Genomic DNA, 57,671 nt, shown 5'->3' with positions numbered 1-57,671 from the left:
AAATTGTATACCGATCACAAGATTGGCAACCCCTTCGACAGCTACGAACAAACCTGTACCAACTGTCACACGCAAGATAAAGCGTCCATGCAGGGTATCGTGGCGGAGCGCAAAGCCGCTATCCAGTCGCTGAAACTTAAAGCGGAAGAGCAGTTGGTTCACGCGCATTTCGAAGCCAAAGCCGCCTGGGATGCCGGTGCGACCGAAGCGGAAATGCAACCGATTCTGACCGACATTCGCCATGCGCAGTGGCGTTGGGATCTGGCGATTGCCTCCCACGGCATTCATATGCATGCGCCGGACGAAGGATTGAGAATGCTTGGTACCTATCTGGATAAAACGGCGGATGCACGAACCAAACTGGTGCGTCTGCTGGCGACCAAAGAGATCACGCAAGAGGTCAAACTGCCAGATATCTCCACCAAAGAAAAAGCGCAGCAGGCGATAGGGCTCAATATGCAGCAAATCAGCGCGGAGAAACAGGATTTCCTCAACATGGTAGTGCCGCAGTGGGATGAGCAGGCGCGCAAAGCCGGGCGACTGAGCCAATAACCCCTTACCGCCCGAGCGCGGGCGGTCATTACGTGGAGTGGATATGAGCGTATTACGTTCGTTATTAACTGCCGGGGTGTTGGTGCTGGGCATGTTTTGGACAGTGCCGGGGTAGACGGAACCCCCATCTCAGACTGCGGCAGGAAAGCGGTGGACGGTGATGCCGCAGCGCAACCCCGATGGGGCGTGTTTGCAGTGCCATAAGCCGGAAGAAGAGGGCATGAAGGGGAAACACGCCAAGGCGATGAACCCGCAGAACCGGCAACCGATAACCTGCACCAGTTGTCACGGCAAGCCGTTGTTGCATCACCGTGAGGGGGTGAAAGACGTGATGCGTTTTAACGACCCGATGTATACGGTAGAGCAGCAAAACGGCGTCTGTATGTCATGCCATACCCCAAAACAGTTGCAGAAGGCATTCTGACCGCACGATGTTCACATGACAAAAGTGGCCTGTGCCAGCTGCAATCAGTTGCACCCGACACAGGATAAAATGCAGGCGCTGGATGACAAAGGCCGCATCAAGCTGTGCGTCGATTGCCATAGTGATCAGCGCAATAACCCGGATTTCAATCCTTCCTCAGTGCATCTGGGTCAGAGGCAGCCATGAGTTGTTCTCGTCGCCAATTTATCGCTCGCATGGGCGGGCTGATCGCCATCACCAGCACCACCGGGCAGGTGGTGGCGCAGACGCTGAACATCAACGGCATGCGTTACGGCATGGTCCATGACGAATCACTGTGCATTGGCTGCAATGCCTGCATGTAAGCCTGCCGGGACGTCAATCAGGTGCCGGCGGGGGTATCACGTCTGACGATTAGGCGCAGCGAGCCGATCGGTGTATTTCCTGATGTGAAGTACCGGTTTTTCCGTCACTCCTGCCAGCATTGCGATAATCCACCGTGTGTGGATGTCTGCCCAACGGGGGCATCATACCGCGATGCGGCAAGCGGCATCGTCGATGTCGATCCCTCATTGTGCGTCGGTTGCCAGTACTGTATTGCCGATTGCCCCTATCAGGTGCGCTTTATTCATCCTGAGAACAAGACTGCGGACAAGTGCGATTTCTGCCGCAAGACCAATCTGAAGCAGGGAAAACCGCCGGCCTGCGTGGCGGTGTGCCCGACGAAGGCATTGACGTTTGGCAACCTGGACGATCCGGACAGTGACATCTCCCGACTGCTGAATCAAAGGGCGACCTATCGCTACAAAATCGCGCTGGGCACGCGGCCCAAGATGTATCGCGTACCGTTTAAATTTGGGGAGGTTCATCAATGACGCCCGTCTCTTCAAGCCCGTTCCACTTTGATTCCTTAGTGTGGGACTGGCCGATCGCGATTTATCTGTTTCTGATCGGCATCTCTGCGGGATTGGTCACGCTGTCGGTGCTGTTACGTTGTTATCGCCCGGCATTGGCAACCTCGGACAGCACTCTGATGCGCACCACGCTGCTGCTAGCCCCCGGCGTGATTATAGTTGGATTACTGATTTTGGTGTTCCACCTGACGCGCCTCTGGACGTTTTGGAAACTAATGTTCCATTACAGCTTTACCTCCGTGATGTCGGTGGGGGTGATGCTGTTCCAGGTCTACATGGTGGTGCTGATAGTCTGGTTAGCGAAGATTTTTGATCAACAACTGATTGGTCTGCAACAGCGCTGGTTGCCGACACTCCGCGTTCTTCCCTCGGCACTGGCACGGCTGACGTCGCTGATGAAAACGTTGGATATCGTGATGCTGGTGCTGGCAGTGATGCTTGGGGCCTACACCGGTTTTCTGCTTTCGGCGCTGAAGACCTATCCGCTGCTCAATAACCCCATTCTGTCGATCCTGTTTTTGTTTTCGGGTATCTCCTCTGGCGCTGCGGTGGCGTTGATCGCCATGACGCTGCGTGCGCGTCGCAATCCGCACAGTGAGGAGACGCACTTTATTCATCGGCTGGAAACGTCCATCGTTTGGCTGGAAATCTTTGTGCTGTTTGCCTTCTTTATCGGTCTAGCATTAGGCGATTAGGGGAAACACCGTGCGCTGGTCAACGCGCTGACGGGAGGATTTTGGGCCACATGGTTCTGGTGTGGCGTGGTGGGGATTTGGCTAGTCGCCCCGTTGCTGCTCAAGCTTTGGGCCAATCGGTGGCGCTCACCTTATGGCGTGTTGGCCGTCAGCGGCATGAGCCTGACCGGCGTGTTGTTGCTGAGTTTCTTTATTCTGTATGCGGGACAGTTGACCGTTGTGTAGCCCCCGACAAGAGGCATGTTGATGTTGCTATTGCCAGAGTTTGGCTATGTTGCGTTGTTGCTTGCAAGCGCCGTTGGCGTGGCGACGACGCTGCTTACCGCAGCCGGTTGCTATCGTCATTGGTACCCTGTGTATCGACTGGCGCGCGTATGGACGTGGGTGCTGTTCGGTCTGGTGCTGTTGGCGTTTGCCGTACTGACGCTGAGCTTCATGCTGAATGATTTCTCGGTCAATTATGTTGCGCAGCACGGGCACCGCGATTTACCTTTCGGGTTAAAAATAGCCGCCGTGTGGGGCGGTCATGAGGGTTCACTGCTGCTGTGGCTGCTCTGTTTATAGGGATGGAGCGCTTTGTTTGCCTTTCGCTATCGCCACGCGCAGAGCTACCTGTTTCCGCTTACCTTAGCGGTGATGGCCGCTATCTCCAGCGCACTGCTGATTTTCATCGTGATTTTTTCCAATCCCTTTACGCGTCTGCTGCCGCCTGCGGTAACCGGGCGCGATCTTAATCCGATGCTGCAACATATCGGCCTGATTCTGCATCCACCGCTGCTCTATCTTGGTTACGGCGGGTTAACGGTAAGCGCTGCGCTGGCGCTGGGCGCTGCCGGCTTGGTGCGCCTTAACCCTTGGCATCATGCTGGGGTTGTGGTGGGCCAATAACGAGTTGGGGTGGGGAGGCTGGTGGTTTTGGGACCCGGTAGAAAACGCTTCTTTACTTCCGTGGATCACCGCCAGCGCGCTGTTGCACAGTTTATACGTGACGCGAATGCGTGGGATCTACCGTCATTGGTCGATGATGCTGGCGATATTGACGTTGGTCCTCAGCCTGCTCGGCACCTTGATCGTGCGTTCTGGCATTCTGGTGTCTGTCCACGCCTTTGCGCTTGAACATGACAGAGCCGTGCCGCTGTTTATCCTGTTTGCTGCGCTCAGCATGGCCGCCTTGTTGATTTATGGCTGGTGCGCAACAACGCACCGTCCAGCGGCGCGCTTTTCCGGCTGGTCGCGGGAAATCGCCATTTTACTGGCGCTGTTGTTATTCGCCGCTGTCGCGCTGGTGGTTCTGCTGGGCACTCTCTATACGATGGTCTACGGACTGGCAGGGTGGGGCACCAGCCGGGCATCAAGGGCATGTTGACCGGAGAAGAAAACTTGCGTTTTTTTTATCCGCAGCACAGCCAGCCGTCACTGTGGCAGGCGTTGGCCGCTGTTGGATTAGCAGGCTATGAGGATGTCCCTGTCGCGCGCTTGTCGGCAGGACAACAGCGCCGTGTGGCGCTGGCGCGTTTGTGGTTGACGGATGTCCCACTGTGGATTTTGGATGAGCCTTTGACCGCACTCGATGTTGCCGGTGTCGATATGTTGACGCAACGCATGGAACACCATGTCACACAGGGCGGCATCATTATTCTTACCACGCATCAGCCGCTGCGTCCGCGCACTCAGAAAATTCGCTGTATCCAATTAGTGCCGGAAGAGTGAGACCGATAATGCGGCGGCTTATGGTGCGTGAACTGCGCGTCGCATTACACAACAACGCCGAAATCCTCAACCCGATGTGGTTTTTTCTGATTGTGATCATTCTGTTCCCACTGGCGATTGGGCCTGAACCGCAGTTGTTATTGCGTATCGCTTCAGGCGTGGTGTGGGTCGCCGCCTTGCTGGCATCACTGCTGGCGATGGATCGCCTGTTTCACGACGACTATCAGGATGGTTCATTGGAACAGTTAACGCTGCTGCCTCTGCCCTTGCCGTTAGTGGTCCTGGCGAAAGTAGCGGTGCATTGGATGGTCAGTGGGTTGCCGCTGTTACTGCTTTCTCCTCTGGCGGCTCTGCTGTTTGGTCTGAGCTTTCGTGAGTGGTCAGTGATGGCGCTGACGCTGTTATTGAGCACGCCAACGCTCAGCTTTTTGGGCGCTATCGGGGCTGGGTTAACGGTGGGGTTACGGCGCAGCGGTGTGCTGCTCAGTCTGCTGGTGCTGCCGCTCACCATCCCGTTATTGATTTTTGCCACCGCAGCCATTGAGGCCTCCATGATGCAACTGCCCGTCGGTGGCTATCTGGCGATCCTCGGTGCCTTTCTGGCGGGTAGTGCAACGCTGTGTCCGTTCGCTACAGCCGCGGCGTTACGGGTGGGCCTGAATTGATTATCGATTTTCGGATTTCATCGTCCCGCATGGATGCGTTTTACGCAAAGTGAGCACACGATTATGTTGAAAAAAAACCATCAGCATACCCCGCCGCAGCGGCTTTATCACCGCTGTGGCAAGCTTGTTCCCCTCTTTGCGCTGATCAGCGCAGTGATACTGATCGGCGGTTTGGTGTGGGGATTTGGATTTGCACCCGCAGACTATCAGCAGGGGCAGGGCTACCGCATCATGTATCTGCATGTGCCTGCCGCCGTCTGGTCGATGGGCGTCTATGCCACCATGGCTATTTTGCCGTGTGGGCATTGAGTAAACGCTCGCAAACGGCGGAGTTGGCGATCGCGGCAATGGCACCCGTCGGCGAGGTATTCACCTTTATTGCGCTGACCACCAGCTCCACTTGGGGAAAACCGATGTGGGGCACCTGGTGGGTCTGGGATGCTCGCCTGACGTCTGAGCTGGTGCTGCTGTTTATCTATATTGGCGTGATTGCGCTCTACAACGCGTTTGACGATCGCCGGTTGGCTGGGCGCGCCATGGCCATTATGGTACTGGTTGGCGTGGTGAACCTGCCAATCATCCATTTTTCCGTGGAGTGGTGGAACACCCTGAATCAGGGGTCGACGAAAATGCAAAAAACTATCGATCCGGCAATGCGTCTTCCACTGCGACTGATGAGTTAGGGTTTATTAGCCTGTTTGTGACTGTGTCACTGATGCGTTTGCGTAACCTGATCCTGATGCAACAGCGCCGTTCTTCCTGGGTAGCTGCGCTGGTTAACCAAGAAGGAGGCACACGATGAATATCGCCTTTACCAGTTGGCAAGCGTTCTTTGCGATGGGCGGCTATGCCTTTTATGTCTGGTTGGCGGCGGCGTTGACGCTGTTGCCGATCTGCGCGCTGCTGGGGCACACCCTGTGGTGTCGTCGCGTATTGCTGCGGGATATAGGGCGTCAGCAAGCGCGTGAACAGCGTAAGCTCAAGGCGTGCCATAATCCTGGGGAGGTGATGCCGTGAGTGTAGCGCGCAAAACCCGACTTTATGCTATGGTGGCCGTTGTTTGCGGGCTGGCGCTGAAGATGGGTCTGACGCTCTATGCGTTACGCTCGAATATAGATCTCTTCTATACGCCCAGCGAAATTTTGTACGGAAAAAATGAGACGCAGGAAATTCCGGTTATCGGGCAACGTTTACGCGTTGGCGGTATGGTGATGCCTGGCAGCGTAAGGCGTGATAGCCAAAGTCTGCACGTGCACTTCACCGTGTATGACGCCCAGGGATCGGTGGAAGTGACCTATCAGGGCATCCTGCTGGATCTGTTCCGCGAAGGGCAAGGGGTGGTGGCGCAGGGCGTGTTGGAGTCTGAAAATCGCATTGCGGCAAAAGAAGTGCTGGCGCGCCATGATGAGAAATATACGCCGCCGGAAGTGAAAGCCGCCATGGATGGGCAACATCAACACCTGCCATCGCCCACGGTCAAAGAGAGTGCCCGCATATGATGCCGGAAGTCGGAAATTATCTGCTGTGTCTGGCGCTGGGCGTGGCGTTATTGCTCGGTATTTATTCGCTGTGGGGAGCGGCGCGTCAGGATGTACGTTTGATAGCGTTGGCTCGCCCGCTTGCCTGTGCGTTATTTGCCTTGGTTTTTGCGTCGTTCCTGCTGCTGGTCTACGCGCTGGTCATTAATGATTTCACCGTGCTGTACGTAGTGAACAACTCGAACCGCGCTTTGCCAGTGTGGTATCGGGTCGCCGCTGCCTGGGGGGCGTATGAAGGCTCGCTCCTGCTTTGGGTGCTCCTGATGAGCAGCTGGACCTTCGCGGTTGCCATGCTCAGTCGCGGCATGTCGAGCGATGCCGTGGCGCGCGTGCTGGCGGTGATGGGGATGATCAACGTCGGTTTTTTACTGTTTATTGTGCTGACCTCAAACCCGTTTACCCGTACGCTGCCGGATTACCCGATTGAGGGGCGCGATTTAAACCCGTTGCTACAGGACATTGGTTTAATTTTCCATCCGCCGCTGCTTTATATGGGCTATGTCGGGTTTTCGGTGGCGTTTGCCTTTGCGGTGGCGTCGCTGCTGGCAGGACGTTTGGACAACGCCTGGGCGCGCTGGTCGCGCCCGTGGACACAAGCAGCATGGTCATGGCGGAAGCAGCAATTGATGCGGGCATCACCCGCGATCTCTACGCCGCACTGGGGGAAGAGTTGGATGACGGCAGTTGGGCGGTACGGCTCTATTACAAACCTTTTATGCTCTGGATCTGGTACGGCGGTGGATTGATGGCATTGGGCGGTATCTTGTGCATGTTCGATCCGTGTTATCGCTTGCGCCGCGCCGTTCGGGAGAGTCAACCATGAGCCGTAGAGTGTTATTTATTCCTCTGGCATTGTTTTTACTGTTGGCCGTGGCACTGCTGTGGCAACTGGTACGCAACAGCGACGGTGATGATCCTATGCGACTTGAATCCGCGTTGATCGGCAAACCCATCCCTGCATTCCGTCTTGAATCTCTGGATGTGCCGGGAAAAACCTACCAGCAATCTGAACTGCAAGATGGCAAACCGCTACTGCTCAACGTTTGGGAGACATGGTGTCCAACCTGTCGTGCCGAGCACCGTTTCCTGAATATGCTGGCGGCGCAGGGCGTTCGTATTGTGGGGATGAATTACAAGGACGATCGTGTCAAAGCGGTTGACTGGCTCAAAGAGCTGGGCAATCCGTATGCCATGAGCCTGTTTGATGGCAACGGCATGTTAGGGCTGGATCTTGGCGTGTACGGTGCGCCGGAAACCTTTCTGATCGATGGCCATGGCATTATTCGCTACCGCCATGCCGGCGATCTGAACATGCAGGTGTGGCAGGAGACGCTGAAGCCGCTGTGGGAGCAATACAGTCGTGAGGGGGAGTATGAAACTGATGGCTTTGTTGGGGGCTTTGTTGCTGTCGTTTGGCGTACTGGCTTCCTCGACGGACGCGTGGCGTTTTGACAACGAGGCGCAAGAGCAACAGTTTCGTGAATTAACCACGCAACTGCGCTGTCCGAAATGCCAAAACAACAGCATTGCCGACTCGAATTCGATGATTGCTTCGGATATGCGGCAAAAAGTGTATGAGCTGATGCAGCAGGGGCAGAGCAAGCAGCAGGTGGTCGACTCGTTATGGCTATTTTGTGACGTACGAACCGCCGTTAACACCCTTCACGGTGTTGCTGTGGCTGTTGCCTGCGCTCTTTCTGGTCGCGGGACTCTGGATGATTGTGCGACGCGCGCATCGCATCACACGCACTGAGTCACCGATGAGCGAACAAGAGAAAAAACGGCTGCAAGCGTTGTTGGGACGCACGGAGAAACGACCATGATGTTACTGACAACCGTGATTATTGTATCGTTGGTAGGGCTGACTGCATTGCTGTTTGCGCCGTGGTCTTCGAAAATCGACTACTCGCGTGATGCGATAAATCAGGCGCTGTATCATGACCGGCTGCGTGAAATTCACGCGGATATTGCCAATGAAGGCGAGCTCACGCAGTTGCTGGAAGATTTGCAACATACGCTTTTGCAGGACATTCCCGATAGTGCGGGCGTGCCGCAGCGTCCGCTTAGCCGCTGGGTGTTATTGCCGGGCATCGTGCTGTTGGCGACAGTAAACCTGAGTGTGTTTTGGCACACCGCCTCGATCAATCGGGTGCAGGAGTGGCAGCAGGTTGTGGCATTGACGCCCGATTTGTTGAAACGTGCGCTCGACCCGCAAGCGGAGCCGCTGACTGTTGAAGAGGTCGCCCGTCTTGGTTTGAGGCTGCGTAGCCAGTTGGAAACACAGCCGGAGAATGTGCAGAACTGGTGGTTGCTGGGTCGGATTGCCAGCCTGCTCAACAACTATGATATGGCAGTGCAGGCCTATGCTAACGCCTATCGACGCGATCCGCACAATAGCGAGCTGGCGTTGGATTATGCGGATATCCTGTCGCGCTCTACCAACCCGCGCGACAGCGAGCGTGGCGGCGAAATGCTTCGTGAACTGCTGCAAGCGGGTTCCACCAATGTGAGCGCCTTTGAGCCTGTTGGCGTTCAATGCCTACGAAGGGCAACGTTATCAGGAAGCCATCGACGCCTGGAAGGGAATGTTGCGCGTCTTGCCGTAAAACGATACGCGCCGTGGGGTGATTGAGCGCAGCATTCAGCAGGCGGAAGCCGAGTTGGCGGCGACACCGCAACATCCGTGACGTTTTCAGGTTTCTTTTGTTGTTGGTGTGCGCGGTTCGGACCGGCTCTCTTTGTCATCCTCGGCGAAAGCCGGGGATCTCTCTGAGGATAAACGCGTTTTCTCTGCAAGAGATTCCCGCCTTCGCGGGAATGACGGAGGTGGGTGGTAATGACTGTTTCAGGTAGGTATGCCAGCAAATTCAAGGGGAACTGAAGCTCTCCTCATATTGCTGACAAAGTCTCTTTACCCATCGTCATCCTCGGCGAAAGCCGGGGATCTCTTCGAGGATAAACGCGTTTTCTCTGCAAGAGATTCCCGCCTTCGCGGGAATGACGGAAGTGGGTGGAAATGACTTGTCAACAACAACGGATCAGAACTCGCTTTTGACACCATGCATATCCGGCAACTGATGCGCGATGACTTTGTGGCAATCAATGCAGGTTTGGCCGGTTTTAATCGCCTCGGTGTGTTTCTCCATCGCCACCGTTTTTTGCCCTGAGTAGTCCATATAGTCAAAGTTGTGGCAGTTGCAGCACTCCTGCGAGTTGTTGTTTTTCATCCGTCGCCACTCGTTTTGCGCCATCGTCAGCCTGTGTGCTTCAAACTTTTGCGGCGTATCAATGGTGCCCATGATCTTGCCATAAAGCTCTTTGCTGGCTTGAATTTTACGCACCATCTTGGGCACAAACTCATGGGGAACGTGGCAGTCCGGGCAGGTAGCACGCACCCCGCTGCGGTTGTTGTAGTGGGCGGTAGTCATGTATTCCTGATAAACGGTATTGTTCATCTCATGGCGACTGATGCAAAACGCTTCGCTGTTGCTGTTCTCCATGGTTTTTTGAAACGTAGCCAGAAAGAAAATACCGCCAGCAAAACCGGTAATTAACAGCGTCCCTAACTCCAGACGACTTGGTCGACGCCACCACTGCCATACGCTGCGCAGCCATCCCGCTTTTTCAGGTTGTTTCATTGAAAACCTCACTGTCCAAAACCTTTAGAAGGGGTGAAGGTGTTGCCGGTAATCGGTGTGGCATCCGTCTGCGGCACGTGGCATTGCAGACAGAAGTAACGGGCAGGTGCGACATTGCCCAACGTCTTACCGTCACGATCCACAAAGTGGGTCGGGCTGACGCGCGGTGCGTTGGTAGAGCGGTAGTTTTCTACACTATGGCATTGCAGACAGCGGTTAAATGTCGGCGTCACCTGATAGCCATCCACGCTGTGCGGGATCATCGGCGTCTGGTTGACGTAGTTGAGCGCCATTTTATCTTGCTGTTTGGGCATGCGCGTATTGCCCGGTTGGGCGGTGGAGACTTCCAGTGACTGACTTAACAGATCGGCCTGCGCCGTTGCGAAGGTACTGACAATCATTGCCAGGGCGGGTATCCAACGATACCATCCCGTTCTTAAGCTTTGGCTTTTCATGATCTTGCTCCCGATTTCCATCTAAGGGTTATTTTAAAAACGTCTTCTGCGTAGGCATCAATACAGAGTCCGCAGGTTATGCAGTCACGGTCGGTGACCTGCACCGGACTGTGTTTATCGAGTAAGGGGGCGCGCAGCACCTGCGGTTCCGGACAGACATGAAAGCAGTCCATGCAGCGGGTACAGCGCGTGCGTTCGGCGGCTTCCACCACCAGTGCGCTTTTACAGCCCAGCACGCCATACAGTGCACCCGTTGGGCAGAGGTGGCCGCACCAGCCGTGCTCAACCACTAGTAAATCAAACAGGAACAACGCGGTAAGCAGCCAGACGCCCGCGCTAAAGCCAAAAATCAGCCCACGGCCGGTTAATGACACCGGATTGATCCACTCCCACAGCACGGCGCTGCCAAGCAGGATCAGTCCCAGCAGCCAATAGCGCAGGCTGCAGGATAACGTGGCAGATGCGGTAATACCGAGACACCGTCGCAGCCAGGCCGCCAGATCGGTCAGCGGATTGACCGGACACACCCAGCTACAAAACAAGCGCTTACCTGCCAACGCATAGCCGACAGCAATAATCAGCGCACCCGCCAGCGCAAGCGTGGCGGGTAAGTGACCGCTGGCGAGGCTTTGCAGCACCATCAGTGGATCGCTGAACGGCACGGTATCAAGCAACCGACTGGCGCTGTAGTTGCCGTGCAGGATCCAGACACCGAACAGCGGACCACTGAGAAACATCAGCAGTACCAGCGATTGCGTCAGCCGCCGCAGCACCAGCCAACGGTGACTGCGCCACCACCCTTTTCTGACCTGCGCCTCGCGTCCGGCGTCTTGCTTACGATTTGCCATCGCGCGCCTCCAGCCAGCTAAAGCGGTAGTGATGCCCAAGTTCCCCTTTTGCCAGCGAACGTGGCAACACCTTGATAGCCGGTTGCTCCAGTACGCAGGCTTTCTCGCATTTTCCGCAGTCGGTACAGGTATTGCTGTGTACTGTCGGCAGGAAGCGCGCATGTTTGCTGGTGCGCGGATTGCGTTCCGGTTCCAGCGTGATCGCGCTGTCAATCAAGGGACAGAGGCGATAACAGACATCGCAACGTAATCCCTGATAATTCAGGCAGTTTTCCTGATCCAAGAGCACCGCTAATTCCATGCGGGCATCATCGATGGTTTCCAGCGGTTGCATGGCATTACTGGGGCAGGCCGAGACACACGGGATGTCTTCACACATTTCGCAGGGAATATCGCGCGCGGTAAAATAGGGGGGTACCCACCGCCGGGCCGGAAATCAGGGTCGCCAGTTTTAGCGTTTGGTACGGGCATGCCTGCACGCACTGACCGCAGCGGATGCAAGCACCGGAGAATGCCGCTTCAGGCACGGCACCCGGCGGGCGTAGCCGCAGTACATCGGCCTGACTGCGTCGCTGCTGGATACCGAGCACCGCCACCGCGGCCGATAATCCGGCAACGGTACGCACCGCGTCGCGCAGAAAGCGGCGGAGGACTGGCGATGAATTTTCCGGGCGAGCCATTTGTGTTACACCTTAGCCAGTTTGACGGCGCACTTCTTGAAATCCACCTCTTTTGATAACGGGTCAGTGGCGTCCAGCGTCAGGATGTTGACTAACTGGGCAGCATCGAAGAACGGCATATACACCAGTCCGCGCGGCGGCTTGTTACGTCCTAGTGTCTCCACCACCGAGACGATTACTCCCCGGCGCGAGATAACCTTCACTTTTTCACCACGTCGCAGATTGCGTTCTTTGGCATCCAGCGGGTGGATAAACAGCACCGCCTCGGGAAACGCGCGGTGCAGCTCCGGTACACGGCGCGTCATGCTGCCGGTGTGCCAGTATTCCAGAACGCGACCGGTGGAGAGCCAGAGATCGTATTCGCTGTCAGGCGCTTCCGCTGCCGGTTCGTAGGGCAGGGTGAAGATCACCGCTTTGCCATCCGGCTTGCCGTAGAAGCGATACGCCTCGCCCGCTTTGACGTAAGGATCGTGCCCTTCGCTGTAACGCCACTGGGTTTCCTTGCCGTCAACCACTGGCCAGCGCATGCCGCGCACCTGATGATAGGTGTCAAACGGCGCTAAATCGTGGCCGTGGCCCCGGCCAAAGGCGGCTTATTCCTCAAACAAACCTTTCTGCAAATAGAAACCGAGCTCGCGGGACTCATCGTTGAGCTGGTTTTCTGCCAGTTCACTCAGTGGGAAGCGCTTAACCGCATCGTTGGCGAACAACACGTCATGGAGCGTTTTGCCACGATAGTCAGGTTTTTGCGCCAGCAGCGTTTCTGGCCACACCTCTTCTACCTTGAAACGTTTGGCAAAGCTGACGAGTTGCCACAGATCGGATTTGGCTTCTCCGGGGGCTTTAACCTGCTGACGCCAGAACTGCGTGCGGCGCTCGGCGTTGCCGTAGGCACCCTCTTTTTCTACCCACATAGCGGTGGGCAAAATCAGGTCAGCGGCCAGTGCGCTGATGGTGGGGTAGGGATCGGACACCACGATGAAGTTGCGCGGATCGCGCCAGCCGGGCATTCGTTCCTCGTTAATATTGGTGCAGCCCTGCATGTTGTTGTTGCACATCACCCAATAGGCATTGAGCGTACCGTCTTTCAGCGCGCGGTCTTGGGCAACGGCGTGCAAACCAATCTTATCAGGGATGCTACCAGCGGGCAGTTGCCACTGTTTCTCCGTGATGTCGCGGTGTTTTTCGTTGGTGACCACCATGTCTGCTGGCAGGCGATGGGCGAAGGTGCCGACTTCACGCGCGGTGCCGCAGGCGGAAGGCTGGCCGGTTAACGAGAACGGACCACAGCCCGGTTGGGAGATCTTGCCGGTCAACAGGTGAATGTTATAGACCAGATTGTTGGCCCATACGCCGCGCGTGTGCTGGTTAAAGCCCATGGTCCAATAAGAGATCACTTTCTTGTTCGGATCGGCGTAGAGTTTTGCCAACGCTTCCAACTGATCGGCGGGAACACCACTGAGCGCAGCGGTTTTTTCCAACGTGTATTCCGCGACAAAGGCTTTATAAACCTCAAACGTCATCGGCTCCGAGGCATCAGAACCGGGGTTTTTCGCCGCTTTTTCCAACGGATGGGTTGGGCGCAGGCCATAGCCGATGTCCGTCGTGCCTTTGCGAATATTCACATGCTGGGTAAGGAATTTCTCGTTAACCGCATTGTTCTGAATGATGTAATTGGCGATATAGTTGAGAATGGCGAGATCGGTTTGCGGCGTAAACACCATGCCGTTATCCGCCAGTTCGAAGCTGCGGTGTTGGTAGGTGGAGAGCACCGCCACGTTGACGTTGGGGTTAGACAGGCGGCGATCGGTGATGCGTGACCAGAGGATTGGGTACATCTCAGCCATGTTGGATCACCACAGCACGAACGCATCGGTTTGCTCGATGTCATCGTAACAGCCCATGGGTTCATCCATACCGAAGGTGCGCATGAAGCCGACGACGGCAGAAGCCATGCAGTGACGCGCATTCGGGTCGATATTGTTGGAGCGGAGCCCGGCTTTGAACAATTTGGCGGCGGCGTAACCTTCCCAGATGGTCCACTGGCCGGAGCCGAACATGCCGATACCGTTAGGACCTTTCTCTTTCAGTGCGGTTTTGAACTTCTCCGCCATGATGTCAAACGCCTTATCCCAGGAGATGGGGGTAAATTCCCCTTCTTTATCGAACGCGCCATCACGCATACGCAACAGCGGTTGAGTCACGCGGTCCTGACCGTACATGATTTTCGGCAGGAAATAGCCTTTGATGCAGTTGAGGCCGCGGTTGACCAGTACGCCGCATCCCACGCCGCAGAAGCGACAGGGCGCTTTATCCCAGTGGATGCTGTCCTGCTGCTCGGTCACGGCGCGGACAGCCGTCGGTATACTGATGCCTGCTACCGTTGCCGCCGCTGCGACAGCGTTAGCCTTCATAAAGTGTCGTCGACTGAGTTTCATGGTGTTTCCTCACCCTGAGGTTGTTCATCAAGCTGGTGATAAACCAGCGAAACCGCCAGTACGCCTGCAACTTCACGTATTGACGCTATGTGTGTTAATAGTGTGTTTTCTGAATCTGACTCTAGCACCACGGCCATTTTTCCGCTATTGCTGTCGCAGACGGCAACCTCCACGTTAGGGAGTGCGCCGACTGTCGCTGCCACGCTCGCGGTGTTTTGCGTGTGGGCGTGCACCACCAAACTGCAAACGTGCCAGACTGTGTTCATCGGTTTTCCTGTTGCGCTGTGAGACGCTCTGTGGGTGTGTGTGTAAACACCGTTTTTATTATTGATATCGCGTGGACGGGGCACCCGGCGATACAGGCACCACAGGCGGTGCAGACCGCCTCATCGAGTTGCGGTGCGGCAATGCGCCCCAGCATTGGGCGAAACAGGATGGCGCCCGCTTCGCAGCTATCCTGACAACTGCGGCATTCCACCTGCTGCTGTGTCATACAGCGCTCGCTGATAGACAAGGCGTATTCCCAGGGCGTGGTGTGACGCTCGGCAAACAGTGCTTGTGGGCAGGCGCTGGCACACGCATAGCAAAATGTGCATTCACCGCACAGGAAGTCGATCACCGGGAATCCTCCCGGCCCGCGTTGCACAATGCCGGTGTGACAGGCAGCAACGCAAGCGTTGCTGCGCGTGCAGGCATCGATAAAAACCGCTTCCCTTCCGCTCCACGGGGTGCGCAGCGTGCTATCTGCACGCTGTCGGCCACCGCTGAACAGGAAACGACGGGAGAGATCGGTCATTGCAATACGTTGCTCAGGCAGGGGAAAATGCCCCCAGAAAAAACACTGTTTTTGTAGGAGTTACACTATTCCTCTTAGCGTTTAGTGGATAATCACCCTTTAGAGGTAAATACGGATGTAGGATCAAGCTTATGCCGGATTACCACGCGGCCTGCTCGCTTGATTGATGACAGAAAGGGATAATGGCGCCAGCAGCATTTTTGATGTTTTCTGGGTGACTTATGTGATGTGAAAAGGGATTAATCGTCGTGATGGTCAAACGTCCTGTCTCTACCAGCCTTGCCCGCGCTTTCTTTTACATCGCCTTGCTGTCGTTCCTGACAACCGGTATCGCGCTGTTGACCTTGGCGAGCGGCCTGCGCGATGCCGAAGCGATCAACATCGCAGGCTCTATGCGTATGCGGAGCTATCGTATGGGCTATGGCTTGCAGGGCGATCGCGCTGAGCTAACCCAGCACCGCCAGTTTTATGCGCAAACGCTGGATTCGCTGGTGTTTCACCTGCTGGCGCGCTGGTACGTGCCGCATGAGGTGCATGAGCAATATACGGCGCTGTTGGTGAACTGGGCGATGATGGACGAGCGGCTGGGCGCGGGAGATCTCGAGTGGTATCAACAGAACATTGCCCGCTATGTCACCCAGATTGACCATTTCGTACTGGCATTACAGCACTATTCCGAGCGCAAAATGAAGATAGTGGTGGCGACATCAATGATCGGAGTTGTCACCATTTATTATATAGTGATCTTCTTCACGCTACGTCGCATTCGCCGTCAGGTGGTCGTGCCGCTCAGCAAACTGATGGCGGCCTGTGCGGCGGTAGAAAAAGGCTATTTCACCCATGCGCGCCTGGACACATCGCTGCCCAATGAATTGTGGGGCTGCTGGCGCAAACCTTTACCCGCATGACGGATGAGTTGCACAAGCTCTATCGCTCGCTTGAGGAGAAAGTTCGGCAGAAAACGCTGCGCCTGCAAGAAGCGAACCGCATGTTGAAGGTGCTGTATAACTGTTCTCAGGCGCTGGATGCTGCGCAGCAGGTGCATTTGTTGCAGATCATCCGTGAAGCGTTGTTGAATGCCATCAAGCATGCGCAGGCAACGACCATCGTGGTCAGTTGCCACACTCAGCCCGATGGCGGTCACTGTGTTGACATTCGTGATGATGGACGCGGTATCGGCAGTCACGAGGAGCCCGCGGGGCACTACGGCCTGAACATTATGCATGAACGCGCCGAGCGTTTGGGCGGTACGCTCTCTATCGGTTCCCATCCTGAAGGGGGAACGCGGGTCAGCGTGTGTTTTTCAGCGCCAGCGACCGCACACAGCAGTACCAACGATATCAATGATAAAGAAGAATAAGATCTGTCCTTTGGGAGTGAGTAATGTCAGAAACATTGAGCTACCGCGTGATGATTGTTGACGATCATCCGCTTATGCGTCGGGGCATCCGTCAGTTACTGGAAACCGATGCCATTTTTGAGGTGATTGGAGAAGCCAGCAATGGTATGGAGGCGCTCAGCCTCGCCAATCGTGATTCACCCGATATTATTTTGCTCGACCTCAATATGAAAGGGCTGAGCGGATTGGATACGCTCCACGCGCTGCGGCGTGATGGCATCTGTGCGCGCATTATCGTGCTGACCGTATCGGATTCACCCGGTGATATTTGCGCATTAGTGGATGCCGGGGCCGATGGGTATCTGCTTAAAGACAGCGCACCGGAGAGCCTGTTGGCGGCGATCCGTAACGGCGATGTCTTCAGCGAGCAGGTGAAAGCAGTTTTACAAAACCGCATGGCGGTGCAAGAGATCCCCTCGCCGTTTACCGTACTCACCGAGCGTGAACTGGATATGCTTCAGGAGGTGGCATCGGGGTTGTCCAACAAGCAGATTGCCTCTGCGCTGTTTATTTCGGAAGAGACCGTAAAGGTGCATATCCGCAATATATTGCGTAAGTTGAACGTGAGTTCGCGCGTGGCGGCTACCGTGCTGTATCTGCAAACGCGCGGTTTATGACGTCAGAGAGGGCAGATCTTTGGTTTTTTGATCAGCGCCCACTGGATCGACATACGCTCAGTATCACGATAATCAGCCCGGGCAATGCCATTCCCTGAATGCGCTGCCCGAGAAATACCCACCCCAGCACCACGGCCGTCACCGGGCTCAGCAGGCTCATTGCCGACACCGCGACCGGCGAAAGACGGCGAATGCCGCGAAACCACAGCGCATAGGCCAGCATCGCCCCAGCCACGCACAGCCACACGTAACCGGCAATCTGCGTGGCTGTCAGCACAGGTAGTGGCGGATCGACCAGCAGTGCTACCGGCAATAAAAACATCCCGCCGAGCAGTAACTGCCATCCGGTCAATGCCATCACTGGCATTGAAAGCGACCAACGCCGCGACAGTCAGGTCCCCAATGCCATGCTGACCGCCCCCAGAAACGCCGCGCCGATCCCGATGGTGTCGACGATGGTTTGCGGTGAAAGCAGCAGCATCGCCATGCCGATAATGCCGCTAAAGGCAGCCAGAACGGCGGTTAGCGGGGATCGCTGCCGATCAATTCCCCAGGCCAGCAGAATTACCAGCAGCGGTTGTATCGCACCGATAACAGCGGCCAAACCACCCGGTAAACGGTAGGCGGCGACAAACAACAGCGCCTGAAACGCACCGATATTGAGGATGCCGGTGACGATCAGCTTCCACCATTCGTTGCGCAATGGGAAATGGCGACACCAGAGCAGCAGAGCACATCCCGCAGGCAGCACACGCAGCAGCGCCGCGATAAAGGGTCTGTCAGGCGGCAGAAACTGCGTGGTAACGATATCGGTTGTGCCCCAAATCGTGGGTGCCAGCGCGGTGAGCAGCAGATCGAAAAGGGGATAACGTGACAAAAAGGCAATGATTTTATCTTTGCTTCAAGCTAAATTAGTGAGCAAAGTATGCAGTGATAATTATCTTGACATCAAGATAAATGAGTGGATGATGACAAAAAAACTCAGGCGGATGCCGTCGATCGAATTTTAGAACAGTGGAAGCGTGAACGCCCGGATCTGGATTGCAGCCCGATGGGGCCGATCGGCCGCCTGAAGCGCTGTGCGTTGCTGCTGGAGCCGCGTGTTGACGAGGCCTTCGTAGAGCACGGGCTGGTGCGCTGGGAATTTGATATGCTCGCCACGCTGCGGCGCGTTGGCGCGCCGTTTGTGCTGTCACCCACACAACTGTTTTCCACCCTGATGATCACCTCTGGTACCATCACGCACCGGCTGAAAGCGTTGGAAAAACGTGCGTTTATTTCACGCTTGCCCAATCCGGAGGATGCACGCAGCATGCTGGTGGCGCTGACGCCACAAGGCCGCGCGGTGATCGACCGCGCCGTCGAAATCCATATCGAAAACGAGCGGCAACTGCTGTCCGGACTATCTACGGCGCAGCGCCAGCAGTTGAACGAGGCGCTATCCACCCTGATGCGGCTGCTGGAGAACGAGTAACCCTGTCTGTCCTCTCAGCCGGGAAAACCTAGCTTAAGGTACTGCGCCGCACGGGAAGGGCGTTGAACACGCGTCGGGACGGTGTTCCGGTTGCGGGAGCGATCACCAGCTGGCACGCGGCTTCCGCCATCTCAGCCAAAGGCTGAGCGAAGGTGGTCAAGTCATAGCCCAGCCAACTGGCCTGTTCGATATCATCGAAGCCAATGATACTGATCTCTTCCGGAATGCGCAGGCCGAACTCGTGCCGAGCGGCGTCGATAAAACCGCAGGCAATCAGATCGGTGACGCAAAATACCCCGTCCGGACGTGTTCCTGCGCTTAACAACTCGCGTGCGGCGGTAACGCCAGTAAGGTAACTGGCGCTGCCCGGTTGGGTCAGCGTGACGTTAACCCCCCGTTCGGCCGCCGCATCGAGAAAGCGCGTTTCGCGCATCACCATGCTGGGAGAACGTGCCGATGACGATACCAACGCGATCTGCTGACAGCCTGCATCGAGCAACAAGTTTAACGCATCGGCCATCGTCGAACGGTAGTCAATCTCGATATTGTCCGCCCCCTCAAACTGTCCCATACGGTTAATCAAAATTACCTGCTGTCCGCTTTGGAGGCAGGTTTCGATCAGCGTACCCGGCGGTTTTCCTGACAACACAATCGTTGCCGTCGAACGATAATTCAGGGTTTGTTGCAGGGCCTCCCTGACAGACTCTTCACCGTCGTCGGTGTTGATCACCATCACCGCGCGTCCGGCGTGGTTCAGACGGCGGGTGAGGTGTTCCAGCAGGCTGGCCTGATAAGGCGCGGCCAGATTACCGCCAAGAATACACACCGGGCGACAGGCTGGCCGCGCGCCAGGTGATTGACGTGGTAGTTAAGCGTTTGTGCGGCGGCAAGGACCTTGCGCCGCGTTTCCGCTGAGACGCTGCTGCCCGGAGTGAAGGTGCGCGATACCGCTGAACGCGATACGCCCGCCAATCGCGTTCAGCGGCGCTGGCGAACCCGCTGTTTTTGCTGTAATTGCTCTCACTCATCGTGCCATTCCGTTGCAATCAATGCCTTTTCACGCAGGATGGCATGTTCAGCCAGACGCGTCAGCGACGGCTTAGGCGTTTCAAACCATTCATCCGGGTGTAGCTGACGTTTCTCTCTAATCAGCGCGATGGCATCGTCAAGCGTCGGATAACGTTCAGGGCATTCGAGGTGCATAAACAGGGCGACCAGCGCCACAGAGCGATTGCTCCCGCCGCGACAGTTGACCAGAATATTGCCCCGCCTGCGATTGCGATAAGACGGCTTATCGGGAATTTGCTGTAACAACGCGGAGCGCATCAAATGATAGCCTGCGTGCAGCATCGCCGGCTCATTGCCTTCGCCGTCAATCAGCCCAAGTTTGTAATAGCGAACCGGCCCGGCACCGTGGGAAAGCAGATGAGTATCCGGTGTCGCTTCCTGGATGGTCACCCAATCGATATCAAGATTCACCGCGCAATTGATCACGATGCCGATATCGTGTTCGGCCAGCAGCGCGGCGTTACAGACACCGCTGGCACCGCCGGTATAGATATCCATGCCCCAGCCGGGGAAGTTTTTGCTAATCAGGCTGATGGGGGGACGCGGGTATACCGGCGTGGATGGAGATATTGGCACGGGCGTGACCGCCTCGCTTGCCAACGGAATGCTGGAGGCGCGCGCCAACGCAGCGGCAACGCCCGGTGCTGCTGCCAGTACTGGCAAGCCGTTTACAGGCCGACGGCATCCTGAGGGATGATACCGGTTTGTCCTCACGCTTCGAGCACCAGCAGTAATCCAGCCAGACAGTCCCAGGCGTTCATATGGATTTCCACATAGCCATCAGTGCGACCTTCCGCGACCCAAGCCAGCGCCAGTGCACCCGAACCACCACGGCGGATACTGGCCCCAGATTGAGCAGAGCGGCCATCACGTCCAGATAGCGGCGCTGGCTATGACGGGCAGACCACCCCAGTTCAAAAGCGGCTAACTGGGTGTCCGCGATGGCGGTGCAGCGCAGCGGTTGGTCGTTTTTCAAGGCGTAGTGTCCACAGCGTGCCAGATAGAGTTCCTGACTGACTGGGTTATAGATGGCCCCCAGTTCTGTAATGCCACGATAAACCCAGGCGATGCACACGCAGAAATGGGCGATCCCGCGCGCAAAGTTGGCGGTGCCATCAATCGGGTCGACAACCCACAAACTCGCTGTATTGGCAGGTTGGCGAGCGGACTCTTCACCCAGAATCAGATCGCCGGGAAAGGCTGAGCCAAGCTCCCGTAAAATCAGGGCTTCTACCAGGGTGTCTGCTTCGGTCAGAATATCCTGATGGCCCTTGAGTTCATACTCCCCCGCTTTGCGCGAACGAAAATAACGTAGGGCGGTATCGCCAGCGTCCAGAATGATGCGTTTTAATGCCGCTTCGCGCTGCTCAATGTCGATGTTCGTCAACGTAATCTGCCTGTTTAAAAGTGAAAAGGGGCGATGCTACGGTCTGAGTCAAACCTTATTTCTTGTAGTTCAGGCTCCAGATATCCTGCCAGTCCTGACGGCTTTTCCAGTCCTCTTTAGCCGTGTCTGTCAGGTATTCCATCAATTCTGAGCGGTATTTTTCAATCCCGGACGCTTTGTTTGCGGGCAGTGAGACTGTCTGGTTGGTGGACATTTTGCCATCGACGCTCTGCGGCCCAATCCCTTCTGCGATCAGCAAATAGTGGATAAACAGTTTAGCGGCGTTAGGGCTGTGGCTACCGGTGGCGATCACCCCCAGACTGGGATAATTCCAGCCGATAAACGGTTTGAGTCCGGTACACAACCCCGACTTCATCCCTTGTTGGTTATCACGGAATTTCGCGGTTGAAACCAGACCGACAAAATCGGCGTTTCCATCTGGTGCGCCAATGGCTGAGGCCGCGTCATTATCGGAGTGGGTGAGCAACACACTGTTGCCTGCCAGCACTTTAACAAATGCTGCTGTGGCAGATTTCTCGCTGGTTTGCAGCGGCTTACCAAATTGCTGCTGATACGCATCGCGAATTTGCTGGTCGTAGTGGGTTTCCAACTGGCTGAACCAGTCGGTGTAGGCGGGTTTGCCAGTCGGATCCTGCATCGCTACCTTGCCACGCCATTCGGGTTGGGTGAGTTGCCAGATATTGGTGATGGGGCAGGTGGTGTGACGCGCGCTATTGTAAGCAAACACGTTGGGTGCCAGCACCACGGTTAACGGGTTTTGATAACGGGCGGCGACGTTACCTTTCAGATCATCCGGAACCCAGCTTTGCACATAGCCCTTACTGAGCAACTGTGTGATTGCTGCCGGCGTATCTTCCACGATAGCGACATCGGCCCGGACGTTTTTGGCTTGCGCTTCGCGGCTGATAATTTCGATGATCTGCGGCGCATCGGCTTTTACGCCAGTAGCCTTAAGCCCGTACTTTTCGCTAAAAGCTTTGGCCTGCTGCACTATTTTACCGGTTGGCGCATAAACGGTTAACGGGTTCTCTTGCTGTGCGGCGGCGATCAGGGCTTGCAGTTCGGCGGTTTCAGCATGGGTTAACTGGCTGCTTAGCAAGGTGCTGGTGACCAACAGTGCGGTGAATGTGCGTTTCATCGTGACTCCTGATAATAAGTAAGGGGGTTACTGGGCGGCTATCTCGTGGCGCAGCCCATGGCGATTGAAAAAGTGCAGCGAGTGGGACAGCAATTGGCAGAACACTTGCTGATGGGGCTGCCAGCGTGGCCGCAGTTGCGTCGAATGGAACAAACGATCGTTGCCGGTGACCAGTTCAATGATCCAACTGCCACCGGTAGGCATAATGTTATCGATGGTCATGGCAACGCCGTTATTGCCTGCCTCAGCGCTGAGAACAATCTCTTCGGGTCGGATACCGCACAGCTCAGTATGTTCGCTGTCGTGCAGGGAAAAACGCTGGTGCAGATGCTGCGCCAAATGGCTCAACGGCGGGTACAAGGGGATCATATTGAGCTTGTGCGTGCCAATAAACTCGGCGACAAAGCGGTTGGCGGGGGCGGCATAGATTTGATCCGGCGTGCCGACCTGCTGCATCTGCCCGGCGCTCATTACCGCGATGGTTGTCGCCAGGGTCATCGCCTCCCACTGATCGTGACTGACAAATACGATGGTGGTACCGAAGGTTTCGTGTAAACGGCGCAATTCGGCGCGCATTTCCAGACGCAACGTGGCGTCCAGATTGGAGAGTGGCTCGTCAAGCAACAGCACGCCGGGGTTAACCGCCAGCATGCGCGCCAGAGCGACGCGTTGCTGCTGTCCGCCGGAGAGTTGCGCCGGATAGCGTTTGGCATGTCCGTGATGCGCAATTTTTCCATCACGTCCTGAGTGCGAGCGATACGCGCCTGCGCTGGGACTTTTTGTAAATGCATACCAAAATCGACATTCTGTTCGACCGTCATATGGTGCCAGAGCGCGTAGCTCTGAAACACCAGACCGATACCGCGTTTCTCGGGCGGGATATAAATGCCCTGTGTGACGGAATCAACCACCTTATCGCCGATGACAATCTCCCCGCCGCTGGCGTGCTCAATTCCGGCTATCATGCGCAAAATGGTGGTTTTGCCGCAGCCTGACGGCCCGAGCAAGCACATGAATTCACCGTCGTTGACGGTTAGACTGATGTTGTTTACTGCCGGACTATCGCTGCCGGCGTAGGTTTTGGTGAGATGGGACAACTGAATGGAAGGCATGTTAGTTCTCTAATGCGTCAGCCAGGCCAGTACCGGTGATCTTCTGGATCATCACCGTGCTCGCCCATGAAATCAGCGCAATCATCAGTACCACGGCGTTGGCCGCCTGTTGGTAGTTGTAGTCAATCAAACGCAGGGAATAGGTGGTCAGCACGTCGGTTGCGGGTGTGGCGAAAATGACAAACACGCTGACGCCCTTGATGCCGGAGATAAACGGCAGCAGGATGCCGGTCGCCAGCGGGCCCGCTTGAATCGGAATCACGATGCGGCGCAGGCCGGCGCCGGCAATCTGCGCGGCTTCTTCGGCTTCTTTACCGAGTTGGGTCATGGCCGCTATGCCAGAACGGCTGGCATAAGGCATTTTTTCTGCAATCAGCGCCAGAATTAAGATCAGCGGCGTGCCATACAGCGCCGGAATGGGGCCTCTTGCTACCGCAAAGAAAGAGAGAGAGAAACGCGGTGGCAAAGGCAATGCCAGGCACCAGATAAGGCAGGAACGTTAACTGACGCAAGCAGGCGGCAATCCAGCGGAAGTGGCAGCGCATCACGGCATAGCCCACCAGCAGACCGAGTACGCCACAGGTGACAGAAGCGGAACCGACGATAAGCAAGGTATTTCCCATCGTGCGCCAAAATTAGGGCATCAGCAGGATGCCGTTATGCAGTGCTACCGTGTCGAGGTTATGACCAATCCAGTAGGCCAGCGTGAAATTATCCGCTGTGAAGCGACCGGGCAGCAGCATCACCGTAGAAAGAAACAGCGTCAGAAGAGGGATGGCGACCCCTAACAAAATAAAAGTAAGGGGCACGGCGGCGGCCAAAATACGTCCACGCCCGAGTGAGCGGCGACGCTCCATGACCCCTTTGCCGCCCACCGTGACAAAGCGTTTCGCCTCGCGCAGCATTTTCATGTCCAGCAGCAAGGTGATCATGCCCATCAGCATAATAACCGTGGCGATAACCGCTGCCACGCCGAACTGTCGGGTGCTGATGGCTCGATACAGGCTGGTCGATAACGTATCAAAATGGACTGGCAGACCGAGAATATAGGGCAGGGCAAACTCGCCGATGCAGTCGGCAAAAATCAGCAACGACGCGGATAACAGCGCAGGACGCACCAGCGGGATAATGATTTTGAACGCAATCACATTGCGTGAGGCACCCAGAACACGGGCGCACTCTTCCATCTGGTTGTCGATACGCCTCAGGGCATTCCCGAGGATCAGGATAACCAGTGGCGTGTAGTGCAAGGTCATGATGATCACAATGGGAAAATAGCCATAGGCCATCCATTTAGGCGTCTGGATTCCCATGGCTTCTAGCCAGCCGGGTTGGCCGCCAATCGCATGGTTCTTAAACAGGGTGGTCCAGGCCAGCGCGAAGGTCCAGGAAGGAAGCATAAACGGCACAATGAGCAGGGTGGCGAAACCTTTGCGCCCGGCAATATCGGTGCGATAAATAAGCCAGGCGAGCGTGATGCCCACTACCAGTGCACCTACGACGATACTCACTGCTACAGCCAATGTGTTCAGTAACGGTGTCCACAGCAGCAGATCGGACATCCTTGAGGCTACTGTGCGCAGCAGGTAGTAAGCCGTGAATGCGCCCTCGGCGGTACCGGTGCGGCCTTTATCGCCACTTTGCACCCGTGCCGCATTTAGCAAAACGGAAAGCACCGGTGCCAGAATGATCCCGCTAAACAGCATCAGCAGCAGTGCGCCAAGCCAATTGGCAGGTTCGTGGCTGGCGATAGACAGCGTGTGGCGCATCTTTGGCCACGCGGTTTTTCGGTGGCAGATTTCGGCTTGGTAAGACACGGATTTATCCCTGACTGTTGACGACAGGCAGGAATATAGCGAGGCAATGTTACAGTTTTTCGAGTTGTTTGCACCTATGTGCAAAACATATGTTGTTGCTTATTGTTGTTAAGATCTGGAGGGTAAGTGGGCCGCACCTCTGGCCTATTCTCTTTCTTCTGTCTTGGTGTTAACACTGATTAACCTGATTGGGATAGCACGATTAACGCGAAGTAAAACGTCGGATTAATGGATTAAACGGAGCGACTTTTTCCAGTTTGCTCGATAGTTAGTTATCAGAACATTCCCTTTCCTTGGAAATATTTTTTTGTACGTGGGCCCGTAGGTAGCGTATTGCGGGACTGCATCATTTTTATCTGGCAATCCCACTCAAAGGATGTGGTTTTAAGGCTTTGTTACATTGCTCTTTTTATCGTTTCCTGATTCATTGGGTTTTGCTGATTTGCCGTTGGTATAGATGCGCAGGTTTTATGGCTTATCATGTTGTTATCCTCTGCCTTAACGCAAAAAAATAGAGATAAGAATAATCTTAAATTAAACTAGGGATGTTAAGGATTTATTCTTGAATAATGGTGTTTGATTAACCGGAAGAAAATCGTAAAAATCAGAATAATATCCAAGTTAATCACTTAACACGCTAACTATTTTATTCTTATCAAAATAAAAAGCGTATAAATATACCTGTGTCTTCCTAATGAAAATCAGACGTTTTTTGTTCGATTTTTCGGTTTTCTTAAAAACATCCATCGATAAAATGAAATTATGTTATTGTTATTGTTTCAATGTGTAAAGTGTCTTATTTAAGACCCGTTAACCGTTCGTTTATGTTATGTGTATGATTGCTTAACGGATGACAACAATTGTTTTTTTATTGTTTGTGAGTAAATTTTTTTACTCCGATTTGCTGTGCGTGCGCGTTTTGAAATGTTTTTTCATTTTTTAACACGGTTTTTAAATTTTATATCGCTGGTCGAATGACAAATCTTATTTGCTCTCTGCTGGTTTGCTCTCTCATTGTCGATGACAGCATCCGGTAGGATTCGGCTTTACTTTTTTCGGGTGATGGCACCCCTATACGAGTATTGACTTATGGCAAAAGGAACTGACGGTGCATCTGTCGCACCAAAAGAGCGTATTAATATCAAATATGTCCCTGCCACCGGAGGCCAGCAGGCAGAAATAGAGTTGCCGCTGACGTTGATGGTCGTGGGAAATATGAAAGGCCGTACCGAGGATACGCCGATTGAGGAGCGTAACACGGTGTCGATCGACAAAAATAATTTCGCCTCGGTAATGAAAGAAGCAAAGTTAGAATTGAATTTCAACGTTCCGAATCGCCTGGAAGACGATGCTCAAGATGATATATCGGTGAAGTTGAATATTACTTCATTGAATGACTTTTCTCCCGACTGTATTGCTCAGCAGGTGCCTGAATTGCGCAAGCTGCTGGAACTGCGTGAAGCACTCGTTGCCCTCAAGGGGCTGCTCGGCAATATTCCCGCTTTCCGTAACCGGTTACAGAATCTGTCAGCCAGCGATGAAGCCAGAGAACAACTGCTTAAAGAACTGGATCTGGTGAAACCTGCCGAATAATCATTCCCTACTAACGAGATAGGGAAATAACGATGTCAATCATTGAAGAACAAACACAGGCCAGCGCCGTCAGTGCCTCCGGTTCGTTGCTGGATGAAATCATGGCGCAGGCACGCATTACGCCGGTCGATGAAGGCTACAACGTAGCCAAACAGGGAATTGCGGCGCTGGTGGCCAATATCCTTGACAACGGCAATACCGCAGAACCGGTAAACAAAGCGCTGGTCGATAGCATGATCGTTGAACTGGACAAAACATTAAGCAAGCAGGTCGATGTTATTCTATATGCCAAACCGTTACAGGAGCTTGAATCCTCCTGGCGCTCGCTGAAACTGCTCGTCGATCGCACTGACTTTCGTGAAAACATCAAGCTGCTGGTGCTCCATGCCACCAAAGAAGAGCTGCTGGATGATTTTGAGTTTGCTCCGGAAATTACCCAATCTGTTTTTTACAAATACGTATACTCCAGTGGTTATGGGCAATTCGGTGGGCAGCCAATCGGTGGGGTGATCGGTGACTATGCCATGACGCAAAGCGCACCCGATATCAAACTGCTGCAATATGTCAGTGCCGTGGGGGCAATGGCGCATGCGCCGTTCGTGTCTTCCGTCGCGCCGACCTTTTTCGGCGTCGACAGCTTCACCGAGCTGCCGACTATCAAGGATCTGAAATCCGTATTCGAAGGCCCAGTCTATACCAAGTGGCGTTCACTGCGTGAGTCCGAGGATGCCCGCTACCTGGGATTGACAGCGCCGCATTTTCTGGCACGCCTGCCTTACGATCCGGTAGAAAACCCCATCAAAGGCTTCAATTACAAAGAAGAGATCAGCGCCGATCACGATCACTATCTGTGGGGCAATACCGCCTATCTGATGGGGGCGCCAATTACCGACAGCTTCGCCAAATACCGTTGGTGCCCGAACATTATCGGCCCGCAAAGCGGTGGTGCCATTACTGACCTGCCAGTACACGTATATGAAGCCATGGGGCAATTGCAGGCAAAAATTCCGACGGAAGTGCTGATCACTGACCGCCGCGAATATGAGATGGCCGAAGAGGGCTTCATCACGCTGAGCATGCGCAAGGGCAGCGACAACGCCGCATTCTTCTCCGCCAACTCGGTGCAGAAACCCAAAGTATTCCCCAATACTAAAGAGGGTAAAGAAGCGGAAACCAACTACAAGTTGGGCACCCAACTGCCGTACATGTTCATCATCAACCGTCTGGCGCACTACATCAAGGTGTTGCAGCGCGAACAGATTGGCGCGTGGAAAGAACGTCAGGATCTGGAGCGTGAGCTGAATACCTGGATCAAACAGTACATCGCGGATCAGGAAAACCCGCCAGCAGACGTGCGTAGCCGTCGTCCGCTGCGTGCCGCGCAGATCAAGGTGCTGGATGTGGAAGGGGAACCGGGCTGGTATCAGGTCTCGCTGTCAGTTCGCCACCATTTCAAATACATGGGTGCTAACTTCAAACTGTCACTGCTTGGGCGTTTGGATAAGGAATAAGACTGATGCCGTCACTTTCTGCCTGGGAACGGGGAAGTACGGCAAGTCTGTTCGATCGCATTCGGGGGGAGACGCGGCGCGCGTCCCCTGAAACGAAACTTGAGACACTGATTTTGTCCATCAAACGCCAGTTGGGCAACGTGCTCAATACCCGTCCGGGCAATTGCCGCAGTGCACCTGAGTTGGGCGTGATTGATTTCAATGACGCAACGCAAGGGGGCGCTGATATTTACGGCAAAATTTGCGAAGCGATCCGGCAGTGCATTTGCCGCTTTGAGCCGCGCATTGTGCATGTGGACGTCATGGATTCGGGGTCGTTATCGAATCCCTTGGAGATGTCATTTCTGGTGACTGCTCACGTCAAGCTGGACGATCTGGAGCAGGTCACGTCGTTCAACATTCAGATTGATAACCACCGCCATTACCGAATGGTCTGACTCTGTCATTGAGGCGCTATGTCATTGGAACAGTTTTTCAGGGATGAGTTGACCTTCTTGCGCTTGCAAGGGCGTGAATTTGCCAAATCACATCCTGAGCTTACGCGCTTTTTGTCCGAGCAGACCACGGACCCGGATGTCGAGCGGTTGCTGGAAGGGTTCGCCTTTCTGACCGGAAGCCTGCGCGCCAAGCTTGAGGATGAGTTTCCTGAACTGACTCACGGTTTGCTGGGTATGTTGTGGCCGAACTATCTGCGTCCGGTGCCAAGCATGACCATCATGCAGTTTTCGGTGCTGCCAGGGGCGCTGGCGCAACCGGCTTTCGTGGCCGGAGGGTGTGAGCTGGATAGCTTAACGATGGACGACGTGGTGTGCCATTTTCGAACCTGCCACGACGCCTGGATCTACCCGGCAGACATTCGCCACATCCATGTACAAAGCGGTAACGACCTCTCCACCATCACCGTAGATATCGCGCTACACGGACCGCAATCGTTACAACAGCTGCAATTGGATAAGCTGCGCTTCTACCTTGGTGGCGATACCTATACCGCCTCTGAGCTCTATTTCTGGCTTGCCAGTAAACTGTCGCACATTGAGTTGGAGGTAGAGGGGCAGCGTTTTCGCCAGGAGGCGAGCGCGTTGAAAATGGTCGGCTTTGAACGCGAAGATGCGCTGCTGCCATACCCCGGTAATGTCTACTCCGGTTATCACATTTTGCAGGAGTATTTCTGCTTTCCAGAAAGCTTCCAGTTCTTTGAGCTGTCCGGAGCCCTTTGGCCCGATTTGCCGATGATGCTTACGTCGTTCCGGCTGCATTTCTGTTTCGATCGTCCGTTGCCCACCGAGCTGAAAATCCGGTCGGACGCTTTTCTGCTCAATTGTGTGCCCGCCATTAACCTGTTTCAGCACGACAGTGAGCCGATTAATCTCAACGGTCGTCAGACGGAGTATCCGCTCAAAGCCAGCTTCCGTCATGCTGACAGCTTTGAGATTTTCTCGGTGGACAGCGTAGAAGGGTGGGTGGAAGGTCGTGCCGGACGCTCGCGCGGTGTGCCACGACGCTATCAACCTTTTGAAAGTTTTCAGCATCAGATCGAACGTGCCAAAGGACGGCTGGCGCTTTACTACCGCATTCGGGTGAAAGAGGCAGTAGAGGGAAATGGTTTCGAACACCTGTTGTCATTTGTGCGAGGGGATGAACGCGAAGCGATCAATCTTGACGAATCGATCTCGGTGGCATTGACCTGCACCAACCGCGCTCGCGCCGCACAACTGCCTGTGGGCAGCATCTGTGTGCCAACCGGCACATCGCCAACGTTCGCCACCTTTCGCAACCTGATTCGGCCCTCCCGCCCGCTGCGTCCGGCGATGGACGGTAGCCTGCACTGGACACTGATCTCTAATCTGTCGCTCAACTATGTGTCGTTACTGCGCCGTGATGCTCTGGTACAGATTTTGCGCACCTACGATTTTCCCGCGCTGCACGATAAGCAGGCGGAACAGGCATCACGTAAGCGATTGGCGGGGATAGAAACTATTGAAACCACACCAATTGATCGGTTGGTACAGGGAATGCCGGTGCGGGGTCTGAAATCGGTGCTGTCAGTGCGGCAATCTGCATTTGGTAACGAAGGTGAGCTGTATCTGTTCAGTACCTTACTGGCGCACTTTTTCTCACTGTACGCCAGCGTCAACGCCTTCCACCTGCTGGAGGTGGTTAATCTCGATAACAAGGAGCGCTACCGATGGCCGGTGCAGATAGGTCAGCACATCGATGATGTGACGTTCTATCAGGACGCATCGCGTTTTAATTTCTACCAGTTGGTTGAACTGCTCAATCAGTTGGAAGGTGTGGATCTGGAACGGGCATTGGATTTTCGCCCGGAGCAGGAGCGGTTGCGTTTTCGCTCCACGGCATCCATCGGCTTTCACCCAGGCGATATCGTGCAGGTGGAACGCGATGAGAACGGACGTCAGACGCTCGAAGTCACGTTTTTGGGCATGCACGGCAGTCAGTCGCCAATGCCGGGCAACTACCTGGACGATCTCGCCTGGGAGTACGCGCAGGGGGAACAGAAACTGGGGCTGTTTCTCGATTTTTTCCATCATCGTTTGCTCACGTTGCTGCACCGTGCCTGGCGTAAATATCGCTACCACGTGCGTTTTCAGAACGATGGCGAGGACAGCTTTTCACGGCTGATGTTTGCGCTGGTTGGGCTGGGGAATGACGCAGTACGCGAGAGCCTGCCGGTGAACCGCGCCAAGATGCTCTCGTATGCTGGGGTGCTCGCCAGTCCCAGCCGTTCGCCGGAAGTGGTGGCGGGGTTGGTGAGCCACTGTTTTGACCTCGAGGACGTGGAGGTGCTGGCCTGGCAAAAACGTCGGGTGGCGATCCACAAAAGCCAGCAGAACCGGCTTGGCAAAGCCAACATTGCGCTGGGGGGGCGATTTTGTCATTGGCGACAACGTCAATGACTGCGCGGGTAAGTTCCTGCTGAAGATTGGCAGTCTGAGTTTTGGCCGATTCCTAAGCTTCTTGCCCAACGGCGAGCACTTTCAGCCGTTGGTGTGCTTCGTCTCTTTTATTCTGCGCGATCAGTTGGCGTGGGATTTACGCCTTGGCTTTGCCGAGGATGAAGCTCAAGGGTTGAGGTTGGGCAGTGAGCAGAGCGGCATTTTAGGCTGGAGTAGTTTCCTTGGGCAGCCTCCGGCAGAGCCTTACGTAACGATCTGCGTTCAAGAGTAAATAGTGTGTTCACGTGTACATCGCGTTCAGGAGTCAATGTGACCGTTAGTCATCCACTCACTCTGGTTGTTCTCAACAGCGAACAGTTGGATATCAATTCTCAGGTGCAGCACCAGTTTAACCACAACGGCAGCACGCTGGGGGCGTCAGAAAAGGACCATTGGCAACTGCGCGATAGGCTGGGTGCCGTGCTGCCGGAACATGCTCGAATTGAGATGCGCGATGGCCATTTAAGCCTGTGCGATCTGAGCAGGCAGTCCTTTATCAATGGCTCGCTGTCGCCGATTGGTCGTGGGTGCAACGTGCTGTTGTCACACGGCGATGAACTGGTTATTGGCCCATTTCGTCTTGGTGTGTACCTGAACGACCTGATGCAGGAAAAGAATATCGACCAACTGCTGGGGCAGGATACCGCGAGTGGGCTTGATGGCTGGCTCGGGGACGCGACCAAACGTCAGACAAAGACGGACGCGCTACGCGATGTCACTAACGATCCGCTGTGGGTATTGCAGCAAGAGCAGCATCAGAGCCTGCTGAATTCCCACGGTGACCATGCGGAGGCGGCGTTACCGACTGCGCTTACCGCTTTTTCAGCTGCTGAGGATACCATGGACCAGAAATTTGTGGAATTACCCGACATCAACAATCCCCTTGTGACGCACGATGCATCGGGTTCACTGGATAGCCACCTGTTGGCGCCGTTGATGCGTGTCAAACGTTGACGCTGGAGGATGCAAAACAACAGCGAGAGATGCTGGAAGAGATGGGAAAAAGTCTGCGAGCCATGGTGGAAAGCCTGCTGGTCTTGCAGCGTGGGCAAGGCGCATTGGCGGATACCCATCTGCGTCCGATTGAAGATAACCCGCTGCGTCTGGGTCTGGACTATGCCGGCACCTTGCCGTTGTTGTTTGCCGACGAAAAAAGCCCAGTCCACCTTTCTGCACCGGCAGCGGTGGCTTAAGTGCTGAATAACGTCCGGGTGCATCAGGCGGCAAACCAGCAGGCAATTAGCGTTGTGCTGGAAACCATCCTGCAAGCATTCTCTCCAGCCGCCTTGCTCGACCGTTTTGCCCATTATCGCCGTAGCGGCGAGCAGGATGTGGTGGATGACGGTTGGGCATGGGAAATGTACCAGCACTACTACCGTGAGCTGACTTTTGTGCGCCAGCAGGGGTTTCAGAAGCTGTTTCTGCAGGTCTGCGCCCAGGCGTATGACCGCGCGGTGCGTCAACAGCAGGCGCAGCAATGATGTGGCGAGTGCTCTGTTTTATCAGCCTGTTGGCGTTGCTGCCAAGCTACACCACCCTCGGCAAGATGGCGAAAGTTGCTGCCAATCCAGATATTCAGGTAGGCTAACGATCATCAGCCCTCCACGGTGGGGTTTAGCCTGCTGGCAGAGCCGAACGTAAACCCCAACGAGAGCGGTGATGCCGCGCCCATCGAATTCCAACTGGTGTTACTGGCTGAGGATTCTCGCTTGCTGGCCGCCGACTACGACCAGATCACGGAGGATATCGAAAAGGCGCTGACCAAAAACTATGTCAGTCATCAGGACTACACCCTGCTGCCGGGGCAGTTTAAGTACCTGCCGCCCGAAGCGTTGGATGCCAAGGTGCATTACATCGGTGTCATCGCGCGCTATGCCGCTCCGGAGAGTGCGGAGTGACGCAAGGTGATCAAACTGAAAAACACCGGCCGCAGTTATCAGGTTCTGGTGCACCTGCGCCGGGATGAAGTCGACATCAAAAAAGACCAGGAAGAAGAATAACCATGTCGAGTCGAAATCGCGTTATTTGGCGGGAAGGGCTTTTCATCAAACCGCAGCATTTTCAACAGCAGCTACGGCATAGCGACTACACCTTGCACGCGCGTCTTAGCGCGCTCAGCGACTATTTTTATGGCCTGCAAACGCTGGCGATTAATGAAGATTATCTCAACTTTGGCCGTATTGCGCTGGTTAACGCCAGCGGTGTGATGCCAGATGGCACCGTGTTCACTATTCCCAGTGACGATGTGCTGCCACCGCCGCTGGAGATGACCGACGTAGCGCTGGCCAATCATAAGGTCTATCTCGCCTTGCCGCTGGCGGTAAGCGGTGTCAGCGAAAGTCGGACAGCCGGGGCAGGGGGTTGCCAGCTGCTTGCAGGCGCATCGCCACTATTCTCGATAAACGCCCCGATGGCGGGTTGGTGCTCGATCCAAACTTTATGCCATGCAGCGTGAGCATCACGGCTATTCCTGCCCTGAAACGCTTTTGGGGGAATCCGCAGGGTTGGTCGCCGAGCGTGCGCGCGGTCTGGCACAACGCATCGACGCGCCGGGGCAACAAGGCGTCGCCGATGTGGCGGAATTCATGATGCTGTAACTGCTTAACCGCGCGCAGCCCCGTTTGTCCCATCTGGCGCGCCTCGGCACGTTGCATCCTGAACAGTACTGGTCGCGCTGTGTGGCGAACTGATGACCTTTACCGACGAGTCTCGACTGCCGCCGGAGTTTCCTGCCTATCGCCACGAACCCCCGAAGAGCAGCTTCGAACCGATAATGTTAGCGCTGCGTCAGGCGCTGAGCACTGTGTTGTCGCCGCGTGCTGTCTCTGTCCAGCTCATCAAGCAGCCCTATGGGGTCATGGTCACGGTGGTGGGCGATGCTGAGCTGTTGTCCAGCGCCGAGTTTGTGCTGGCGGTCAAGGCGCGGATGCCGCAGGAGCACCTGAGCAAGCCACTGTTGCAACAGACCAAGATTGCCTCCAGAGAGAAGATCCGTGAACTGATCAGTCTGTAATTACCGGGCATGCCGCTGCTGCCGTTACCGGTTGCACCACGCCAACTGCCGTATCACGCCGGTTACAGCTATTTCCAATTGGACAGACAAAGCCCTTCCTGGCAGGTGCTGGTGTCCGGCAACACCCTGGCGTTCCATATTGCGGGCGAATTCCCAGAGCTGGATATGCAGCTGTGGGCTATCCGTGGTCAGGGTTAACTGAGGGGAAACGATGAGCATAGACGTGATTAAAAACAATCAACTGGGCGACCTGCTGTATGACCATGCCCGGCAACTGGATAGTGACTCCGATTACTGGTTCAGTCTGCGCGGCCAGAGTGTCAACCCGATGATCGATGCGGTGACGCCGCTATTGGGGATGGTGGAGCGCGTGCGTCAACTTGTGGCTTACGACGACGTGCCAGATCTCTATCAGCGGGTGGTGTCCGAAATTCAGGCCATTGAGCAGGAGTTGCATGCCCATCGCTATGAAAATGGCGTGATCCTGTCGTTTCGCTACATTCTGTGCACTGTTATCGATGAGGCCGTGATGGCGCGGGAATGGGGGGCGCAGAGTATCTGGTCCGCCCATTCGCTACTGACTCGTTTTCACAATGAAACCTGGGGAGGCGAAAAAGTGTTCGTGCTGCTGGATCGCCTTCAGGAGGACCCGGCGCGCTATCGTGACATTCTCGAATTTATCTATCTGTGCCTGTGTCTGGGGTTTGAAGGGCGCTACCGGGTGATGGTGCAAGGACGTGAGGAACTGGATCGTGTGGTTCGAAAACTGTACGACGCGTTACATCCGGAACCTGCCGCCGTTCCTACGGTGTTTCACCAAAATCTCGGGCAGCAGGCATCGCGCTATCGCCTGCGTAAACAAGTGTCGCTCAGAGTCCTGTTTCTCGGCCTGTGTGCCGTGCTGGCGGCAGCGTTTGGGGCTTACTACTACCCGCTGATTCATCAAACCCAGGACGTGCTACGTCAACTGGGTGAATTATTACAGTAACAGGAGCTGCACTGTGATTCGAATCGAACTGACTACGCTGGTTGAACGTCTCAACCCTGTGTGTCGCCATATGCTGGAACAAGCGGCGGCGCTCTGCATACAGCATCAGGGCGCGGAAATCCGCATCGAGCACCTGTTGATGAACATGCTGGATACCCCGCTGTGCGATGTGCGACAGATTTGCAAGCGCGCGGACGTGGATGTGCAGGCCCTCAGCGCTCTGCTTCAGCCAACCGTTGCAGACAGCGATTTTGTGGCAGTGGGTTATCCCTCGTTTTCACCGCTGTTGGTGGAGTGGTTGCAAGATAGCTGGTTGCTGGCATCGGCCGAGTTCCAGCACATCCATCTGCGTAGCGGCGTGCTGCTATTGGTGCTGCTGATGATGCCAAACCGTTATCTGTCGGCAGCCGCATCGCGTCCGCTGGCACACATCAACCGTGAACTGCTGCGCCAGCAGTTTGATGAGTGGGTGAAAGCGTCATCGGAAACCCCGGTAGCGGTAAATGCGAGTGCCACGACAGAGCAAGTGGCAGCGGCGGGCACTCAGCTTGGCCGCTATACCCAGAATGTGACTGAGGCTGCGCGTCAAGGGCAGCTCGATCCGGTGTTGTGCCGCGATCGCGAAATCGATGTGATGATCGATATCCTGTCTCGCCGTCGTAAAAACAACCCGATGGTGGTTGGGGAGGCGGGGGTGGGTAAAAGTGCACTGATTGAGGGATTGGCCCTGCGCATCGTTGCCGGATTGGTGCCGGAGCGTTTGCGTGACGTGGAACTGCTGACGCTGGATTTCGGGGTGATGCAGGCCGGCGCATCGGTAAAAGGTGAATTTGAGAAGCGTTTCAAAGGGGTGATGCAGGAGGTCAAGGACTCACCTCGGCTCATCATTCTGTTCATTGATAAGGCGCATACCCTGATTGGCGCAGGCAATCAGGCTGGCGGGTTGGATGTTTCCAATCTGCTGAAACCGGCGCTGGCTCGGGGTGAGTTGCGTACCATTGCCGCGACCACCTGGAGCGAATACAAGAAATACGTTGAGAAAGATGCCGCGCTATCGCGCCGTTTCCAACAGGTCAACGTGGGGGAACCGAGCGTGGACGAAAGCGCCGTTATCCTGCGTGGGTTGCGTGCCATTTATGAAAAAGCGCATGGCGTACTGATTGATGAGGATGCGCTGCATGCGGCGGCACACCTCTCCGCGCGCTATATCTCGGGTCGTCAACTGCCGGATAAAGCGATTGATGTGCTGGACACCGCCTACGCACGGGTTGCCATCAACCTCACTACGCCCCCCCGTGCTGTCAGCCAGTTACAGACGCGCCTGCATCAGCAGGAGATGGAAATCGCACAACTGGAACGCCAGCGTCGTATTGGGCTGGGTGATACCGTTGAACGACTGGCGACATTGCGCGCCGAGTGTGAAACCTGTGTCGCTGAACTGGCACAACGGGAGGCTGACTGGCAACAGCAGAAGCATAACGTACAGCGCATTATCGCTTTGCGCGCTGCACTGCTGGCCGATGAGCTTCCCGATGTTGAGCAACCTGACGTTGAATCACCGGATGATATCGAGGCGATGGCCAATGAACTGGCGGCCTGCGAGCGTGAATTGGAAGCACTCCAGCAGGCGTCTGTATTGGTGTCACCCCACGTGGATAAAACCCAGATTGCCGCCGTGATCGCCGAGTGGAACGGGGTGCCACTCAACCGGATTTCACAAGGGGAAATTGAGGTGGTAACTCGCCTGCCTGAGTTCCTGGGCGAAACCATCAAAGGTCAGACCTTGGCCATCGCGCACATCTGCTGACGGCGCGAGCCGATCTGCGCCGTCCCGGTCGGCCGTTGGGCGCTTTCCTGCTGGTTGGGCCGAGCGGCGTCGGGAAAACGGAAACGGTGTTGCAGATTGCCGATCTGCTGTTCGGCGGACGCAATTATCTGACCACCATTAACATGTCGGAGTATCAGGAAAAACACACGGTGTCGCGTCTGATTGGTTCACCGCCTGGCTATGTGGGGTTTGGTGAAGGCTGGGGTGTTGACGGAGGCCATTCGTCAGAAACCTTACTCCGTGGTACTGCTGGACGAAGTGGAAAAGGCCCATCGGGATGTGCTTAACCTGTTCTATCAGGCTTTTGATAAGGGTGAATTGGCCGATGGTGAAGGGCGGGTTATCGACTGCCGTAACGTGGTGTTCTTCCTTACCTCTAACCTCGGTTATCAAACCATTGTTAACTATGCTGCCCATGCACCGCTGGATGTGCAGGATGATCTGCTGGATACGCTCTATCCCGAACTGGCGGCATTTTTCAAGCCAGCGCTGTTAGCGCGCATGGAGGTCATTCCCTACATGCCGTTGGATCACGCCACGATGGTCGCCATCGTTCACGGCAAGCTGGCGCGCTTGGTGTCGCTGCTGCAACAGCGTTTTGGTGCCGAAACCGTGATCGACGAGGCGGTGCCGGAAGCGATCCTGCGGCTGGCAAACCGCAGTGAAAACGGTGCGCGGATGCTGGAATCGGTGATAGATGGTGCGTTGCTGCCCCCGGTTTCATTGCAACTGCTGCAACGTCTTTCCGCGGGTGAGTCGGTTCGTCGGGTGCATTTTCACTTGAAAGATGACCAGTTCCAGTCTGAGGTGGAGGGCTGAGTATGCAGCGGACCCTCGATTTGGCGCTGGCACTCACGCAACCCCGAGACGAAGCGGCGTTGCGTGATTGGCTGCTGGAGACCATTCAGCGCGTCTGGCAACCACAGGGTGTGCTGCTGGGCATGTTGGATGTCAGCGGTCGTCAACTGACGTGCTACGGGCACGTCCTCAATGCATCTGTATCGTTGCAACTGGCGGTGGATGATTTCAGCCACCCATTAGCCTATGTATTGCACAAAAATCAGGTGCGCACCTGGGATTCACTGTACGGTGGCGCGCGCATCGAGTATCACGATATTCGTCAGATGTTGTGCTTTGTTGGTACGGCCTGCGGACTGCATGCGCTGCCGCTGTTGGCTGAAAATGGCAAGCTGCTGGCGGTGTTGGCGCTGCTGGATTCTTCCAAACGCCTGTTTGCGCTGCATCACAGTGGCGAGGGCGTGCGCCTTGGGCACGTGTTCTGCCGTCAACTGATGCTGCTACGTCAATTAGCCATTACCCAGCGTGAACAGACAGCTCTGCGCGATTCGCTTCGTCAAATCAAAGACGAAGACGTGCATCGCTGCGATCGGGAAAAACAGGTTGGAGCGACGCTGATCGGCCAGTTTATGCTGCCTGAGTCTCTCTACTAACTAACCGGGTGGGCATCCAGCGTGGTGCCTGCCTGCGAGATGACGTGATATGCAAGATGCACAACAGGCCCTGAATGTGGGCCGCGATCCACGGATGTTGCCTGAGTTTGATGCGTTGCGGGCAGAGATCAACAAGCTGAGTCACGCCTCACGCCCAGATATTGACTGGATGCGGGTGCATGATATGGCGACCACCCTCTTCGAAAAACAGGGTGTGGACCTGCAAACCGCTCTTTACTTCGCTCTGGCACGCTCACGGCTGGCTGGGCTGAGCGGTTTTACCGAAAGCTGTGAGTTTCTTGCCAACCTTATTGTCACCCAGTGGGACAACTTTTGGCCGCCGGTGCATCAGGAACGGGCGCGGGTGGAGATGCTGGATTGGTTTATTGCCCGCATCAGCGAAGTGATTCGCCAGTACGACATCAGTAACGAAGATAAACGGCTGGTGTATCGCTGTGAACGCGCGCTGCAACTGATGAGCGAGAAGCTGCATAACGTCGGGTTGAGCCGTATTCCGCGCGTGGAGAACTTGCTGCACTTTATTGAAGGTTATACCCACCTGTTTGATGAATCGAAAATTGTCCTCGTTTCTGATGATCCAACGCAGAACAAGCAGGACATGCAGATCCCGCCGATGGTGTTTTTCCACACTGACAAGACAGCCGCGACGGTGGGGGCGGGGGGGGCCGGTCGCCAGCGATGAGAAGGCCCCCGCGCCGACGGGCAGTATTCTCATCGGACGGGAGAAAGGGTCACTGAAGCCGACAGTGGTAAAAATTGAGGTGCACAAGAAACCCAAACCGGCCTGGCTGTGGTTCATGGCGGGTGTATTGAGCTGCGCGCTTCCCGTGGCGGCATTCAGCGCCTGGCAATATGCGCAGGAGCAAAAGGCGCACGCGCTGGCGTTGGTGCAGCAGCCGGCCTTTACGCTGCCGAGTGCGCCGGATTACACAGCGATCCGCAACGCGCGCATTGTGTTGGGGGAGCAAGAACTGCAAAGCATGGAGGGGGCGCTGATCGGTCATTATCAGACGCGACTGGAGCAACTGAAAAATACCTCGCCACTCTACCTCTATCAGTATGGCGATGGGTTGAAGAACGTCATGCACCAGCTTTATCCCGATTCACTGGCAGTGAAGGAGATGGAGCGCCAGTGGCAAAGCTCGCTTGACCAGCTTCAGGGAGAGCAACCGCGTATTACCGGCTACGAGCAGGCGCGAGCTAACGTTGACGATACCCTGCAACATTTGCTCTAGCTTGAACGGCAGCGGCGCACGGTGACCCTCTCGAACCTCAAAACCAAACTGTACGATCTGCAAAAGGATTTGGCTGCGGATGTGCCTTTCACTCTGCGCTTGCGTGAGCTTGAAGCGCGTAATACCAAACATCAACCACTCTCTGCGGCCGAACTGCGTGGGATTGAGGATGAGTTGCGGGCTTTCTCCATCAGGCTGTATCGCCTGCAACAAGGCGATGGGGTGCGTTAACCATGAAATCAAACGGTCTGGATAGCATGTTCAAAGATAAACGACTCGTACTGACGTTTGCGGTCTGGTGGCGTGCCAGTCTCCGGTGACCACGCAGTCAGAAGCGGAACTCACTGCATCGGCGCAACGGGGCAACGGTGAGGCGCAGTATCAGTTGGCGAAGCAGTTGGCTGAGCAGAGAAAATATCCGGAAGCGATGAAGTGGATGCAGCAAACGGTCGGAGAGACGCAACGCGCTGCAACACGTGAGAGGCATGCCTCTGCGGCTCTGCAAGTCGGCGACTGGTATCAGGCTGGACTGGGTGAACCGAAGAATGCGCCTGCCGCACGGCGTTGGTGGAACACTGCCTCGCGCCTTGGTAACGGTGAAGCCGGGTATCGGCTGGGAATAGATTGTCAGGCGCAACATCAGGACAAGCTTGTTGCCGCCTGTCTGGATGATTTTGAAACCTCTGCGGCGAATGGCTATGTGCCATCACAGCTGAAGGTGGCGCAATGGCATGCCAGCAGAACGGGCGGTGAGGCTGAGGCCGTCAATTGGTTGCAGAAGGCCGCTGAGCGCGATAACCGGGATGCGCAATACCAACTGGCCAAACGCTATGAACAGGGCAGTGGCGTGGTGGTTCGGCGCGATGTGGCGGAACGGTGGTATTTCCGCGCGCCAACGCTCGGTCAACCGCAAGCACAACTGTGGATGGCGCAATACGAAGGTGGGCAGAACGCGCTGGCCTGGTATCAGCGGGCAGCCATCAACGATGAGCCGACCGCACAGCTGTGGCTGGGCAAAGCATATCGGGAAGGTACATTGCTACCTATGGATGAGCAAAAATCTCACGATTGGCTGACACGTGCGGCAGCAGGGGGATCGGGTGAAGCCAGCTATTTACTCAGCCAACAACAATCCCGGCATGAAGGACGTGAGCAACTGTTGCAGCAATCCTCTGCGGCGGGGTACGTGCGTGCGCAGCGTGAATTGGGGGATGTATTTTTTAAACGCAATGCGCTGGAACTCGCGCGAGAAGAGTACGCAAAGGCTGCTATGGCTGGTGATACTGCTGCACGCTTGGCCTATGCCGACATGCTACGGCTTGGACAAGGCAGTAAAGCTGACTATACGGAAGCGGCAAAACAGTACTGGCTGGCAGCGCAAACCGGGAACCGCATGGCGCAATACCGGATGGGCATGATGCGCCACGATGGGATAGGGGTTTCGCGTAACCGCATCCATGCTTATGCCTGGTATGCCATGGCGGCGACGGAGGGGATGAACGACGCCATCCATGCGCGCAACGATCTGGAAGCGGTGATGCAACCTAATGAGATCAACGCCGGGCAGCGACTGGTACTGCACTGGTCGTCAGGGAAAATGGAAGAGTAGACAATGGATGTTTATCTGAATCAGGGCGTGGTCAGTAACCAGTAATATTATTAAGCATTAGGGCAAAGTGGGCTTGCGATCTGCAAAAGACCGGCAGGGTTGTTGCTTCCCGGCAGAGAACGATGTTTTCGCTGGGAAAAGCAGAAGGGTTTATCGCTGTCACTTTGCTCACGTTAAAAAGGGTAGGTACAGATAATAAGATACGGGTTATGTTTGAAATATATAACGCTGAGGCCTATGGATAAAGGGGCTTGTTAGCCCTGTTTTTTCTTACAATAGCGATAAGATTTGTAACTCAGGGGTAAAGCGCCAATATGATATGTACAACACAGGCCCACGAGGGTCACAATGACATTGCTGATAAAAGATGCTGCGCTCATTGGGTATTTAAAATAAATGTTTAGAATACACACATCCATTATCAGCGATAACTATCGAAAATACGTTATAAAAGCGATGCTTTAAAATAGGTACTAACGAAAGTAATGTTGTCTCAGTATCCCCTTCTTTTACCCCACGTCTGATGAGCTTTTACATATGAGCAATGTCTTTAGGCGTGAAGCCATTTTCCAGCAGTGTTGCTTCCATTTCATCGTTGTTCATGTTTGATCCTTCAACTTTTTACTGTAATGCAAGTATACTTCATGATATCTTATTGAATATATGGATATTTATTGTGTCCTGTGTCTTTTAGGTGAAGGATGAATATTATTTAGCGTATATTAAAAAGATAAAGAATTTTGCCGGGTACAGTACGGGCGGCCCCGCTCAGCATGCCACACCGGGAATCATGGGGCGCCGCTCGTCCTGGTTCGCAGGCTTGTTATCGTTCTCAATGCCCATTGATCCGTTCAAATACCTGATCAAAGCGTCCTTCCCGTTCGGCCAGTCGCTGCAACCGGGCGCGTTCGACAATGATTTCTTCAGGCGTTGGCTTTTCGCAAAAGAGCGCCATCACCTCATCGATAAACGCCTTGAGCGGCAGGTATCCTTCCCGGTTGGCCTGACCTGGCGTAAGTTCGGTCTGGACTGCGGGTGGAACCAGTTCGATGACTTCTATTTGCCCGGTGAGTCGATGGCGTAAAGACTGGGTCATGGAATGGATAGCCGCTTTGGTTGCGCTATAGATTGCCGCGTCAGTGCGCGGTACAAACGCCAGACCGGACGAAACATTGACAATGACAGCGTCCGACTGGCTCTTAAGATGGTCAAGCAGGGCGTTAGTGAGACGGACAGGTCCGAGTAAATTGGTAGTAATATGCGCCTCAGCATCAAGCAAATCGGCCTTTGTACTAAGATCGTCGTAACGCATAATGCCTGCATTGTTTATCAGGACGTTAAGGGCTGGGTACTCATCCACGACTCGCTGTGCAAACGCACTAATGTCTGCCGGATCATCGATATCAAGCTCAATAGCATGCATGTTCACTCTTCCTGCAATCGTCTCCCTGAGGGACTGCAAGCGCCTGCCGCTGACAATGACGGTATTGCCCAGTTCGTGGAAGCGCAAGGCAAGTTCCCGGCCAATGCCCGAGCCACCCCCGGTGATGAGTATGGTGTTATCTGCTGTTTTCATGCTGAAGTCTGTCTTTTGGGTTGGAGTAAGAATAGGTACGCTTCAGACAGTAAGAGCATTTACGCCTTTTAGGAAGTAGGCACTGAAAAGTACCCTACTTACCTTTCGGTTAGATTTAGGCATAGTGAGGCGGTGAGCGGTTTCATTCTGGAAAGAAAATTCGATTTACCGCATACTTTCTGAAACAAACAGTCCAAAAGCGCTATAACCCCCTAAAAGAGAGTAAGGGTATGAGCGATAACGTACTCCGTCATGAGGATGTCCAGAAAAAGCTCTCGCAGGCAGATAAACCAGACCCCCTCGTTGAAGCGCTGGTTAATGACGTCATCGCAAGGGTTGCTGACAAGTGGACCATGCTGATCCTCTAAGTACTGGCAGAACATGGCAAACTTCGCTTTACGCAACTGGCAAAACACGTGGCTGGTATCAGCCAGAAAATGCTCACGCACACGCTGAGAGATATGGAACGAGAAGGGCTGGTTATTCGTACGGTTTATCCTGTCGTACCACCAAAAGTGGAATACCAGTTGACGGATCTTGGTCTCAGTCTGGGGGCTGCATTTTGTGGGGTGTGGTGTGGGTGTGGGCTGAAGAAAACCTTGCAACGATCAAGCATGCTCGTGCCGCCTTTGATCAGAGAAAAAAGGGCGAATAAAACGCACTGTCCTTGTCAGCCATGAGCCAAAAGCAGATATTTGAACAGTCCGAGTATCTGAATCAGATTCATTTAAAACTCTGTGAGTTCATAAAATAGTCAATCCTGTATTTTATTATAACTTCCCCATCGAGGGGAGAGGGTGTAAAATAGGAAAATCTATAGATTGCATTCTTAGTTATATTTTTTGTTTTCAGCATTAGGGGTTACTTATGGATATGGATAAATATTTTATCGGTTTAGCGAGCATATTGATAATTGGGTTAATTTATGTTATTTCAATTTATAATAAGGTCATTAAACTAAAAAATATAATCCCTGAAAACAGATCTAATATCGAAATTCTTCGCAAAAAGAAAGAGTATTTGATCACAAAAATAGTGGCAATTGTAGATTCATATGTCTTACATGAAAAAGGAACAACTGAAAACGTTAGTTTTTATTTTGGCCGTGGAGAACCATAAAAAGGCCAACCTATAGTTGAACGACTTGCTTATTTGAGAATGGCATTTCCAGAGCTGAAAGCTGACGGATTGTATAATCAATTGCTAACTGAACTGGCAGATGTAGAAACAGACATTGCCAACAGACGCGAAGAATTCAATACTAGTGTACGTGCTTATAATACTGTGCTGACATTATTCCCAGCCAACATTTTTCTCAGGTTATTAGGTTTTAAGCCTAAAGATTTTCTGTCCATTGTCGATATAAACTCGTGAATTTACATCTCTTAAAATACGGACTCAAAAATGAGAGTTTTTTAAAAAAAATCACACTAACGCTGTTTGTTTTTTCTATGGGTTTTACAACCGTTCACTGAGCCAGCTTTAACTGCGACAAAGCCACGCTTGCTGTCGAGTTTGCAATCTGTGGAAATGAACAACTTTCGTCAATGGATGAAAGCTTATCGCTCGAGTATCGACAGGCTGTTTTACACAACCCCAATATAAAAAAATTCAACAAAGTTGGCTTCGTGGGCCACGTGAAAACTGTGATTCACAGGTAGAATATCTCATCAGTGCGAATCAAAAACAATTGGAAATTCTGCGAAATATAAATAGTCAACACGGGGTGAAGGATCTAAGTTCGGTAGCTTCGCCGATATCTACAGCTTTGCCAATGAGTACCTCGTATCGTGAAAATAAAATTCAAGAACCAAAACTTTCCTCTGACAACCCCATTCCAATACTATTTGATACATCATTAATTCATAACTCTTCAACTTTATTATCCGAAGCGTATTGGAGCAACCCTCAGAATAAGTTATTTGGTAAACCAATTATTCAGTGGACAGAGAGTAATTTTTCTTACGTAGAGTTTAGATTAAATAAAGAGATGGATGCTGATTTGGAGTCAACCAGATCCTTTTACGTTAAAAGAAATTTAAAAACCAAACCAGAAGATGATTCAGTTTATCAAGCTCGAGCCCGAGATATACATATTTTTATTGAAAATATTCCAAAATTTAAATATTGGATCCAACAAGCTAATGTGAAAATAAAGGAACAGAAAGATCTGCAACAGCAAAATTTATTAATTGAAAATCAGAAAAAAGCCGAGAAAGAGAAAGAAATTGCCAATTCAGAAATCAAGAGAAAACACATCGCTCAATCAGAAATGAATAGAGCAAATACTATAAAAATATTTTCTTTTCTGAGCGTTGTGGCCATCTTGGCAATTTTCATCTGGAATAAATTCATATGTAAACGCTGTTCTCGCTGCAAGTCTCTTAATTTCGTTATTTATAATATTACTGAGTTAGAGCGTTTCAAAGGATATATAAAAGTACAGGAGAAGAATTCGAGATGAGTTAATACTTGAGCAGTCAGCGCAACTCTTACTATCAATGAATATGACTATCGTTGTAAAGACTGCGGTCATCAGTGGTTTGAAAAGAAAAAAGATGAGCTTGGTGCTAACTTATAATTTGGTACCAGAAAGAATATGGGTGGGGCATAAGAATATATTCACCCTTTGTAGCCAAGGTTTCGGTGCCGTTAGTATTCTTTTAACTCATTAGTTTTGCATGCAGAGCTAACTAAAAGGACCGCTTCTCGTTCACAGCGGACCTGATGACCTTACTTTCTGTCTGCCCCGAGCCAAGAGCGGACGTTAATAGTGTCCGCTCTGTTTTGATTATTGGGGGGCAGGCAATCTGCATGTTTAATAATCAGTAATGGGAAGCCACTAATGCGCTTTCCTATCGGGTAAAGGTTCTTTTTACACGAACTGATGTAATAAAATATGGAATCCAAATAAGAGCCGATATCACATTTCTAAAAACTGGGGCGAGTTCATTGTGTCCAATTTTAACACCGGGGATTAGAATGTAAAGCATGTAGACATTTAATGACATTGTTGCCACGACTGATATCATAAAGAAAATAAAAAGCTTTGGCAGAAACCTTTTCTTTTTTAAAAAAATGAAAGGACTGTGGCTGCGAATAAAAACTCCCCAATATAAATAGCAAGAGAGAGTATGAAGAAGATTTTTGCATTTGCGTCCAGGTGCGAATAGTTTTCTGTCATAACTTTAAACGTATCTGTCATTACAAACAGATAAGAAGCAGCAGTTACTACTAGTTCTATTAGGGGTAAAAACAGAAACCCTCCAATTTTTCTGAAATGTTTTTCTTCACATTTATCGCAAAATTATCTGTCCTGAGGTATTTCCACCCCACACTTTGTGCATCCCCATTCCATATACGGGCCTTAGAAATATTTTTATAGTTATCATTACATTATGTGATCAGTACCGCAGATGCAACTGTACCGAGAGTAATTTATATGATGCTTATAATTGCGATATGAATTTGTGTTTAGAGTGAATCTTTACAGTATCGGTATTCATCTTTTAGAAGGCGGTTACTCAGGTCCGCGTCTCGCTCATCGCTGCCCCACCTAGCTCTTAGGCGGGCAGTTTCGTGCCAGAAGGGGATTATGTGTCCTTTGCATTCAGTAAGTGACACATAGTCTTATAGGTATATTATTCAACTAAAGATTACCAACCCCGCCATCAACCAGCGACTCTATGCCAACGACGAATGAAGATTCATCAGAAGCAAGAAAAACGGCCGCTTTAGCCAATTCATACGGTGTTCCTAAACGACCAATATGTACCAGAGCTCGAATATCTTCTCTGAGCTTATCTTCATTTTCTCCGCCACTCAGTTTGTTCAATGCTGGTGTCTCAGTAGGCCCGGGGCTTAAGCCATTTACCCGGATCCCAAGGGGGTGAAGCTCCGCAGAAAGTGTTCGTGCCAGAGACAGTAGCGCGGCTTTACTTGCTGCGTAAGCACTACTTTGTGGAAGACCAATCCGAGCGTTCACTGAGCCACAAACAATGACGGAAGAGGGATTAGAAAGCATAGGGAGCAGTGCCTTGATCAGGAAAAAGGGACCTTTAAGATTAGTGTTCATTAGACGATCGAATGCTTGCTCATTCCACTCTCCCAGCGGTTTGTGCGTCACATCACCTGCATTTATATACAAAATATCAAGTCTCGGCCATTGTTCCTGTAACGCTGTGGCCAGGATAATTTGTTGGGGGGATATCTCCCGCATCGCTTAGAAAAGTGGCAATGTCTCCGCACTTTTTTTATCTCCAGAAGTTTTTGTTTGCTACGGCCTGTGATTGCTACCGTTGCTCCCTCTGCCAGAAACTGGTGTGCAGTTTCTAAACCAGTACCGCTGTTGCCACCGGTAATATTCATGGCCCTCAACCATAAATATCATCATATCCGTTGTCTGATTCTTACTCTTATTAGCGCTGGAATCCTGCTAGCTGGCGGCGCAGCGCCAGAAGCGGTCGTTGCTAACATCACACTATGTTAATTTATAAGAAGCTGGTCATTCGGTGCGCTGATTTACTGATAAAGAAGCCAGACGCTTGTATGCCGATGTTGAAGATTATAATCAGGCGTCTTAGCAGCTTTGCATGCGCTTTCATATGCGTCATGACGGTTGCTTTGGAATAACGGGTCCGCAATTCGCTGCGAACCCGCTTTTGTCTTAACGGCCTACGCGAGCCTGGTGTTCAGGGGAGTATCGTTCGCCGACGATTTTTATCGTTTCAAGTGCCTGTGTGACCTGAAGTAAATCATCCTGAGAAAGAATAATCTCAGTTGCTCGAAGGTTTTCCTCCAGCCGGTGCTGTTTGGTGGTGCCCGGGATAGGAGCAATCCACGGTTTCTGTGCCAGAAACCATGCTAGTGCAATTTGCGCAGACGTCACTCCTTTTTCGGCTGCCAGTTCACCTAATAAAGAGACTAGTTTTTCATTGGCTTCAATTGATTGAGCGGTGAAACGTGGAACAGTGCTGCGGTAATCATCCTTCCCAAAAGTCGTTCCGGACTTAATCGATCCCGTAAGGAAACCTTTGCCCAATGGGCTGAATGAATGGGACAAAACCAATGCCCAGTTCCTCCAGCAACGGCAGTATCTCCTGCTCAGGCTCGCGCCACCACATGGAGTATTCGCTTTGCAGGGCCGTGACAGGTTGTACCGCATGCGTACGACGAATGGTTTGGGCTCCCGCTTCGGAAAGGCCAAAATGTTTGACCTTTCCTTCGGCTATCAGGTCTTTTACCGTTCCCGCAACATCTTCAATAGGGACATTTGGATCGACACGGTGTTGATACAGCAGCTCAATAACGTCAGTCTTGAGGCGGTGTAATGATCCTTCAACGGCTTCACGGATATGCTCCGGACGGCTGTTTAAAATCTGCTGTTTATTGTCATCGCCAAAGGTAAAACCAAATTTGGTCGCGATGACGACGTGGTTGCGAAAGGGTTTTAAGGCTTCGCTGACAACATCTTCATTCAGATAGGGACCATACACTTCAGAGGTATCGAAGAAAGTGACGCCACGTTCAACCGCTGCACGAATGAGATCGATAGCCTGACGGGTATCTGTCGCTGGGCCGTAGCCGTGGCTGAGTCCCATGCAACCGAGACCAAGTGCTGACACTTCGAGCCCGGATTTACCCAGATAGCGTTTCTTCATTTTGAATTAACCTCACTTAAGGTGACTTAGACGTCTAATTTGCGCTCAGTAATCCATTCCACCCTGGCTGGATCACGATGAGAAAAGAATGCGCTGGTTGCGGTATCCAGGGCGGCAATTTGCAGCAAATCATCAGCACTGAGTTCAAAATCAAGAATATTGATATTTTCTTCCATACGTTCTTTTCGCACGGATTTCACCAGCGAAACGATGCCACGCTGTAAGATCCAGCGTAGGACAACTTGACCCACACTTTTGCCGTATTTTTGACCAATCATCGTTAACACGGGATGCTGAAACAGGCCGTTTCTGGGGGCCCAGGCTTCCGGTTGAATGTCACGGCTTTGCATCCACGGGACGGCATGCAGTTGCTGGTTAAAGGGATTTACTTCAATCTGGTTCACCGCAGGGGGGACTTTATTGAACGCGACAAGATCGGCAAGCCTGTCAGGATGAAAGTTGCTTACGCCAACGGCGCGAATTTTGCCAGCCTGTTGCAGTTCTTCCATCGCACGCCATGCTCCATGGACATCACCATAGGGCTGATGAATCAGATACAGGTCAACATAGTCCAGTTGCAGTCTGTTCAGTGAACGTTCAAACTGCGCTTTAGTGCCTTCATAATTAGCATCCTGTAGCCAAAGTTTGGTTGTCACAAAGAGTTCATCACGTGCTATACCGCTCTGTTTCAGCGCGTTGCCAACCTGGGTTTCGTTCTGGTAGGACGCAGCAGTAACAATCAGTCGATAACCAGTCTCGATGGCATCAATAACGGCTCTCTCACACTCGGTGGTATCTGTCATTTGATACACACCAAAACCCAGCAGGGGCATTTCAATACCGTTGTTCAGTTTTACAGTTTGCATGACCTTATCCTTCAGTCGTTGTGTAGGAAAAGCATAACGCAAGGGGATTTATTTGATTAGATAGGGTAATTAGCTAAGGTTTATTAGAAAAATTCATTAATTGAAATGGTGCTTAAAGCAGTGAATTCGTTCGTTGGAAATTGATTAAGTTTTTCTGACATTCAATGGGGGTTATTTATGTATCCATACCTGCTGGGGCATGGATACAATTTTTTAAATCTTTGTTATTACCGCTATGGGAAATGCCGGATGGGATTTCCGCGCCATAATAGGCTTCTCTATTTGCTCGCCAGTGCCTGCTGTAGCGCCTTTTCTGCCCGTATGGCTGCATCATTTTCGCCATGTTCACGCAGAGCCTCTACTAACTGGCGTAATTGTGCTGCTGTCAGTCCGCCCCGCATGCTTGCTCGGATATGCGATAACAACTGTGCTTCAACGCCCGGTGTGGCCGCCAGTGCGCCAACTGTTGCCAGCTCGCGGCTTTGCCAGTCAAGGCTGTCGCGGGAAAATATGTCGCCGAACAGATGCGTTTGCAGGAACTGATTAATGACTGGTGCAAAATCAAAAAGTGGTCCCAGAACGGGAGCGCCTGAGATTTTTGTCTGATTCTCAGTGCCGACACGGCGAAGTTCATCTCCGGTAGGCGCGGGGAGCGTCGGTTCTTTCCCTTCTGCGTCTTTAATACCGTGTTGTTTACGCGTATCAACAACCTTCATCAATTCATTAAGCGCATTCAGGCTACGAGGGAAGCCCGTATAGGCATAAAGCTGTACCAGGATCTCTTTGGTTTCGGTTATCGTGAGTCCTGCATCCAGGCCCTGATTCAGTGAACTGCTCAGCTTATCCATCTGGCTGCTGGCCATCGATGCGGCAATTAAAGGAATGGCCTGCTGGCGAGCAGACAGCGTGTCTGAAACGGTTTGTTTAGTCATTTCTGTGGTTCCTTTCGTGACTGGCGCAGCATTTGCCGTGAGAGTAAAACCAAAAGTCAGCAGTAGGGCTGCGGTTAATGCCTTAATGGGCGTGGTATTGTTCATCGGTCACCTTCTCCATCCAGTTAACGCCGTTGCCATCCACCATTCCGGTAATCGCCAGATGAGTCATTGCACTGCCAGGTGTAGCCCCATGCCAATGTCTGATACCTGGTGGGCAAGAAACGACGTCGCCTACCCGAATCACCTGAATGGGCTGCCCTTCCTGCTGCGTGAGTCCGACGCCAGCGGTTACAATCAGCTGCTGACCTGCCGGATGCGTATGCCAGGCGGAACGAGCACCTGGCTCAAACGTGACATAAGCCCCCGAAACACGGATGGCGTTATCAGGCTTGAAAAGAGGGTCAACCCGGACGCGTCCGGTAAAGTTCTCCACTGGACCGTAAACCGCATGTTGGCTTCCTGCGGGGGCGATATGGACAGCGGTATTTTGCTCTGCGGCCCAGGATGAAAAAGCAATGAGAGGTATTAACGGCACGAGGAAACGTAAATGTCTAATCATGCAAAGCGTCCTTATCCATGATGAAGGGGATGGCCTGCGATGATTCTATAGGGAGGGACATGTCATAAGGCTGACGCTCCCCTGACAATTCAGTCAGTTAATCTCTATCGTGGTGATAGGACATTGGATTTTCTAAAAATAAACCACCACAATAAAAATCGAGTGGTTAATGAAAATAAAACAATAATGGATAAATAGCGTAAATAAAACAGAATGGCAGATTCATCGTAGTCAAAAAATGAGAAATCAACCTTCATCAACAAATAGGCGAGATAGTCTTGATTCAGCAACCAGTACAAACCCAGTAGCGCCATTATTGAAAAAAATCCTGGCATAATGTCATTAGCAAAATGCGATTTTTCAGGGATATTCATGATACGACAGAAAAACGTCGCCAGCATTTTCCAATGCAATCCGATATGTATGGATAGAATAAGCATTCCTTAATGAACAGACGTCATATGCACCTTTCTGACCCAACCCGCCGGATTGTGAAACGGTAGATCCAAAAGTATATGTCGGGATAGCATCATTCCAGAGATAGTCGCTATCAGGATCACAACCCATGTTGCTGCGTTTATGGTTCTGTTAACTACCTGCATGGTTGAGGGGAGCTTAGGCGATAATGACCACAAGCGATGTCTGTTGAGGTATAAATGCAAAATAATGAGCAAGGTAAAGAGAATACCTGCCCATTCATGCACAATTTCCCCCTGAAGGTGAAAACCCATTAATACCAGCAGCAGTAACGTCATCAGCACATCCTGTATGACCTGGAAAATATAAATTTTCTTCATGTTGATTAATTAACGCTGTGGCTGAATGTGTTTAACCCATTGCTCAACCTGTGCTGGTACATCAGGGTGTGAAATATCGTCACGCGATATTGACAGTACGCGAGTGATTAATTTTGCCTTTGGCTGCCTGCGGGCGATTTCTCGCAGGGAGTCCGCTAAGCGACTACCACCATGGGTGGTAAAGGGAATGACGGTTTTGTCGGCAAAGTCATTTTGCTCAAAGAGCCCATATATCACCATGGGCATTGTATACCACCAGATGGGATAACCGACATAAATGGTGTCGTAACGACTAAGATCAGGAAGCGGTGTTTTTAGTGAGGGCCTGGCTTTTGTTTCCTGTTCCTTTTCAGCAGCGCGTAGCAACGCATCATGCTGGCGAGGGTAGGGTGTCGTTGTCTCAATGCGGTACAGATCGCCTTGAGTCCGTTTCTGAAGTAGCTGCGCAACATATTGGGTGCTGCCGGTCTCCAGCGTATTTTTTTGCAATACGCTGGCTCCGGAAAAACCGTCCATTGCATCAGGCTTCATTTCCTCGGGCTGTGAAAAACAGATAATCAGCGTGCGGGACTGCGTGGATGTGTTGTCAGCTGCAAAAGCGGTCTGTACCATCAAACTCATAACAATCGTCGCCAGAAATCCGCTAAATACTTTTCTTATTCTCACTGTTTCATTCCCTCAATCAGCTGCGGTTGGTCTTAGCAGCGATTCTGATGTATGTCACCTGACATCAGACTGACGGCTCTCTGACAATTTCGTCAGAAGGCCTGGAGAATTTACTTTCCGCCTTTTTCTCTGAAACCAGCATATCTGTTCGGTCGGCGCTAGGCCGTTTAGCAAATGTCAATCCAAATGTATTGACACCGTCCTCACTACGCGCAAAGACGTCTCCCCGGTGCATAATGGCAACTGCACGTACGATCGATAAACCCAGTCCATGATGGGTATCACTCCTGGTTCGTGAGGAGTCCACTCGATAGAAACGTTCAAAGAGTCGACGTAAATGTTCTGCTGCAATGGGCTCTCCTTGATTCGAAACCTCAACCCTTGCGTGATTATTTTTTTCACTCAATCTGATGGTAACCGTACTTTTAGGTAGCGAATGTCTTGCGCTGTTTTCCAGTAAATTGGCAAGTGAACGGTGGAACAGCCGTCGGTCTATATATGCGATGACATCACCCTCAACATCAAGGGAAAGCTGCTTTTCAGCGAAGGATGGCTCAACATATTCCGCTGTTTTAAGGGTCTCTTCGCGCAGGGAAACCTGCGTAAGCTGGGAAGCATGTTCACCCGCGTGAGCATGTGACAGGAAAAGCATGTCGTTAACGATCGACGCCATACGTTCAAGTTCTTCGAGATTTGAACCCAGTAACTCTTCCAACTCATCATGCGAACGTCGACGTGACAGCCCCAATTGTGTCTGACCAATGAGGTTAGTAAGCGGTGTTCGGAGTTCATGGGCAACATCAGCATTAAAACTTTCGAGTTGCCGCCAGGCTATCTCTTGACTCTCTAACACACCGTTAAATGACGAAGCGAGTTGCTGTAATTCTTCGGGTAAAACAATAGCATCAAGGCGTTGACCGTGGTCCCCCGGTGCGAGATGTTGTGCCTGTTTACTGAGTGTCCCAACTGGACGCATTCCGATCCTTGAAACCATATAACCCAACAATGCGACAATAAATACACCCAGTGCGGCAATCATCAGCAGAGTGTGCGTGAACGCATCGAGTGTCCCCATGTATGGCGTGGAGTCGATGGCAATCACATAGCGTACCTCAGGTCTTTGACCGTTTGCGGGGATCATTTTCACGAGAAGAAACAGTGAGCATACACCTTCTGATGCGCCGGGCATTTTATTAAAGCCTTCCCGCAAAGAAGAACACTGAACACCTACAGGCGGTATTCCATCCATACTAAAACGTGGGTTATTGCTCACTATCCAGTAGCGAACGTGCTCGCCTTCTGAACTGGTTAAGGCGGTGAATTTATTGGCGAGCGTAGGCCAACCGTCAGATGAGGTTTGTGCGCTGATCCATGGGCTCATTAATGATTTTCGGAATAGTAGCTCGTTATGCATCTGTTTTGCAGGGAGTCGTGCAATGAACTTCGTAGCAGAACACCGATAGCTGAAACAATCAGAAGGGCGGATAAGGCAAACATCAGTGCCAGATGGACTGAGATGGAACGATTAAGCATGCCTATCCCCATTATTTATTCAGATCTTACTTCGAGGACGTATCCCATACCGCGCACGGTATGAAGTAATTTAATGTCGAATGGGGCATCAACTTTGGCCCGCAGACGTTTAATCGCAACCTCAACGACGTTGGCATCGCTGTCAAAATTCATGTCCCATACCTGTTCCGCAATCATCATCTTTGACAGAATTTCGCCCTGATGACGTGCCAGAAGGCTCAATAGAGAAAACTCTTTCGCTGTCAGTTCCAGCCGCGTTCCTGAGCGAAACACCCGGCGAGCCAGTAAATCGAGATGCAGGTCGTGAATTTGCAACTGTGTGATATCTGCGCCATCCGTTGATCGGCGACGCACTAACGCCTGAATACGTGCCACCAACTCAATGAGCGAGAAGGGCTTTGGGAGATAATCATCAGCACCAAGGTGAAGCCCTTTTACTCGCTCGTCAACGGACCCGCGTGCAGATAACATCAGCACGGGAGTCTGTTTACTGGCTCGTACGCCCTCGAGCACTCGGTAGCCATCGATTCTCGGCAACATCACTCAAGGATTATCGCGTCATAGTCGAACTCCAGCGCGTAATGAAGACCTTCAGCGCCATCTGCGGAAATATCTACCGTAAATCCAGACTCACCCAATGCACGGCTGAGGTAGGTTGACGTTTTTTCTTCATCTTCAACTAACAACAGATGCATAACGAGACTTCCTCTTAACTTTTCAACGGTGCTTCGACATCTGAATAAACCTGTACTGAATCCGGCAGTCGCTGACCCTGAATGGTGTAGCATCGAGTGAACGGGTAAGCTCGGCCATTTCGGCGGAAGTCAGTGAGACGCCGGTAGCGGCGGTGTTTTGCAGCATATGGTCTTTGTTTGTGGTGCCAGGGATCGGGACAATCCAGGGTTTACGAGCCAGTAACCATGCCAGCGCTATCTGACCCGGCGCGGCATTTTTTCTTATCGCCCAGGTTTTCAGTAACTCAACGAGTTGTAAGTTATGCGGGAGGTTGTCAGGCGAGAAACGCGTTTCTGTCGCGCGGAAATCACCGGCAGCGAATCGGGTATTCTCTTCGATCCAGCCTGTCAAAAACTGCACGCCTAATGGACTCCATGGCACAAACCCAATTCCCAGTTCTTCGCATACTGGAAGTACATGCTTTTCGGGTCCCCGCCAGAGCATTGAATATTCACTTTGTACGGCTGTGACAGCAATGCCGCATGAGCTCGCCTCAACGTGTTAATGCCCATTTCTGATAGCCCCCAGTGCAGGACTTTTCCCTGATCCATTAAATCCTTAATGACTCCTGCGACATCTTCGATCGGAATTTGGGGGTCAACCCGGTGCTGATACAGTAAATCTATGCGATCGGTATTCAGGCGTTTGAGCATATTTTCGACGACCTGTCTGATATGTTCCGGTCTGCTGTTTAGACCTGGCAGACGTTTGCCTGTCTGCTGATCAATGTTCCAGCCAAATTTAGTGGCGATAACGACGTTGTCCCTGAAAGGCGCGATGGCTTCCCCAAGTATTTTCTCTACTTCAAAGGGGCCGTAGGCTTCAGCGGCGTCGAAAAAAGTGACACCCTCATCAAACGAGTGGCGGATAACATTCACCATCTCGGGACGCCAAGGGACAGAGGTGTCGTATTTGCGACTCATGTTCTGAACGCCTAAACCCACAGCAGAGACTTCCATCTTCCCGAGATTACGTTTGCTCAGTGCAGTAAGGCGCTGGCTATTTTGCCTGGATGCATCACTCGGAAAGGATTTCCCTGTTGCCAACACAGGGGGAATCAGCGAGGCGGCGGCGATACCTGCTCCTGCCACTAATAGCTTACGTCGCTCAGGCATTGCCGGGTTGTTTTGGCTTTTCATGGATCACTCCTTGTTTCAGCAAATTGAACATGAACCTCATTTGATCTGAGAACATTTTGCGCTTTGATTGCCAACATAAAGCTGACGGTTCCCTTACAGTACTGTCAGAAACGAATACATGTCCCATAACGGCTTCCTGACAAAAATGTTATCTGCCTGTCACTATGCTGACAGTCCTCCCTCCCTAATCTGTGTCTGCATATTTGATATTGCGAGTCGGTATGGACGGTCCATTATTCATGGGGATACATCATTAAATTCAATCTATTAAGTACAATTTTGCTTGCAGCAATGGCTGGAGTTACCTCAGTCAATGCGGCTGATTACAGAAAAAATCCATTCACCCTCGTCTATGACGGTGCCATCACTGAGAACGTCGAAGGCAAGGTCAACATCCATCTTGTGAAGTACGATCTGCATGGCATCCAAATTGCCGCGAATGTCTATACGCCAGCCAACTACGATCCGGCGAAAAAATATCCCGCAGTGGTGGTCGCACATCCTAATGGTGGCGTCAAAGAGCAGGTCGCCGGGTTATACGCTCAGCGTCTGGCCGAGCATGGTTACATTACTATTACCGCGGATGCCGCCTGGCAGGGGGGCAGCGGTGGTATGCCTCGCAGCGTGGACAAACCCGCTATGTTCATGGTATTGGCTGACTACATCAGCCAATACCCAGGGGTTGATACTTCCCGTCTCGGTCTGCTTGGAATCTGCGGAGGAGGTGGGTACTCACTTGTTGCAGCAGAAACGGACAAACGATTCAAATCAATTGCAACCATCAGCATGTTTAATTCAGGGCTTGTGCGCCGCGATGGTTTACAGGATTCGCAATTAGATACTATCCAACAGCGGTTACAGCAGGCTTCAAACGCGCGAGCGCAGGAAGCCGTCGGGGGCGAACTGCTTTACTCCGGCGATGCAAATCTGACGGATGAACAGATCGCTAAATTACCTTTTGCCTTATATCGGCAAGGCTATGAGTATTAATGGAAAACTCACACACACCCGAATTCGACGTTTAAATACACCACAAGTAGTTTGCTGGATTTGATGAACTTTGACGTGACAGACCATATCAAGCTCATCAATAAACCACTGCTGATGATTGTCGGTACAAAAGCGGATACGTTGTATACGACTGAAGATGCGTTTGCTAAAGCTACCGTTACGAAGAACAAAGAACTCTTCCTGATTGACGGCGCCACCCATATCGAGACTTACTGGGTTCCCAAATACGTTGATCAGGCAATGCAAAAGTTAGACGTCTTCTTCGATAAAAATAGTTAGGCTGTTTCCGACGATACCCAGTCAGCCTTACAAAGCTCGCTGGGGTATTCCACTTATCGCTAATTTCCAAAGATACACGTAGATTAATAAAGTTGGCGTAAAAGATAATTGCTCTCATTAAATAGGTGCTATGAATCAAATTCATAAACCAAACAAAGGGGGGCTTTTCACTTTTAATGGCAAATGTTATCAGTAACTGTCTGTAATAAACATTGCTGGATTGGTGCCGGTGAGCAAGGTTATCCCCGTTTTGCGGCAGATATCCTTGACGATACGAACAGCTTCAAAGACGTTTGCCGCGAAGCGGGAATATCTGAAGCCTCGTACTACAACTGAAAAGCAAAGTT

The 57,671-nt window shown here is 52.7% G+C and carries 41 protein-coding genes and 27 pseudogenes (1 of these 68 running past the window's edge); 38 read left to right on the top strand and 30 right to left on the bottom strand.

Going from position 1 to position 57,671, the window contains the following annotated elements:
• From nrfA to ccmI, 15 genes and pseudogenes are all read left to right on the top strand, one after another.
• Nucleotides 1-552: pseudogene (gene nrfA / locus CS369_RS05860) on the top strand (ammonia-forming nitrite reductase cytochrome c552 subunit); it begins 871 nt to the left of the window's first position.
• Between the two features lie 43 nt (nt 553-595).
• A pseudogene (gene nrfB, locus CS369_RS05855) lies at nt 596-1,162 on the top strand (cytochrome c nitrite reductase pentaheme subunit).
• A pseudogene (gene nrfC, locus CS369_RS05850) lies at nt 1,159-1,830 on the top strand (cytochrome c nitrite reductase Fe-S protein). The pseudogenes nrfB and nrfC overlap by 4 nt, the downstream one beginning before the upstream one ends.
• Nucleotides 1,827-2,789 (top strand): annotated as a pseudogene (gene nrfD, locus CS369_RS05845) (cytochrome c nitrite reductase subunit NrfD). The pseudogenes nrfC and nrfD overlap by 4 nt, the downstream one beginning before the upstream one ends.
• 21 nt (nt 2,790-2,810) lie before the next feature.
• Nucleotides 2,811-3,903 (top strand): annotated as a pseudogene (nrfE, locus tag CS369_RS05840) (heme lyase NrfEFG subunit NrfE); the annotation flags it as partial.
• Entirely contained in the window at nt 3,792-4,274 is a 483-nt protein-coding gene (ccmA, locus tag CS369_RS05835; RefSeq protein ID WP_244664818.1) for a heme ABC exporter ATP-binding protein CcmA, read from the top strand. The pseudogene nrfE and the gene ccmA, both read left to right, overlap by 112 nt.
• A gap of 8 nt (nt 4,275-4,282) precedes the next feature.
• Nucleotides 4,283-4,939 (top strand): heme exporter protein CcmB, encoded by a 657-nt coding sequence (gene ccmB, locus CS369_RS05830; RefSeq protein ID WP_196906357.1) that lies wholly within the window; start codon nt 4,283-4,285, stop codon nt 4,937-4,939.
• Between the two features lie 63 nt (nt 4,940-5,002).
• Nucleotides 5,003-5,741: pseudogene (locus CS369_RS05825) on the top strand (heme ABC transporter permease).
• Nucleotides 5,738-5,956: a heme exporter protein CcmD gene (gene ccmD, locus CS369_RS05820; protein ID WP_196906356.1), complete on the top strand. Its 219-nt coding sequence runs from the start codon at nt 5,738-5,740 to the stop codon at nt 5,954-5,956. The pseudogene CS369_RS05825 and the gene ccmD overlap by 4 nt, the downstream one beginning before the upstream one ends.
• Nucleotides 5,953-6,438 carry a cytochrome c maturation protein CcmE gene (ccmE, locus tag CS369_RS05815; protein ID WP_196906355.1) on the top strand — a complete coding sequence of 162 codons (486 nt, stop codon included), beginning with the start codon at nt 5,953-5,955 and terminating at the stop codon, nt 6,436-6,438. The genes ccmD and ccmE overlap by 4 nt, the downstream gene beginning before the upstream one ends.
• Nucleotides 6,435-7,086, top strand: a pseudogene (gene ccsA / locus CS369_RS05810) (cytochrome c biogenesis protein CcsA); the annotation flags it as partial. The gene ccmE and the pseudogene ccsA, both read left to right, overlap by 4 nt.
• On the top strand, nt 7,079-7,300 hold the full coding sequence (locus tag CS369_RS23165; protein ID WP_307833662.1) for a cytochrome c-type biogenesis CcmF C-terminal domain-containing protein: 222 nt from the start codon (nt 7,079-7,081) through the stop codon (nt 7,298-7,300). The pseudogene ccsA and the gene CS369_RS23165, both read left to right, overlap by 8 nt.
• Nucleotides 7,297-7,842 (top strand): annotated as a pseudogene (locus tag CS369_RS05805) (DsbE family thiol:disulfide interchange protein); the annotation flags it as partial. The gene CS369_RS23165 and the pseudogene CS369_RS05805, both read left to right, overlap by 4 nt.
• Before the next feature lie 7 nt (nt 7,843-7,849).
• Nucleotides 7,850-8,300, top strand: a pseudogene (locus CS369_RS05800) (cytochrome c-type biogenesis protein).
• Nucleotides 8,297-9,109 carry a c-type cytochrome biogenesis protein CcmI gene (gene ccmI, locus CS369_RS05795; protein ID WP_244664807.1) on the top strand — a complete coding sequence of 271 codons (813 nt, stop codon included), beginning with the start codon at nt 8,297-8,299 and terminating at the stop codon, nt 9,107-9,109. Before CS369_RS05800 ends, ccmI begins: the two are co-directional and overlap by 4 nt.
• 406 nt (nt 9,110-9,515) lie before the next feature.
• Here the strand turns inward: ccmI and napC are convergent, their stop codons facing one another.
• The 7 genes and pseudogenes from napC to napF form a co-directional block, all read right to left on the bottom strand.
• Nucleotides 9,516-10,115: a cytochrome c-type protein NapC gene (gene napC, locus CS369_RS05790; protein ID WP_196906352.1), complete on the bottom strand. Its 600-nt coding sequence runs from the start codon at nt 10,113-10,115 to the stop codon at nt 9,516-9,518.
• 8 nt (nt 10,116-10,123) lie between these two features.
• Nucleotides 10,124-10,570, bottom strand: a complete 447-nt coding sequence (gene napB, locus CS369_RS05785) for a nitrate reductase cytochrome c-type subunit (RefSeq protein WP_196906351.1) — start codon at nt 10,568-10,570, stop codon at nt 10,124-10,126.
• Nucleotides 10,567-11,418 carry a quinol dehydrogenase ferredoxin subunit NapH gene (gene napH, locus CS369_RS05780; RefSeq protein WP_196906350.1) on the bottom strand — a complete coding sequence of 284 codons (852 nt, stop codon included), beginning with the start codon at nt 11,416-11,418 and terminating at the stop codon, nt 10,567-10,569. The genes napB and napH overlap by 4 nt, the downstream gene beginning before the upstream one ends.
• Nucleotides 11,405-12,098: pseudogene (gene napG, locus CS369_RS05775) on the bottom strand (ferredoxin-type protein NapG). The gene napH and the pseudogene napG overlap by 14 nt, the downstream one beginning before the upstream one ends.
• A 5-nt stretch (nt 12,099-12,103) precedes the next feature.
• Nucleotides 12,104-14,536: pseudogene (gene napA / locus CS369_RS05770) on the bottom strand (nitrate reductase catalytic subunit NapA).
• Nucleotides 14,533-14,802, bottom strand: a complete 270-nt coding sequence (gene napD, locus CS369_RS05765) for a chaperone NapD (protein WP_196906349.1) — start codon at nt 14,800-14,802, stop codon at nt 14,533-14,535. The pseudogene napA and the gene napD overlap by 4 nt, the downstream one beginning before the upstream one ends.
• Nucleotides 14,799-15,332 carry a ferredoxin-type protein NapF gene (gene napF / locus CS369_RS05760; protein ID WP_196906348.1) on the bottom strand — a complete coding sequence of 178 codons (534 nt, stop codon included), beginning with the start codon at nt 15,330-15,332 and terminating at the stop codon, nt 14,799-14,801. The genes napD and napF overlap by 4 nt, the downstream gene beginning before the upstream one ends.
• 248 nt (nt 15,333-15,580) lie before the next feature.
• On the opposite strand from napF, the pseudogene CS369_RS05755 reads away from it, so the two are divergent.
• Together CS369_RS05755 and narP are read left to right on the top strand one after the other, a co-directional pair.
• Nucleotides 15,581-16,692: pseudogene (locus CS369_RS05755) on the top strand (type IV pili methyl-accepting chemotaxis transducer N-terminal domain-containing protein).
• Between the two features lie 23 nt (nt 16,693-16,715).
• Nucleotides 16,716-17,348: a nitrate/nitrite response regulator protein NarP gene (narP, locus tag CS369_RS05750; RefSeq protein ID WP_196906347.1), complete on the top strand. Its 633-nt coding sequence runs from the start codon at nt 16,716-16,718 to the stop codon at nt 17,346-17,348.
• A gap of 31 nt (nt 17,349-17,379) precedes the next feature.
• Here the strand turns inward: narP and CS369_RS05745 are convergent.
• Nucleotides 17,380-18,234: pseudogene (locus tag CS369_RS05745) on the bottom strand (EamA family transporter).
• Between the two features lie 75 nt (nt 18,235-18,309).
• Here CS369_RS05745 and CS369_RS05740 point away from each other — a divergent pair.
• On the top strand, nt 18,310-18,822 hold the full coding sequence (locus tag CS369_RS05740; protein ID WP_196906346.1) for a MarR family winged helix-turn-helix transcriptional regulator: 513 nt from the start codon (nt 18,310-18,312) through the stop codon (nt 18,820-18,822).
• A 28-nt stretch (nt 18,823-18,850) separates the two neighbouring features.
• Here CS369_RS05740 and CS369_RS05735 read toward each other — a convergent pair whose 3' ends face one another.
• The 10 genes and pseudogenes from CS369_RS05735 to CS369_RS05715 all read right to left on the bottom strand — a co-directional run bounded on the left by CS369_RS05735 (nt 18,851) and on the right by CS369_RS05715 (nt 25,365).
• Nucleotides 18,851-19,648, bottom strand: a complete 798-nt coding sequence (locus CS369_RS05735) for a substrate-binding domain-containing protein (RefSeq protein ID WP_244664806.1) — start codon at nt 19,646-19,648, stop codon at nt 18,851-18,853.
• A complete protein-coding gene (locus CS369_RS23160) occupies nt 19,576-19,794 on the bottom strand; it encodes a LacI family DNA-binding transcriptional regulator (protein WP_244664805.1) in 219 nt (72 codons plus the stop codon). Before CS369_RS23160 ends, CS369_RS05735 begins: the two co-directional genes overlap by 73 nt.
• A 48-nt stretch (nt 19,795-19,842) precedes the next feature.
• Nucleotides 19,843-20,553, bottom strand: coding sequence for a hypothetical protein (locus CS369_RS23155; RefSeq protein WP_244664804.1), 711 nt, complete (start codon nt 20,551-20,553; stop codon nt 19,843-19,845).
• A gap of 47 nt (nt 20,554-20,600) precedes the next feature.
• Complete coding sequence (locus tag CS369_RS24475) at nt 20,601-20,699, bottom strand: inositol monophosphatase family protein (RefSeq protein ID WP_280514733.1); 99 nt, start codon at nt 20,697-20,699, stop codon at nt 20,601-20,603.
• A gap of 134 nt (nt 20,700-20,833) precedes the next feature.
• A pseudogene (locus CS369_RS24470) lies at nt 20,834-21,277 on the bottom strand (inositol monophosphatase); the annotation flags it as partial.
• 55 nt (nt 21,278-21,332) lie between these two features.
• The gene (locus tag CS369_RS05725; RefSeq protein WP_196906345.1) at nt 21,333-22,436 is read right to left on the bottom strand and encodes an ABC transporter substrate-binding protein; all 1,104 of its coding nucleotides are present in this window, start codon (nt 22,434-22,436) and stop codon (nt 21,333-21,335) included.
• 27 nt (nt 22,437-22,463) lie between these two features.
• Nucleotides 22,464-23,087, bottom strand: coding sequence for an ABC transporter ATP-binding protein (locus CS369_RS23145; RefSeq protein WP_244664822.1), 624 nt, complete (start codon nt 23,085-23,087; stop codon nt 22,464-22,466).
• Between the two features lie 15 nt (nt 23,088-23,102).
• Nucleotides 23,103-23,449, bottom strand: a pseudogene (locus CS369_RS23140) (ATP-binding cassette domain-containing protein); the annotation flags it as partial.
• 100 nt (nt 23,450-23,549) lie between these two features.
• On the bottom strand, nt 23,550-24,020 hold the full coding sequence (locus tag CS369_RS23135; protein WP_244664802.1) for a hypothetical protein: 471 nt from the start codon (nt 24,018-24,020) through the stop codon (nt 23,550-23,552).
• 163 nt (nt 24,021-24,183) lie between these two features.
• Nucleotides 24,184-25,365: an iron ABC transporter permease gene (locus CS369_RS05715; protein ID WP_244664801.1), complete on the bottom strand. Its 1,182-nt coding sequence runs from the start codon at nt 25,363-25,365 to the stop codon at nt 24,184-24,186.
• Nucleotides 25,366-26,454: 1,089 nt separating this feature from the next.
• Between CS369_RS05715 and tssB the strand changes: the two genes are divergently transcribed.
• The 14 genes and pseudogenes from tssB (at nt 26,455) to CS369_RS05650 (ending at nt 41,568) form a co-directional block, all read left to right on the top strand.
• Nucleotides 26,455-26,958 (top strand): type VI secretion system contractile sheath small subunit, encoded by a 504-nt coding sequence (tssB, locus tag CS369_RS05710; protein ID WP_196906344.1) that lies wholly within the window; start codon nt 26,455-26,457, stop codon nt 26,956-26,958.
• A gap of 32 nt (nt 26,959-26,990) precedes the next feature.
• Nucleotides 26,991-28,469, top strand: coding sequence for a type VI secretion system contractile sheath large subunit (tssC, locus tag CS369_RS05705; RefSeq protein WP_196906343.1), 1,479 nt, complete (start codon nt 26,991-26,993; stop codon nt 28,467-28,469).
• 5 nt (nt 28,470-28,474) lie between these two features.
• Entirely contained in the window at nt 28,475-28,906 is a 432-nt protein-coding gene (gene tssE / locus CS369_RS05700) for a type VI secretion system baseplate subunit TssE (RefSeq protein ID WP_196906342.1), read from the top strand.
• Nucleotides 28,907-28,924: 18 nt separating this feature from the next.
• A pseudogene (tssF, locus tag CS369_RS05695) lies at nt 28,925-30,679 on the top strand (type VI secretion system baseplate subunit TssF); the annotation flags it as partial.
• A 646-nt stretch (nt 30,680-31,325) separates the two neighbouring features.
• A complete protein-coding gene (locus tag CS369_RS23130) occupies nt 31,326-31,655 on the top strand; it encodes a type VI secretion system baseplate subunit TssG (RefSeq protein WP_244664800.1) in 330 nt (109 codons plus the stop codon).
• Between the two features lie 38 nt (nt 31,656-31,693).
• Nucleotides 31,694-32,904, top strand: a pseudogene (tagH, locus tag CS369_RS24855) (type VI secretion system-associated FHA domain protein TagH).
• Nucleotides 32,904-33,423 (top strand): annotated as a pseudogene (gene tssJ / locus CS369_RS24850) (type VI secretion system lipoprotein TssJ). Before tagH ends, tssJ begins: the two co-directional pseudogenes overlap by 1 nt.
• A gap of 2 nt (nt 33,424-33,425) precedes the next feature.
• Nucleotides 33,426-34,634, top strand: a pseudogene (gene tssK / locus CS369_RS24845) (type VI secretion system baseplate subunit TssK).
• A 13-nt stretch (nt 34,635-34,647) separates the two neighbouring features.
• Nucleotides 34,648-35,424, top strand: a complete 777-nt coding sequence (gene icmH, locus CS369_RS05670; protein WP_196906341.1) for a type IVB secretion system protein IcmH/DotU — start codon at nt 34,648-34,650, stop codon at nt 35,422-35,424.
• 13 nt (nt 35,425-35,437) lie between these two features.
• Nucleotides 35,438-38,071: pseudogene (tssH, locus tag CS369_RS05665) on the top strand (type VI secretion system ATPase TssH).
• Nucleotides 38,072-38,073: 2 nt separating this feature from the next.
• A complete protein-coding gene (locus tag CS369_RS05660; RefSeq protein WP_196906340.1) occupies nt 38,074-38,703 on the top strand; it encodes a hypothetical protein in 630 nt (209 codons plus the stop codon).
• A 49-nt stretch (nt 38,704-38,752) separates the two neighbouring features.
• Nucleotides 38,753-39,406, top strand: coding sequence for a type VI secretion system ImpA family N-terminal domain-containing protein (locus CS369_RS23090; protein ID WP_244664792.1), 654 nt, complete (start codon nt 38,753-38,755; stop codon nt 39,404-39,406).
• Nucleotides 39,297-40,190 (top strand): annotated as a pseudogene (locus CS369_RS24840) (VasL domain-containing protein). Before CS369_RS23090 ends, CS369_RS24840 begins: the two are co-directional and overlap by 110 nt.
• A gap of 64 nt (nt 40,191-40,254) precedes the next feature.
• A complete protein-coding gene (locus CS369_RS05650) occupies nt 40,255-41,568 on the top strand; it encodes a tetratricopeptide repeat protein (protein WP_196906421.1) in 1,314 nt (437 codons plus the stop codon).
• 832 nt (nt 41,569-42,400) lie between these two features.
• On the opposite strand, the gene CS369_RS05645 is transcribed toward CS369_RS05650, so the two are convergent.
• On the bottom strand, nt 42,401-43,144 hold the full coding sequence (locus CS369_RS05645; RefSeq protein ID WP_196906339.1) for an SDR family oxidoreductase: 744 nt from the start codon (nt 43,142-43,144) through the stop codon (nt 42,401-42,403).
• A gap of 230 nt (nt 43,145-43,374) precedes the next feature.
• Between CS369_RS05645 and CS369_RS23080 the strand changes: the two genes are divergently transcribed.
• The 5 genes from CS369_RS23080 (at nt 43,375) to CS369_RS05625 (ending at nt 45,608) form a co-directional block, all read left to right on the top strand.
• Nucleotides 43,375-43,512, top strand: a complete 138-nt coding sequence (locus tag CS369_RS23080; RefSeq protein WP_244664790.1) for a hypothetical protein — start codon at nt 43,375-43,377, stop codon at nt 43,510-43,512.
• Nucleotides 43,513-43,581: 69 nt separating this feature from the next.
• The gene (locus CS369_RS23075) at nt 43,582-43,824 is read left to right on the top strand and encodes a helix-turn-helix domain-containing protein (RefSeq protein ID WP_244664816.1); all 243 of its coding nucleotides are present in this window, start codon (nt 43,582-43,584) and stop codon (nt 43,822-43,824) included.
• A gap of 187 nt (nt 43,825-44,011) precedes the next feature.
• Nucleotides 44,012-44,263 carry a hypothetical protein gene (locus CS369_RS05635; RefSeq protein WP_196906338.1) on the top strand — a complete coding sequence of 84 codons (252 nt, stop codon included), beginning with the start codon at nt 44,012-44,014 and terminating at the stop codon, nt 44,261-44,263.
• 12 nt (nt 44,264-44,275) lie between these two features.
• Entirely contained in the window at nt 44,276-44,518 is a 243-nt protein-coding gene (locus tag CS369_RS25075) for a LemA family protein (protein ID WP_374191037.1), read from the top strand.
• Between the two features lie 400 nt (nt 44,519-44,918).
• Nucleotides 44,919-45,608 (top strand): hypothetical protein, encoded by a 690-nt coding sequence (locus tag CS369_RS05625; protein ID WP_196906336.1) that lies wholly within the window; start codon nt 44,919-44,921, stop codon nt 45,606-45,608.
• 391 nt (nt 45,609-45,999) lie between these two features.
• Here CS369_RS05625 and CS369_RS23070 read toward each other — a convergent pair whose 3' ends face one another.
• The 11 genes and pseudogenes from CS369_RS23070 to CS369_RS05570 form a co-directional block, all read right to left on the bottom strand.
• The gene (locus CS369_RS23070) at nt 46,000-46,176 is read right to left on the bottom strand and encodes a DUF2569 family protein (RefSeq protein ID WP_244664789.1); all 177 of its coding nucleotides are present in this window, start codon (nt 46,174-46,176) and stop codon (nt 46,000-46,002) included.
• Between the two features lie 617 nt (nt 46,177-46,793).
• Nucleotides 46,794-47,512: pseudogene (locus CS369_RS05615) on the bottom strand (SDR family oxidoreductase).
• A gap of 298 nt (nt 47,513-47,810) precedes the next feature.
• Nucleotides 47,811-48,804 (bottom strand): annotated as a pseudogene (locus CS369_RS05610) (aldo/keto reductase).
• 26 nt (nt 48,805-48,830) lie between these two features.
• Complete coding sequence (locus CS369_RS05605) at nt 48,831-49,670, bottom strand: aldo/keto reductase (protein ID WP_196906335.1); 840 nt, start codon at nt 49,668-49,670, stop codon at nt 48,831-48,833.
• A 278-nt stretch (nt 49,671-49,948) separates the two neighbouring features.
• A complete protein-coding gene (locus tag CS369_RS05600) occupies nt 49,949-50,707 on the bottom strand; it encodes a carboxymuconolactone decarboxylase family protein (RefSeq protein ID WP_196906334.1) in 759 nt (252 codons plus the stop codon).
• Entirely contained in the window at nt 50,685-51,164 is a 480-nt protein-coding gene (locus CS369_RS05595; protein WP_196906333.1) for a cupin domain-containing protein, read from the bottom strand. Before CS369_RS05595 ends, CS369_RS05600 begins: the two co-directional genes overlap by 23 nt.
• A gap of 443 nt (nt 51,165-51,607) precedes the next feature.
• Nucleotides 51,608-51,919 carry a hypothetical protein gene (locus CS369_RS23065; RefSeq protein WP_244664788.1) on the bottom strand — a complete coding sequence of 104 codons (312 nt, stop codon included), beginning with the start codon at nt 51,917-51,919 and terminating at the stop codon, nt 51,608-51,610.
• Nucleotides 51,920-51,970: 51 nt separating this feature from the next.
• The gene (locus CS369_RS05585; protein ID WP_196906332.1) at nt 51,971-52,627 is read right to left on the bottom strand and encodes a flavodoxin; all 657 of its coding nucleotides are present in this window, start codon (nt 52,625-52,627) and stop codon (nt 51,971-51,973) included.
• A 64-nt stretch (nt 52,628-52,691) separates the two neighbouring features.
• Nucleotides 52,692-54,160: pseudogene (locus CS369_RS05580) on the bottom strand (heavy metal sensor histidine kinase).
• A gap of 15 nt (nt 54,161-54,175) precedes the next feature.
• Nucleotides 54,176-54,855, bottom strand: a pseudogene (locus CS369_RS05575) (heavy metal response regulator transcription factor).
• A 14-nt stretch (nt 54,856-54,869) separates the two neighbouring features.
• A pseudogene (locus CS369_RS05570) lies at nt 54,870-56,034 on the bottom strand (aldo/keto reductase).
• Between the two features lie 291 nt (nt 56,035-56,325).
• On the opposite strand from CS369_RS05570, the pseudogene CS369_RS05565 reads away from it, so the two are divergent.
• Nucleotides 56,326-57,324, top strand: a pseudogene (locus tag CS369_RS05565) (alpha/beta hydrolase).
• The last annotated feature ends 347 nt before the right edge of the window (nt 57,325-57,671 follow it).

This window comes from Candidatus Symbiopectobacterium sp. 'North America' (assembly GCF_015762685.1).
Classification (GTDB): Bacteria; Pseudomonadota; Gammaproteobacteria; order Enterobacterales; family Enterobacteriaceae; genus Symbiopectobacterium.
This window is presented reverse-complemented; position numbering and strand designations above follow the sequence as displayed.

Excerpts from the sequence above, each read along its gene's own strand:
- ccmB (WP_196906357.1), top strand. The coding sequence starts at position 4,283 with ATGCGGCGGCTTATGGTGCGTGAACTGCGCGTCGCATTACACAACAAC.
- ccmD (WP_196906356.1), top strand. The coding sequence starts at position 5,738 with ATGAATATCGCCTTTACCAGTTGGCAAGCGTTCTTTGCGATGGGCGGC.
- CS369_RS23165 (WP_307833662.1), top strand. The coding sequence starts at position 7,079 with ATGGTCATGGCGGAAGCAGCAATTGATGCGGGCATCACCCGCGATCTC.
- ccmI (WP_244664807.1), top strand. The coding sequence starts at position 8,297 with ATGATGTTACTGACAACCGTGATTATTGTATCGTTGGTAGGGCTGACT.
- napC (WP_196906352.1), bottom strand. The coding sequence starts at position 10,115 with ATGAAACAACCTGAAAAAGCGGGATGGCTGCGCAGCGTATGGCAGTGG.
- napB (WP_196906351.1), bottom strand. The coding sequence starts at position 10,570 with ATGAAAAGCCAAAGCTTAAGAACGGGATGGTATCGTTGGATACCCGCC.
- napH (WP_196906350.1), bottom strand. The coding sequence starts at position 11,418 with ATGGCAAATCGTAAGCAAGACGCCGGACGCGAGGCGCAGGTCAGAAAA.
- napD (WP_196906349.1), bottom strand. The coding sequence starts at position 14,802 with ATGAACACAGTCTGGCACGTTTGCAGTTTGGTGGTGCACGCCCACACG.
- napF (WP_196906348.1), bottom strand. The coding sequence starts at position 15,332 with ATGACCGATCTCTCCCGTCGTTTCCTGTTCAGCGGTGGCCGACAGCGT.
- narP (WP_196906347.1), top strand. The coding sequence starts at position 16,716 with ATGTCAGAAACATTGAGCTACCGCGTGATGATTGTTGACGATCATCCG.
- CS369_RS05725 (WP_196906345.1), bottom strand. The coding sequence starts at position 22,436 with ATGAAACGCACATTCACCGCACTGTTGGTCACCAGCACCTTGCTAAGC.
- CS369_RS23145 (WP_244664822.1), bottom strand. The coding sequence starts at position 23,087 with ATGCTGGCGGTTAACCCCGGCGTGCTGTTGCTTGACGAGCCACTCTCC.
- tssB (WP_196906344.1), top strand. The coding sequence starts at position 26,455 with ATGGCAAAAGGAACTGACGGTGCATCTGTCGCACCAAAAGAGCGTATT.
- tssC (WP_196906343.1), top strand. The coding sequence starts at position 26,991 with ATGTCAATCATTGAAGAACAAACACAGGCCAGCGCCGTCAGTGCCTCC.
- tssE (WP_196906342.1), top strand. The coding sequence starts at position 28,475 with ATGCCGTCACTTTCTGCCTGGGAACGGGGAAGTACGGCAAGTCTGTTC.
- icmH (WP_196906341.1), top strand. The coding sequence starts at position 34,648 with ATGAGCATAGACGTGATTAAAAACAATCAACTGGGCGACCTGCTGTAT.
- CS369_RS05660 (WP_196906340.1), top strand. The coding sequence starts at position 38,074 with ATGCAGCGGACCCTCGATTTGGCGCTGGCACTCACGCAACCCCGAGAC.
- CS369_RS23090 (WP_244664792.1), top strand. The coding sequence starts at position 38,753 with ATGCAAGATGCACAACAGGCCCTGAATGTGGGCCGCGATCCACGGATG.
- CS369_RS05645 (WP_196906339.1), bottom strand. The coding sequence starts at position 43,144 with ATGAAAACAGCAGATAACACCATACTCATCACCGGGGGTGGCTCGGGC.
- CS369_RS23080 (WP_244664790.1), top strand. The coding sequence starts at position 43,375 with ATGAGCGATAACGTACTCCGTCATGAGGATGTCCAGAAAAAGCTCTCG.
- CS369_RS23075 (WP_244664816.1), top strand. The coding sequence starts at position 43,582 with ATGCTCACGCACACGCTGAGAGATATGGAACGAGAAGGGCTGGTTATT.
- CS369_RS05635 (WP_196906338.1), top strand. The coding sequence starts at position 44,012 with ATGGATATGGATAAATATTTTATCGGTTTAGCGAGCATATTGATAATT.
- CS369_RS05625 (WP_196906336.1), top strand. The coding sequence starts at position 44,919 with ATGAGTACCTCGTATCGTGAAAATAAAATTCAAGAACCAAAACTTTCC.
- CS369_RS23070 (WP_244664789.1), bottom strand. The coding sequence starts at position 46,176 with ATGATATCAGTCGTGGCAACAATGTCATTAAATGTCTACATGCTTTAC.
- CS369_RS05605 (WP_196906335.1), bottom strand. The coding sequence starts at position 49,670 with ATGCAAACTGTAAAACTGAACAACGGTATTGAAATGCCCCTGCTGGGT.
- CS369_RS05600 (WP_196906334.1), bottom strand. The coding sequence starts at position 50,707 with ATGAACAATACCACGCCCATTAAGGCATTAACCGCAGCCCTACTGCTG.
- CS369_RS05595 (WP_196906333.1), bottom strand. The coding sequence starts at position 51,164 with ATGATTAGACATTTACGTTTCCTCGTGCCGTTAATACCTCTCATTGCT.
- CS369_RS23065 (WP_244664788.1), bottom strand. The coding sequence starts at position 51,919 with ATGACGTTACTGCTGCTGGTATTAATGGGTTTTCACCTTCAGGGGGAA.